At 62.9% G+C, this 56,499-nt stretch carries 53 protein-coding genes, 7 tRNA genes, 1 pseudogene and 1 riboswitch (1 of these 62 running past the window's edge); of the genes and pseudogenes, 43 read left to right on the forward strand and 18 right to left on the reverse strand.

Annotation, left to right across the window (positions count from 1 at the left end; all coding sequences use genetic code 11):
• On the forward strand, nt 1–866 hold the 3' portion of the coding sequence (zapE, locus tag ACZY0Q_RS00745; RefSeq protein ID WP_463913497.1) for a cell division protein ZapE. Its footprint begins 175 nt before the window's first position; only the last 866 of its 1,041 coding nucleotides appear in the window; its start codon lies off the left edge, out of view; the stop codon is at nt 864–866.
• A 172-nt stretch (nt 867–1,038) separates the two neighbouring features.
• Here zapE and ACZY0Q_RS00750 read toward each other — a convergent pair whose 3' ends face one another.
• From ACZY0Q_RS00750 to ACZY0Q_RS00775, 6 genes are all read right to left on the reverse strand, one after another.
• Nucleotides 1,039–1,296, reverse strand: coding sequence for an antitoxin (locus ACZY0Q_RS00750; protein ID WP_463913499.1), 258 nt, complete (start codon nt 1,294–1,296; stop codon nt 1,039–1,041).
• Between the two features lie 174 nt (nt 1,297–1,470).
• A tRNA-Val gene (locus tag ACZY0Q_RS00755) sits at nt 1,471–1,542 on the reverse strand.
• Between the two features lie 44 nt (nt 1,543–1,586).
• Nucleotides 1,587–1,659, reverse strand: a tRNA-Gly gene (locus ACZY0Q_RS00760).
• 58 nt (nt 1,660–1,717) lie between these two features.
• Nucleotides 1,718–1,792 (reverse strand) — tRNA-Val (locus ACZY0Q_RS00765).
• Between the two features lie 39 nt (nt 1,793–1,831).
• Nucleotides 1,832–1,902, reverse strand: a tRNA-Cys gene (locus ACZY0Q_RS00770).
• 47 nt (nt 1,903–1,949) lie between these two features.
• Nucleotides 1,950–2,022, reverse strand: a tRNA-Gly gene (locus ACZY0Q_RS00775).
• A gap of 228 nt (nt 2,023–2,250) precedes the next feature.
• On the opposite strand from ACZY0Q_RS00775, the gene ACZY0Q_RS00780 reads away from it, so the two are divergent.
• The 14 genes from ACZY0Q_RS00780 to hisF all read left to right on the forward strand — a co-directional run bounded on the left by ACZY0Q_RS00780 (nt 2,251) and on the right by hisF (nt 13,395).
• Nucleotides 2,251–2,322: transfer RNA gene (locus ACZY0Q_RS00780), tRNA-Val, on the forward strand.
• 94 nt (nt 2,323–2,416) lie between these two features.
• The gene (locus ACZY0Q_RS00785) at nt 2,417–3,277 is read left to right on the forward strand and encodes a cytochrome (protein ID WP_463913501.1); all 861 of its coding nucleotides are present in this window, start codon (nt 2,417–2,419) and stop codon (nt 3,275–3,277) included.
• Nucleotides 3,278–3,340: 63 nt separating this feature from the next.
• Nucleotides 3,341–3,949 (forward strand): peptide deformylase, encoded by a 609-nt coding sequence (gene def, locus ACZY0Q_RS00790; protein WP_463913504.1) that lies wholly within the window; start codon nt 3,341–3,343, stop codon nt 3,947–3,949.
• Nucleotides 3,946–4,866 carry a methionyl-tRNA formyltransferase gene (gene fmt, locus ACZY0Q_RS00795; protein ID WP_463913507.1) on the forward strand — a complete coding sequence of 307 codons (921 nt, stop codon included), beginning with the start codon at nt 3,946–3,948 and terminating at the stop codon, nt 4,864–4,866. Before def ends, fmt begins: the two co-directional genes overlap by 4 nt.
• Nucleotides 4,863–6,452 (forward strand): RsmB/NOP family class I SAM-dependent RNA methyltransferase, encoded by a 1,590-nt coding sequence (locus tag ACZY0Q_RS00800; protein ID WP_463913509.1) that lies wholly within the window; start codon nt 4,863–4,865, stop codon nt 6,450–6,452. The genes fmt and ACZY0Q_RS00800 overlap by 4 nt, the downstream gene beginning before the upstream one ends.
• A gap of 18 nt (nt 6,453–6,470) precedes the next feature.
• The gene (gene rpe / locus ACZY0Q_RS00805; protein WP_463916200.1) at nt 6,471–7,151 is read left to right on the forward strand and encodes a ribulose-phosphate 3-epimerase; all 681 of its coding nucleotides are present in this window, start codon (nt 6,471–6,473) and stop codon (nt 7,149–7,151) included.
• A gap of 40 nt (nt 7,152–7,191) precedes the next feature.
• A riboswitch (FMN riboswitch) is annotated at nt 7,192–7,345 on the forward strand.
• A 174-nt stretch (nt 7,346–7,519) separates the two neighbouring features.
• Nucleotides 7,520–8,638, forward strand: a complete 1,119-nt coding sequence (ribD, locus tag ACZY0Q_RS00810; protein ID WP_463913512.1) for a bifunctional diaminohydroxyphosphoribosylaminopyrimidine deaminase/5-amino-6-(5-phosphoribosylamino)uracil reductase RibD — start codon at nt 7,520–7,522, stop codon at nt 8,636–8,638.
• On the forward strand, nt 8,638–9,273 hold the full coding sequence (locus tag ACZY0Q_RS00815; RefSeq protein ID WP_463913515.1) for a riboflavin synthase: 636 nt from the start codon (nt 8,638–8,640) through the stop codon (nt 9,271–9,273). The genes ribD and ACZY0Q_RS00815 overlap by 1 nt, the downstream gene beginning before the upstream one ends.
• On the forward strand, nt 9,270–9,986 hold the full coding sequence (ribB, locus tag ACZY0Q_RS00820) for a 3,4-dihydroxy-2-butanone-4-phosphate synthase (protein ID WP_463913517.1): 717 nt from the start codon (nt 9,270–9,272) through the stop codon (nt 9,984–9,986). Before ACZY0Q_RS00815 ends, ribB begins: the two co-directional genes overlap by 4 nt.
• A 10-nt stretch (nt 9,987–9,996) precedes the next feature.
• Entirely contained in the window at nt 9,997–10,725 is a 729-nt protein-coding gene (gene ribA, locus ACZY0Q_RS00825; protein WP_463913520.1) for a GTP cyclohydrolase II, read from the forward strand.
• 17 nt (nt 10,726–10,742) lie between these two features.
• Entirely contained in the window at nt 10,743–11,228 is a 486-nt protein-coding gene (gene ribH, locus ACZY0Q_RS00830; protein ID WP_463913522.1) for a 6,7-dimethyl-8-ribityllumazine synthase, read from the forward strand.
• A 114-nt stretch (nt 11,229–11,342) separates the two neighbouring features.
• On the forward strand, nt 11,343–11,606 hold the full coding sequence (locus ACZY0Q_RS00835) for a phosphoribosyl-ATP diphosphatase (RefSeq protein ID WP_056345618.1): 264 nt from the start codon (nt 11,343–11,345) through the stop codon (nt 11,604–11,606).
• A 93-nt stretch (nt 11,607–11,699) separates the two neighbouring features.
• Nucleotides 11,700–12,560 carry an ATP phosphoribosyltransferase gene (hisG, locus tag ACZY0Q_RS00840; RefSeq protein ID WP_463913525.1) on the forward strand — a complete coding sequence of 287 codons (861 nt, stop codon included), beginning with the start codon at nt 11,700–11,702 and terminating at the stop codon, nt 12,558–12,560.
• A gap of 58 nt (nt 12,561–12,618) precedes the next feature.
• Nucleotides 12,619–13,395, forward strand: coding sequence for an imidazole glycerol phosphate synthase subunit HisF (gene hisF, locus ACZY0Q_RS00845; protein WP_141140182.1), 777 nt, complete (start codon nt 12,619–12,621; stop codon nt 13,393–13,395).
• Nucleotides 13,396–13,524: 129 nt separating this feature from the next.
• Here the strand turns inward: hisF and ACZY0Q_RS00850 are convergent, their stop codons facing one another.
• Nucleotides 13,525–14,169, reverse strand: a complete 645-nt coding sequence (locus ACZY0Q_RS00850; protein ID WP_463916202.1) for a TIGR03085 family metal-binding protein — start codon at nt 14,167–14,169, stop codon at nt 13,525–13,527.
• A gap of 136 nt (nt 14,170–14,305) precedes the next feature.
• On the opposite strand from ACZY0Q_RS00850, the gene hisI reads away from it, so the two are divergent.
• The 11 genes from hisI to pyk all read left to right on the forward strand — a co-directional run bounded on the left by hisI (nt 14,306) and on the right by pyk (nt 29,484).
• Nucleotides 14,306–14,719 carry a phosphoribosyl-AMP cyclohydrolase gene (gene hisI / locus ACZY0Q_RS00855; RefSeq protein ID WP_463913529.1) on the forward strand — a complete coding sequence of 138 codons (414 nt, stop codon included), beginning with the start codon at nt 14,306–14,308 and terminating at the stop codon, nt 14,717–14,719.
• A gap of 2 nt (nt 14,720–14,721) precedes the next feature.
• Nucleotides 14,722–16,326 carry an anthranilate synthase component I gene (locus ACZY0Q_RS00860; RefSeq protein ID WP_463913532.1) on the forward strand — a complete coding sequence of 535 codons (1,605 nt, stop codon included), beginning with the start codon at nt 14,722–14,724 and terminating at the stop codon, nt 16,324–16,326.
• Complete coding sequence (locus ACZY0Q_RS00865; RefSeq protein ID WP_463913534.1) at nt 16,323–16,925, forward strand: Trp biosynthesis-associated membrane protein; 603 nt, start codon at nt 16,323–16,325, stop codon at nt 16,923–16,925. The genes ACZY0Q_RS00860 and ACZY0Q_RS00865 overlap by 4 nt, the downstream gene beginning before the upstream one ends.
• Nucleotides 16,926–17,044: 119 nt before the next feature.
• Nucleotides 17,045–17,332, forward strand: coding sequence for an HGxxPAAW family protein (locus tag ACZY0Q_RS00870; protein WP_463913536.1), 288 nt, complete (start codon nt 17,045–17,047; stop codon nt 17,330–17,332).
• The gene (gene trpC, locus ACZY0Q_RS00875) at nt 17,332–18,153 is read left to right on the forward strand and encodes an indole-3-glycerol phosphate synthase TrpC (protein ID WP_463913539.1); all 822 of its coding nucleotides are present in this window, start codon (nt 17,332–17,334) and stop codon (nt 18,151–18,153) included. Before ACZY0Q_RS00870 ends, trpC begins: the two co-directional genes overlap by 1 nt.
• Before the next feature lie 75 nt (nt 18,154–18,228).
• Nucleotides 18,229–19,635: a tryptophan synthase subunit beta gene (gene trpB, locus ACZY0Q_RS00880; protein WP_463913541.1), complete on the forward strand. Its 1,407-nt coding sequence runs from the start codon at nt 18,229–18,231 to the stop codon at nt 19,633–19,635.
• On the forward strand, nt 19,635–20,441 hold the full coding sequence (trpA, locus tag ACZY0Q_RS00885) for a tryptophan synthase subunit alpha (protein WP_463913544.1): 807 nt from the start codon (nt 19,635–19,637) through the stop codon (nt 20,439–20,441). Before trpB ends, trpA begins: the two co-directional genes overlap by 1 nt.
• A 5-nt stretch (nt 20,442–20,446) precedes the next feature.
• A complete protein-coding gene (gene lgt / locus ACZY0Q_RS00890) occupies nt 20,447–21,601 on the forward strand; it encodes a prolipoprotein diacylglyceryl transferase (RefSeq protein ID WP_463913546.1) in 1,155 nt (384 codons plus the stop codon).
• Between the two features lie 263 nt (nt 21,602–21,864).
• A complete protein-coding gene (gene gltB / locus ACZY0Q_RS00895) occupies nt 21,865–26,478 on the forward strand; it encodes a glutamate synthase large subunit (protein ID WP_463913549.1) in 4,614 nt (1,537 codons plus the stop codon).
• Nucleotides 26,471–27,928: a glutamate synthase subunit beta gene (locus ACZY0Q_RS00900; protein ID WP_463913552.1), complete on the forward strand. Its 1,458-nt coding sequence runs from the start codon at nt 26,471–26,473 to the stop codon at nt 27,926–27,928. The genes gltB and ACZY0Q_RS00900 overlap by 8 nt, the downstream gene beginning before the upstream one ends.
• Nucleotides 27,929–27,999: 71 nt before the next feature.
• Nucleotides 28,000–29,484 carry a pyruvate kinase gene (gene pyk, locus ACZY0Q_RS00905; protein WP_463913554.1) on the forward strand — a complete coding sequence of 495 codons (1,485 nt, stop codon included), beginning with the start codon at nt 28,000–28,002 and terminating at the stop codon, nt 29,482–29,484.
• A 118-nt stretch (nt 29,485–29,602) separates the two neighbouring features.
• Here the strand turns inward: pyk and ACZY0Q_RS00910 are convergent, their stop codons facing one another.
• Nucleotides 29,603–30,208 carry an ANTAR domain-containing response regulator gene (locus ACZY0Q_RS00910; RefSeq protein WP_463913557.1) on the reverse strand — a complete coding sequence of 202 codons (606 nt, stop codon included), beginning with the start codon at nt 30,206–30,208 and terminating at the stop codon, nt 29,603–29,605.
• A 204-nt stretch (nt 30,209–30,412) separates the two neighbouring features.
• Here ACZY0Q_RS00910 and ACZY0Q_RS00915 point away from each other — a divergent pair.
• The 3 genes from ACZY0Q_RS00915 (at nt 30,413) to ACZY0Q_RS00925 (ending at nt 32,622) form a co-directional block, all read left to right on the forward strand.
• Nucleotides 30,413–30,494: transfer RNA gene (locus ACZY0Q_RS00915), tRNA-Leu, on the forward strand.
• Nucleotides 30,495–31,133: 639 nt separating this feature from the next.
• The gene (locus tag ACZY0Q_RS00920) at nt 31,134–31,586 is read left to right on the forward strand and encodes a tyrosine-type recombinase/integrase (RefSeq protein ID WP_463913560.1); all 453 of its coding nucleotides are present in this window, start codon (nt 31,134–31,136) and stop codon (nt 31,584–31,586) included.
• Nucleotides 31,587–31,650: 64 nt separating this feature from the next.
• Nucleotides 31,651–32,622: a tyrosine-type recombinase/integrase gene (locus ACZY0Q_RS00925; protein ID WP_463916204.1), complete on the forward strand. Its 972-nt coding sequence runs from the start codon at nt 31,651–31,653 to the stop codon at nt 32,620–32,622.
• A gap of 158 nt (nt 32,623–32,780) precedes the next feature.
• Here ACZY0Q_RS00925 and ACZY0Q_RS00930 read toward each other — a convergent pair whose 3' ends face one another.
• From ACZY0Q_RS00930 to ACZY0Q_RS00965, 8 genes are all read right to left on the reverse strand, one after another.
• Nucleotides 32,781–33,770 carry an AraC family transcriptional regulator gene (locus ACZY0Q_RS00930; RefSeq protein ID WP_463913563.1) on the reverse strand — a complete coding sequence of 330 codons (990 nt, stop codon included), beginning with the start codon at nt 33,768–33,770 and terminating at the stop codon, nt 32,781–32,783.
• Nucleotides 33,771–33,935: 165 nt separating this feature from the next.
• A complete protein-coding gene (locus tag ACZY0Q_RS00935; RefSeq protein WP_463913566.1) occupies nt 33,936–34,100 on the reverse strand; it encodes a hypothetical protein in 165 nt (54 codons plus the stop codon).
• 309 nt (nt 34,101–34,409) lie between these two features.
• Nucleotides 34,410–35,552: an LLM class flavin-dependent oxidoreductase gene (locus tag ACZY0Q_RS00940; RefSeq protein WP_463913569.1), complete on the reverse strand. Its 1,143-nt coding sequence runs from the start codon at nt 35,550–35,552 to the stop codon at nt 34,410–34,412.
• Between the two features lie 490 nt (nt 35,553–36,042).
• The gene (locus ACZY0Q_RS00945; RefSeq protein WP_463913572.1) at nt 36,043–36,438 is read right to left on the reverse strand and encodes a winged helix-turn-helix transcriptional regulator; all 396 of its coding nucleotides are present in this window, start codon (nt 36,436–36,438) and stop codon (nt 36,043–36,045) included.
• A 72-nt stretch (nt 36,439–36,510) separates the two neighbouring features.
• Nucleotides 36,511–37,098: a 3-isopropylmalate dehydratase small subunit gene (gene leuD / locus ACZY0Q_RS00950; protein WP_463913575.1), complete on the reverse strand. Its 588-nt coding sequence runs from the start codon at nt 37,096–37,098 to the stop codon at nt 36,511–36,513.
• A 1-nt stretch (nt 37,099) separates the two neighbouring features.
• On the reverse strand, nt 37,100–38,518 hold the full coding sequence (leuC, locus tag ACZY0Q_RS00955; protein WP_463913578.1) for a 3-isopropylmalate dehydratase large subunit: 1,419 nt from the start codon (nt 38,516–38,518) through the stop codon (nt 37,100–37,102).
• A gap of 47 nt (nt 38,519–38,565) precedes the next feature.
• A complete protein-coding gene (locus ACZY0Q_RS00960; RefSeq protein WP_463913582.1) occupies nt 38,566–39,555 on the reverse strand; it encodes an AraC family transcriptional regulator in 990 nt (329 codons plus the stop codon).
• A gap of 58 nt (nt 39,556–39,613) precedes the next feature.
• Complete coding sequence (locus ACZY0Q_RS00965) at nt 39,614–41,101, reverse strand: aldehyde dehydrogenase (RefSeq protein ID WP_463913585.1); 1,488 nt, start codon at nt 41,099–41,101, stop codon at nt 39,614–39,616.
• Nucleotides 41,102–41,368: 267 nt separating this feature from the next.
• Here ACZY0Q_RS00965 and ACZY0Q_RS00970 point away from each other — a divergent pair, with 267 nt between their 5' ends.
• From ACZY0Q_RS00970 to ACZY0Q_RS00995, 6 genes are all read left to right on the forward strand, one after another.
• Nucleotides 41,369–42,610, forward strand: coding sequence for a CaiB/BaiF CoA transferase family protein (locus ACZY0Q_RS00970; RefSeq protein WP_463913588.1), 1,242 nt, complete (start codon nt 41,369–41,371; stop codon nt 42,608–42,610).
• Between the two features lie 2 nt (nt 42,611–42,612).
• Complete coding sequence (locus ACZY0Q_RS00975; RefSeq protein WP_463913591.1) at nt 42,613–43,611, forward strand: hydroxymethylglutaryl-CoA lyase; 999 nt, start codon at nt 42,613–42,615, stop codon at nt 43,609–43,611.
• 12 nt (nt 43,612–43,623) lie between these two features.
• Entirely contained in the window at nt 43,624–44,118 is a 495-nt protein-coding gene (locus tag ACZY0Q_RS00980; RefSeq protein WP_463913593.1) for a flavin reductase family protein, read from the forward strand.
• Between the two features lie 11 nt (nt 44,119–44,129).
• Nucleotides 44,130–44,642 carry a flavodoxin family protein gene (locus ACZY0Q_RS00985; RefSeq protein ID WP_463913596.1) on the forward strand — a complete coding sequence of 171 codons (513 nt, stop codon included), beginning with the start codon at nt 44,130–44,132 and terminating at the stop codon, nt 44,640–44,642.
• Nucleotides 44,643–44,940: 298 nt separating this feature from the next.
• Nucleotides 44,941–45,162 (forward strand): DUF1097 domain-containing protein, encoded by a 222-nt coding sequence (locus ACZY0Q_RS00990; protein ID WP_463913598.1) that lies wholly within the window; start codon nt 44,941–44,943, stop codon nt 45,160–45,162.
• On the forward strand, nt 45,108–45,269 hold the full coding sequence (locus ACZY0Q_RS00995) for a hypothetical protein (RefSeq protein ID WP_463916308.1): 162 nt from the start codon (nt 45,108–45,110) through the stop codon (nt 45,267–45,269). The genes ACZY0Q_RS00990 and ACZY0Q_RS00995 overlap by 55 nt, the downstream gene beginning before the upstream one ends.
• A gap of 238 nt (nt 45,270–45,507) precedes the next feature.
• On the opposite strand, the gene ACZY0Q_RS01000 is transcribed toward ACZY0Q_RS00995, so the two are convergent.
• Entirely contained in the window at nt 45,508–45,711 is a 204-nt protein-coding gene (locus tag ACZY0Q_RS01000) for a hypothetical protein (protein ID WP_463913600.1), read from the reverse strand.
• 131 nt (nt 45,712–45,842) lie between these two features.
• Between ACZY0Q_RS01000 and ACZY0Q_RS01005 the strand changes: the two genes are divergently transcribed.
• The 8 genes and pseudogenes from ACZY0Q_RS01005 (at nt 45,843) to ACZY0Q_RS01040 (ending at nt 55,271) form a co-directional block, all read left to right on the forward strand.
• On the forward strand, nt 45,843–46,145 hold the full coding sequence (locus ACZY0Q_RS01005) for a hypothetical protein (RefSeq protein ID WP_463913603.1): 303 nt from the start codon (nt 45,843–45,845) through the stop codon (nt 46,143–46,145).
• A gap of 1,074 nt (nt 46,146–47,219) precedes the next feature.
• Nucleotides 47,220–47,354, forward strand: coding sequence for a hypothetical protein (locus ACZY0Q_RS01010; protein WP_463913606.1), 135 nt, complete (start codon nt 47,220–47,222; stop codon nt 47,352–47,354).
• A gap of 713 nt (nt 47,355–48,067) precedes the next feature.
• Nucleotides 48,068–50,488, forward strand: a complete 2,421-nt coding sequence (locus ACZY0Q_RS01015; protein ID WP_463913609.1) for a TOTE conflict system archaeo-eukaryotic primase domain-containing protein — start codon at nt 48,068–48,070, stop codon at nt 50,486–50,488.
• Between the two features lie 144 nt (nt 50,489–50,632).
• Nucleotides 50,633–50,839, forward strand: a complete 207-nt coding sequence (locus tag ACZY0Q_RS01020; protein WP_463913612.1) for a hypothetical protein — start codon at nt 50,633–50,635, stop codon at nt 50,837–50,839.
• 175 nt (nt 50,840–51,014) lie between these two features.
• Nucleotides 51,015–51,368 (forward strand): type II toxin-antitoxin system RelE/ParE family toxin, encoded by a 354-nt coding sequence (locus ACZY0Q_RS01025; protein WP_463913615.1) that lies wholly within the window; start codon nt 51,015–51,017, stop codon nt 51,366–51,368.
• Nucleotides 51,368–51,673, forward strand: coding sequence for a helix-turn-helix domain-containing protein (locus ACZY0Q_RS01030; protein WP_463913618.1), 306 nt, complete (start codon nt 51,368–51,370; stop codon nt 51,671–51,673). Before ACZY0Q_RS01025 ends, ACZY0Q_RS01030 begins: the two co-directional genes overlap by 1 nt.
• Before the next feature lie 668 nt (nt 51,674–52,341).
• Nucleotides 52,342–53,612, forward strand: a pseudogene (locus ACZY0Q_RS01035) (IS1380 family transposase); the annotation flags it as partial.
• Nucleotides 53,613–54,722: 1,110 nt separating this feature from the next.
• Nucleotides 54,723–55,271 (forward strand): hypothetical protein, encoded by a 549-nt coding sequence (locus tag ACZY0Q_RS01040; RefSeq protein ID WP_463913620.1) that lies wholly within the window; start codon nt 54,723–54,725, stop codon nt 55,269–55,271.
• A gap of 570 nt (nt 55,272–55,841) precedes the next feature.
• Here the strand turns inward: ACZY0Q_RS01040 and ACZY0Q_RS01045 are convergent.
• Complete coding sequence (locus tag ACZY0Q_RS01045) at nt 55,842–56,435, reverse strand: AfsR/SARP family transcriptional regulator (protein ID WP_463913623.1); 594 nt, start codon at nt 56,433–56,435, stop codon at nt 55,842–55,844.
• Nucleotides 56,436–56,499 lie beyond the last annotated feature (64 nt).

The raw sequence follows: 56,499 nt of genomic DNA on the forward strand, positions 1-56,499 counted from the left end.
GAGTTGGAGCCGGCGACGGCGACGGCCTGTTCAAGAAGCTCTTCGCCAAGAAAAAAGTGGCTACCAGGGCGGGGATTTATCTCGACGGCGGATTCGGCGTCGGAAAAACCCACCTCCTGGCCTCGCTGTGGCATGCCGCGCCGGGCCCCAAAGCCTTCGGTACGTTTGTGGAATACACCAACCTGGTGGGGGCACTGTCCTTCCGCAAGACAGTTGAGGCCCTGAGCCACTACAAGCTGGTCTGCATTGACGAATTCGAGCTGGATGATCCGGGCGACACCGTGCTGATGTCCCGTCTGATGCGTGAACTGGCCGACGCCGGCGTCAAGCTTGCTGCGACGTCGAACACCCTGCCGGGTTCGTTGGGTGACGGTCGCTTTGCCGCCGTCGACTTCGCCCGTGAAATCCAGGTCCTGGCGGACCAGTTCGATGTCATCAGGATCGACGGCGAGGATTTCCGCCACCGTGGCCTGCCCGCCGCCCCGGCACCGCTGAAGAACAGCCAGCTCGCTGCACAGATGAAGGCCGAGTTCGACGGCAAGACCGTGGCGGAGGACGAATTCAGTTCACTGATCGGCCACCTTGCCGGTGTCCATCCGAGCCGTTACCGGCAGCTCATCGACGGCATCGACGGCGTTGTGTGGCGCAACGTGGAGACCATCACCGAACAGGCCGTGGCACTTCGGTTCGTGGTGTTGGCGGACCGTCTGTACGACAAGGATGTGCCCATCCTGGCCAGTGGCGTTCCCTTCGACAAGCTCTTCACGGACGAGATGATGCACGGCGGCTACACCAAGAAGTATTTCCGTGCGGTGTCCCGCCTGACCGCATTGGCCCGCGAGGGCCAGAACCACGAGCCGTCCTAGGCACCTGACGCAACGCGGGGTCATATATTGCTCATCCGGAGGTGTCGGAGGGGCAACATATGACCCCGCGTTTGTTCCTAGTGACCCTTAAACGCCAAAGGTGCAGGTGCCGCCTCCCGGCGGGACCTGCACCCCCTTGACGTGCTAGGGCAATGCCCTGGCCAAATCCTTGTTACGGAGCCTTGTCAACCGGCGGAACCGGGTTGACTGGCGGAACCTGCTCGGTGGCAGGTGTCGCGCCGGGTGTTCCGTCGTTCTTGTCAACGAGCTTGGAAGCGCCCTCCTGGACTTTGTCCACGTGACCGGCGTACTTGCCGCCAGTCTTTGAGTCGACGAAATCGCCGGCTTTCGTGATGCCGTCCTTGATGGCCTGCTCGTTGCCGTGGATGAGACCCTGAGCCTTGCCCTTAAGATCGTCAATCAGTCCCACGAGCACCTCCCTTCAATCGCGGAGCCAGTTCGCTCCTCCGCAACCGATCCTAGCCTTGTCTGCAAGGCATGCCAAGGTAATCGGACGTTCTGCACGTTCGCCAGCAGCGGATTGAGGGCTAAACCCGACGACGATGCGCAAATAAAAAAGCAGCTCACGGGGAGCTGCTGTGTGTGGGCGATACTGGGATCGAACCAGTGACCTCTTCCGTGTCAGGGAAGCGCGCTACCGCTGCGCCAATCGCCCGGAACCGGAAGTCCGGCCATTTCGGATTTATTACTGGGGTAGAGAGCGGACGACGAGATTCGAACTCGCGACATCCACCTTGGCAAGGTGGTGCTCTACCAGCTGAGCTACGTCCGCGTATGAAGTACATCCTGGCCGGTGGCCTGGCGTACTGCATGAAGCAAGTTTCCTTGCTTGGTGGGCGATACTGGGATCGAACCAGTGACCTCTTCCGTGTCAGGGAAGCGCGCTACCGCTGCGCCAATCGCCCATTTCGTCCGGCGTGAACCGGAATCCATGGTTTTCACCGAGGTGGGTACGGGATTCGAACCCGTGTGAACGGCTTTGCAGGCCGCTGCCTCGCCTCTCGGCCAACCCACCGTGTAAGCTCCGATTTCGAAAAATCCTTGCCGTGACAGTGTCCTGCGAGCGGACGACGAGATTCGAACTCGCGACATCCACCTTGGCAAGGTGGTGCTCTACCAGCTGAGCTACGTCCGCATTTGGGCCGCTGAATCCCTGCCGTTTCGGGCATTTCCTCGCGTTCCAACGAGTAAGAACTCTATAGGAGGTTCAGGGATTCTCCAAATCGAACGTGCTTCAACGCCGGCAATGCCCCTGCATCCCTGCAATCTAGGGGATTTTTCTAATTACAAGTGTGTAATTCGAGCTAGGTTCCGGCTCGATTTCCATAAACCCCGCCGGGTCGGCTAGCATTCAAAGGCATCGGGGCGATTGGCGCAGTGGTAGCGCGCTTCGTTCACACCGAAGAGGTCACTGGTTCGAACCCAGTATCGCCCACCGAGGAATCTGGTCCGTTTCCGCTCAGCCGAGCGGAAACGGACCTTTTTTGTGTGCCCGCCATTCTGTCAGCCCCTTGTGAAAGAGTCTTTGTATGACTGATCCACTCCTTGCCCACGCCACGGAATACGGCCGCATGTATGCGCGGTCCACCTCCGAGCAGTTCTCCGTTCCGTCCATCACCACCGTCATCGGCCAGCAGCCGCACGGACTGGACGGCTGGTTCGGTTACATGGGCGCCAGCAGCCTGGCGAAGGATCCGCTGCTGGCCGACTCGCTGGGCAGCCCGGCGAAAATCCGGCAGGCCGTCAACCGGGCCTCAAAGGCAGCAGAAATCTACCGGGACGACGCCGCCAAACGTGGTGACCGCGTCCATAATTACTGCGAGCAGGTTGCACTCCGGGCCCTGGGCCGGCCGCACACCATGAAGGAAACCCGCGAGGCCCTGGCAGCCAACGGCGAGGAAGGCTTTGCCGTGCGGTTCGACGAGTGGTGGGAGCTCTACGCCGTGCAGCCCATCGCACCTGAAATCACCGTCTGGAACAAGTCAGTGGGCTACGCCGGGACTCTGGACCTCGTGGCCAAAATCAACGGCCGCATCTGCGTCATTGATTACAAGACCAAAGGCACCACGCGGGACGGCACCGTCAAGCCGCTGGACGACAAGGTGGTGATGCAACTGGTCGCCGGCATGAAGGCCGAAGAAAGCCTCGTGGACCCGGTGGCCGGGGAATGGGAGCCCTGGAAGTACGGCGAGAACCCGCTCCTGTTGGCGGTGGCCATCGGCGAGACGGAAGTCCGTCCGGTCCGCGCCAACCCCGACGTCCTCAAACACCACTGGTGGAAGTTCTGCGCCCTGCGCCGGGTCTGGGAACTGTCCGCCGATACGCTCGCCGCCGGTTCCGCGCTTCTTCCGGTGGCTCCGCCTGTCTCCTCGCAGGCCCGCAGCGCCTAGCGTGCCCCTGCACCTAAACTGGATAGGTTCCCCAATAACCCCCACCGTGAGGAAAGACAGCACATGGCCATTCTGAATATCCGCATCATCGGCGATCCCGTGCTCCGCACAGTGGCCGATCCCGTGACGGAATTCGGTCCTGAGCTCACCAAGCTGGTTGCGGACATGATGGAAACCATGGAGGACGTGGACGGCGCCGGCCTCGCAGCCCCCCAGATTGGTGTCAGCCAGCGGGTCTTCACCTACCGGATTGACGGCGTGGAGGGCCACATCATCAATCCGGTCCTGGAAAGCAGCGAGGACTACCAGGCGGACCAGGTTGAGGGTTGCCTGTCCATTCCTGGCCTCGCGTTCCCGGTCCGCCGTTTCCGCGCAACCCGCGCCACCGGCGTGGACCTTGACGGGAATCCTGTCGCTGTGGAGGGCGAAGGCATGCTGGCCCGTTGCTTCCAGCACGAGACGGACCACCTGGACGGCATCCTCTTCACTGACAGGCTGGAGGGCGAGGACCGGAAGACGGCGCTGCGCTCCATCCGCAATGCCAACTATGAGGCTATTACGGAACGCACGACGACGAAGCGCGCCAAGACGGTCGGGTCCAGTTTCGGGGGCGCGAGCTTTGGGGGCACAGGCACCGGGGGCGGCAGCTTCGGCGGCGGCGCCACCACATGAGGGTACTTTTTGCGGGCACCCCCGCCGTGGCTGTCCCGTCCCTTGATGCCCTCGTTGAGGCCGGTTTTGAGATCGTTGCTGTCCTGACCCGTCCCGACGCGCCGATTGGGCGCAAACGGGTGCTGACGCCGTCGCCCGTTGCCGCACGCGCCGCGGAGATGGGGATCGACGTCATCCACGCCACCCGCGTTAACGAGGCCGTGACGGCGAAAATCGCCGCGGCCACGCCGGACGTGGCCGCCATCGTGGCCTACGGCGGGCTGATTCCGCGCGCCGCCCTGGATGTTCCCCCGCACGGTTGGATCAATCTGCACTTTTCCCTGCTTCCCGCATGGCGTGGCGCTGCCCCCGTGCAGCGGGCAGTGATGGCTGGTGACGACATCACCGGTGCTGTCACTTTCCTGTTGGAAGAAGGTTTGGACACGGGCCCGGTCTTCGGAACGCTGACCGAGGGCGTTGGCCCGGAAGACACCGCCGGAGCGCTGCTGGAGCGGCTGTCCCACAGCGGGGCTGTGCTCCTTGCGCAGACGCTGTCCGCCGTTGAGGCCGGGAGGGCAGCTGCGCAGCCGCAGGTCGGCGACGTTTCACTGGCCCCCAAACTGACCATCGATGACGGCCGGCTCGACTGGAAGCAGCCCGCTCTGGCGATCGGCAGGCGCGCCCGTGGCGTAACCCCCGAGCCCGGTGCCTGGACCACCTTGGACGGACAGCGTGTCAAACTCGAACCCGTCCGCCTCCGGCCAGGTGACACCAACTTGAAGCCCGGCGCGGTGTTCCTCGACGGGAAGTGCGTCCTGGTGGGCACCGGATCCCATGCTGTGGAGCTGACGAGGATCCAGCCTTCGGGCAAAAAGATGATGGCCGCCGCCGACTGGGCGCGTGGCATGGCAACACTGGAAAGCGTGGTCTTCGAATGAGCGAATCCGGCGGTAGTGCAGGCGGCAGGGGCGGCAGCGGAAGCGGCGCCGCAGGCGGCGGGCGGGGCAACAGCGGGCGGGGCAAAGGCGGCCCACGGGATTCCAGCCAGCGCAACGCCCAGGGCCGCGAACGTAACCGCCCCTCCCAGCGGAGCTTCACGGAAAACGCCCCGGCGCAGCGGACCCGCCGGGCGGATCCAGCGCGGCTGGTGGCTTTTGAAGTCCTGCGCGCGGTAGCCGCCGAGGACGCCTATGCCAACCTGGTGCTCCCGTCCCGCATCCGCCATCATGGCCTGGACAAGCGCGACGCCGGCTTCGCCACCGAGCTCAGCTACGGGGCCCTGCGTGGCCAGGGCACCTACGATGCCATCCTGGCCCGCTGCGTTGACCGGCCGTTGGACCAGCTTGACCCGGCCATTCTCGATGCCCTGCGGATCGGCACCCATCAGCTGCTGGCTATGCGCGTCCCGGCCCACGCCGCCTTGGATCAGACCGTGGGCCTGGCCCGCGCCGTCATCGGCGCCGGACCCTCCGCCCTGATCAATGCTGTGCTGCGGAAGGTGACTGCACACACGCTGGAGGAGTGGCTGGAGGTCCTCGTCGCCGGCGAAACCGACGAAACCACCATCGCATCCCTCCGCTACGCACACCCCGAATGGATCGTCCGGGCGATGCGTCAGTCCTTGGTGGCCCACGGGCGGTCAGCCGCTGAAATCAATGACCTGCTGGAAGCCGATAACGAAGCTCCGGTGGTTAACCTCGTGGCGCTGCCGGGCCTGGGCAGCCTGGATGAAGCCCTGGAAGGCGGGGCCACACTGGGTGAACTCGTTGAAGGTTCGGCGCTCTCCAGCGGCGGAGACCTGGGCCGCCTCGCCTCCATCCGGGAAGGCAGCACGCGCGTCCAGGATGTGGGCTCCCAGCTGGTGGCCCGCGCCATGGCGGCCGTGGACCTCGATCCCACCGAGGGCGCTGGAGCAGTACACCGGAACGAAACCTGGCTGGACCTGTGCGCCGGCCCCGGCGGCAAGGCCGCCCTGCTGGGCGCGCTGGCCAACGCCCAGGGTGCCACACTGCTCGCCAATGAACCTGCCCCGCACCGTGCCAAGCTCGTCAGCCAGGCGCTGTCCGCCGTTCCCAGGGACGTCTGGCGCGTCCGGACCGGCGACGGCCGCGACCTCGGCACAGAGCAGCCCGAGTCCTTTGACCGGGTCCTCGTGGATGTCCCCTGCAGCGGGCTTGGTGCGCTGCGCCGCAGGCCGGAGTCCCGCTGGCGTCGCACCCCCAAGGACCTCGCGGATCTGGGGCCACTGCAGCGTGCCCTGCTGAAATCGGCGCTGGACGCCGTCCGCCCCGGCGGCGTGGTTGCCTACGTCACCTGTTCACCCCACCCGGCCGAAACCACGGCAGTGGTCAGCGATGCCCTCCGGAAGCGTGATGACCTGGAACTACTCGACGCCGGTGCGGTGCTGGACAGTGTGAGCCTGACCGGAAACCTGGGCGCCGGCCACGATTCCACGGCGCAACTCTGGCCGCACATCCACAGCACCGATGCCATGTTCCTGGCCCTCATCCGGAAGAAGGCCTGACCCGTGAAAGGTTCCCCCATGCCGCAATGCTGCATCAACCCCAGCATCCTGTCCGCCGATTTCGTCAACCTCGAAGCCGAACTGCAGCGCATCAGCAACGCTGACGCCGTGCACGTGGATGTTATGGACAACCACTTTGTCCCCAACCTCACCTTGGGCCTGCCCGTGGTCCAGCGCATCCAGGCGGTCAGCCCCGTCCCGCTGGACGCCCACCTGATGATCTCCGACGCCGACCGCTGGGCGCCGGGGTTCGCCGACGCCGGGCTGGCCTCCGTTACCTTCCACGCTGAAGCCTCGATTGCCCCGGTCAAACTGGCCCGCGAACTGAGGGCCCGCGGCTCCAAGGCCGGCATGGCGCTGCGCCCTGCCACGGCCGTGGAACCCTACCTGGACATGCTCGAAGAACTGGACATGCTCCTGATCATGACCGTGGAGCCGGGGTTCGGCGGCCAGGCGTTCCTGGACTTCACCCTGCCCAAGATCCGCAGGGCACGGGCAGCCATTGACGGCTCCGGAATCAATGTCGCCATCCAGGTGGACGGCGGTATTACCGAGGAAACCATTCTGCGGGCGGCCGAAGCAGGCGCGAACGTCTTTGTTGCGGGTTCGGCTGTTTACGGCGCCGAAGACCCGGCTGCAGCCATCGGACGGCTCCGCGAAGCCGGCAGCATGAAGTTACGTGCTGCGTCCGCGGAATAGTCTGGGCCACCTTGTGGTTATGGCACAATAGCAACACACAATACGTGCTCCGGGGTCGGTGTAAGTCCGAACCGGCGGTGACAGTCCGCGACCCGCGAGCCGGCGCTTTCCCCTTCGGGGAAGGAACCGGCGGACGGTTGAACTGGTGAAATTCCGGTACCGACAGTTAAAGTCTGGATGAGAGAAGCACGTACAGCTGTATCTGCGGCGCCCTGTGGCGCTGCGGTCTTCTGCTGTCGTATACCCCCGGAGCCATCGCGGTTCTAGAGGGAAGGAACGACAACACACATGAACCCCTTGCGATGGCTCTTTGAAGCCAGGATTTCCCATGGTCCGGGAACCGAAACAGCCCAACCAGTGGCTGCCCCATGACCCGGATCGAAAACGTCACGGCCTTCAGCGCCGCCGAAACCGCCGCCATGGACGCGGCGCTCGAAGCAGCCCTGCAGGGCCCGCGCGGAGCGAATCCGCTGGTGGGCGCCGTCGTCATCGATGCTGCCGGCCACCAGCTGGTGACCGGCTACCACCGCGGCGCCGGCACACCCCACGCGGAAGCGGATGCCATTACCCAGGCTGAGGCCGCCGGGCTGGACCTGGGCGGCTGCACGATGGTGATCACGCTGGAACCCTGTGACCACAGCGGCCGCACGGGGCCATGCACCCAGGCGATCATTCGCGCCGGAATCACGGACGTGGTCTACGCGGTCGACGATCCGCATGACCCTGCGGCGGGCGGCGCAGCCACCCTCCGGAACGCCGGAGTACAGGTTCGCAGCGGGCTCGCTGCCGGCGAGTCGTTCGAGTTGAACCGTCAGTGGTTCCTGGCAGTGGCCGCACAACGCCCGTTTGTGACGCTGCACATCGCCCAGACACTGGACAGTCGGATCGCCGCCGAGGACGGCACGAGCCAGTGGATCTCCTCGCCCGAGTCGCTCGCTGACAACCACGGGCTCAGGCGGCGGATTGACGCCATCCTCGTGGGGACCCAGACCGTTCTGGTGGACAACCCCCGGCTGTCAGCCCGGGACGAGTCCGGAGCGGCATCGGGCAAGCAGCCGCTGCGTGCCGTGATGGGCCTGCGTGGCATTCCGGCCGACGCCGCCGTCCGCGGTAATGACGGTAACGTGCTCCACCTCGCCACGCGGGATCCGCGGGAGGCGCTCTCGCTCCTTTACGCGGAGGGAGTCCGCCACGTCATGGTGGAAGGCGGCTCACGCATCCTCAGTGCATTCCTGGCCGCCGGGCTTGTGGACGAACTCATTGTCTATGTTGCCCCCACCCTGCTGGGCTCCGGAACGCCCGCCCTCAACGGACTGGGAATCACCACCCTCGCGGATGCCCGGCACTGGGACTGGGACCCCTCCGACGGTGGCGCCGTGCTGACACTGGGCCGGGACCTGAGGCTGCACCTCCGTCCGGAACCAACCGAAGCTCTTGAACCACAACTATCCCGCACTGCCGCGGAACCAGCCATGGGAGGCTACTGATGTTTACCGGAATTATTGCCGAGCAGGGACAGGTCCTGTCCGTGGAGCGGGACGGCGATGCCAGCGCAACCCTCCGGCTTCGTGCGCCCGGCACCACCGAAGGGCTCGGACTGGGCGGCTCCATCGCCGTCAACGGAGTCTGCCTGACGGCCACCGCCATCGACGGCAAGGAATTCAGTGTTGACGTGATGGGTGAAACCCTCGTCCGCAGCACCATCGGCGAACTTTCCGCCGGTGACTCGGTGAACCTTGAGCGTTGTGTCCCCGCCGGCGGCCGGCTGGACGGCCACGTTGTCCAGGGCCACGTCGACGGCGTCGGGCAGCTGCTGGAGCGCGAGGAGCTCGGCAACTGGGAGCGCCTCCGCTTCGGTGTGCCGGCCAACCTCGCCCGCTATATCGCGGAGAAGGGCTCCATCGCGATCGACGGCGTCTCGCTCACCGTCACGGCGGTCAGCCCCGCCGCGGAGCCGCAGCCATGGTTCGAAGTGGGGCTGATCCCCACCACACTGGCCGAGACCGGCCTGGGGGCCAAGAAAACCGGCAGCAGGGTCAACCTTGAAGTGGACGTGCTGGCCAAATACACCGAACGGTTGCTGGCATTCAGCACCGGCGCGACCACCGGGGGCGAACGATGAACGCCACCGTGCGGCTCGAACCGGCCGCGGACGCCGGTCCGGTGCCTAGCGCAACCCTCGGGCTTGACCCCGTGGAAGATGCCGTCCGCGCCATGGCGGCCGGCCGGCCCGTGCTGGTGGTGGACAACGAGGACCGCGAAAACGAAGGCGACATCATCTTCGCCGCACAGCATGCCACCCCCGCCCTCATGGGATGGACCATCCGCTACAGCTCCGGCGTCATCTGCGTCCCCCTGGCGGGGGAGCGTGCCGATGCCCTGGCACTGCCGCCCATGGTGGCAGTGAACCAGGACGCGAAGGGTACGGCGTACACCGTTTCCTGCGATGCGGCGGTGGGTGTCAGCACCGGAATCTCCGCCACGGACCGGGCCCTCACGGCCCGCGTCCTTGCAGACCCCGGTGCGGAACCGGCGGACGTGACCCGGCCCGGGCATATTTTCCCGCTCCGTGCAGTTAACGGAGGAGTGCGTGAACGCCCCGGCCATACCGAAGCGGCCGTGGACCTGTGCCGGCTCGCCGGCTTGGAGCCCGTGGGCGTGATCGCCGAGGTTGTGTACGACGACGGTGAAATGATGCGGCTCGACGGGCTGCGGGGATTCGCTGCTGAACACGGGTGCCCCCTGATCTCGATTGAGGATCTGGTGGCCTACCTTGAAGCAGTAGCCGGGACGCCCGCCGACAGTGACACCGGGCCGGACGCCCGGGCGGAGTAGAGGAGTAATGATGACGGCTTCCGGAGTTTCGGACCACAGCCACCAGAATGGCCACCATCAGGGTGCGGCCGGCAACGGCCGGGCCCACCACCCCGTGAGCGGCGGTCCGATTGTGCAGCTGCCCACGGCATTTGGCGATTTCGTTACCCAAGCCTGGACAGACCTGGTCACGGGCGTCGAGCACCTGGCTGTGAGCTCGCCCACCCCGCCCAAGGAGGGTGTTGCTCCGCTGGTCAGGCTGCATTCCGAGTGCCTGACCGGCGATGTCTTCGGCTCCTACCGCTGTGACTGCGGCGAACAGCTGGCCTATGCCCTGGAGCTGATCAACGAGTTCGGCGGCACGCTGCTGTACCTGCGCGGGCAGGAAGGCCGGGGGATCGGGCTGGCCAACAAAATCAAGGCATACGCGCTCCAGGAAGCCGGCTTTGACACCGTGGAGGCCAACGAACAGCTGGGACTGCCGGTGGACGCCCGCTGCTATAAGGCGGCCGCCCAGATTCTGGCCGAGATGGGCCTCCATGAGATCCGGCTGCTGAGCAACAACCCGGACAAAAAGAATAGGCTCGCCAAAGCCGGCGTGAAGGTGGTGGAAATGGTGCCCACCGAGGTGCCGTCCCGCGACCAGAACATCCGCTACCTGCAGACGAAAAAGGACCGCATGGAGCACCGGCTGACGCTGGACACACACATTGTCACGGTGCCAAGCGGCGCCGACGATTTCGACCACGACCAAAACTGAACGGACCAGATTCACGCATGAGCGGACACGGCGCACCAGACATTGACCTGACCACCCTCAACCCGGCGGAAACGTCGCAGCTGCGGTTGGCCATTGTGGCTGCCAGCTGGCACACCCAGATCATGGACGGACTCCTGGACGGTGCCCTGCGCGCCGCCAAAGACGCGGGCATCAGCGAACCCACCGTACTGCGCGTTCCCGGCGCCTTCGAGCTTCCCGTCGCTGCCGCGCGGCTGGCACCGCACTTTGACGCCGTGGTGGCGCTCGGCGTCGTAATCCGTGGCGGCACGCCGCACTTTGAATACGTCTGCCAGGCGGCGACGTCGGGACTGACGGACGTCAGCGTCTCCACCGGCGTGCCGGTGGGCTTCGGCGTGCTGACCTGCGATACGGAGCAGCAGGGACTGGATCGTGCGGGCCTGCCGGGCTCCAGCGAGGACAAGGGCCACGAAGCAGTGACGGCAGCCTTGGCCACCGCGGTGCTCCTCAAGCCGTACAAATAGCAGCCGACACGGGCAGCAAGCTGACGGGCGCGGTGTGTGTGTTCGCTCACATCGCGCCCGTCATGCAGCGGCCCGAAAGGCGCCCCCGGGCCGGCAGCAAGTAGGCTGTAGGGCGTGAAGAATTTCGAGACGCTGTTCGCTGAACTGAGTGAGAAGGCAGCCACCCGCCCGGCAGGCTCCCGCACCGTCGCTGAATTGGAGTCCGGAGTCCACGGCATTGGCAAGAAAGTCGTGGAGGAAGCAGCCGAAGTCTGGATGGCCGCTGAGTACGAATCCGATGAGGCCACGGCCGAGGAAATTTCCCAGCTGCTCTACCACCTGCAGGTTCTGATGCTCGCTAAAGGCCTGACCCTGGAAGACGTCTACAAGCATCTGTAGCCACTGCGGCACCCGGCGGTCAACACTTGCCTGCCCGTGCCCTGCGTGGCCCGTTTGCCTGATCCATAGACCTCCCAACCAAGAAAGACCCCCATGCTGCGAGTAGCCGTACCTAACAAGGGCTCCCTGTCCGAAGCCGCCTCCGCCATGCTGTCCGAAGCGGGGTACCGCCAACGCCGCGACACCCGCGAGCTGGTCATGATGGACCCGGACAACGACATTGAGTTCTTCTTCCTCCGCCCGCGCGATATCGCCGTGTACGTCGGACGTGGAACCCTCGACGTCGGCATCACCGGCCGCGATCTGCTGCTGGACGCCGAGGTGGAGGCCGAGGAACTTCTGCCCCTGGGCTTCGCTGCGTCCACGTTCCGCTTCGCCGGACCAGTGGGTGACTTCGCCGCAGCAGAAGAGCTGGAAGGCAAGCGCCTCGCCACCAGCTACGACGGCCTGCTGCGCGGCTACCTCGCCGAGCGGGGCATCAACGCCAAGGTGGTCCGGCTTGACGGCGCCGTGGAGTCTTCCGTACGGCTCGGCGTGGCTGATGCCATCGCCGACGTCGTGGAAACCGGGAACACCCTCAAGGCCGCCGGAATGGAAATCTTCGGCGAGCCGATCCTCAAGTCTGAAGCTGTCCTGATCCGCCGCACCGGCGATGGCGGAGCCGCGAACGGCACCGCCAAGGAGATTGAAGTCCTGATCCGCCGGCTGCAGGGCGTCCTCGTGGCGCGCCAGTACGTGCTGATGGACTACGACATCCGCAAGGAACTCGTGGAACAGGCCGCCGCTCTGACTCCCGGCCTGGAATCACCTACCGTCTCGCCGCTGCGCGACTCCGACTGGGTGGCCGTCCGGTCCATGGTTCGGAAGAAGGAAACCAACCGGATCATGGATGAGCTGTACGACCTCGGCGCCCGCGCCATCCTGGTCAGCAGCATCCACGCCTGCCGTATCTGAGCGTCCCGCCCGGTTAATGCCGCGCCGCAGAATCCACCCGAGAATTCCAGGAGTCCCCATGGCTGTAGCTGTACGAGTCATCCCCTGCCTCGATGTCGACGCCGGGCGCGTTGTGAAGGGCATCAACTTCGAGGGGCTTCGCGACGCGGGGGACCCGGTGGAGCTGGCCCACCGCTACGACAACGCGGGAGCTGACGAACTGACGTTCCTGGACGTCACGGCGTCTTCGGGCAACCGTGAAACCACCTTCGACGTGGTCCGCCGCACGGCCGAGGAAGTTTTCATCCCGCTGACAGTGGGCGGCGGTGTCCGCGGAGTGGCCGAGGTGGACAAGCTCCTGCGGTTCGGCGCGGACAAGGCTTCCATCAACACCGCCGCCGTCGCCCGGCCGGACGTCATCAACGAGATCAGCCGGCACTTCGGTTCGCAGGTGCTGGTTCTGTCCGTGGACGCCCGCCGGACCCGCCCCGGGTCCCAGCCCACGCCGTCGGGCTTTGAAGTGACCACCCACGGTGGCCGGACGGGTACCGGGATCGACGCCATCGAGTGGGCCAGGGAAGCTGCCGACCGTGGCATCGGTGAAATCCTGCTCAACTCCATCGACGCCGACGGCACCAAGGACGGCTTCGACCTGGAACTGATCCGGCTGGTCCGGGCAGCGGTGAAAGTGCCGATCATCGCCTCAGGCGGTGCCGGCGAACCCGCGCACTTTCCGCCTGCCGTTGCAGCTGGAGCGGACGCCGTGCTGGCGGCGTCGATCTTTCACTGGGGGCCGGACAACATGATGTCCCAGGTCAAGCAGGCCATCCGCGACGCAGGCTTCGAAGTCCGCTAGTCCCCACCCGCCCCCTATCCTCGCAAGCTCGGACAGGGAACCCTGCGGGCGGGGCCCAACAACGCGGGGTCACTTCTTGCCCAATAACCACCGGCTATGGGGCAAGAAGTGACCCCGCGTTGCGTTAGTTTAGAGGCCGACTTCGGCTGACTGGAGCAGGGCGACGGCGTCGGGCTGGCCTTCGAAGGTGACCAGGGCGTGGCGGGTCCGGCCGTGGGCGTGCATCAGCAGCTCACCCGGCTCACCAACGATCGCCACCGAGACGGGTGCCCGCTTTGCGACGTGCCGCGGTCCGGACGGGCGCACCAGTACAATTCCCAGGTCGACGCCGCGGTAGAGAATGGCTGCCCGTTTGATCAGCTCGTCCCAGAGGGCGTCCGAGTAGGCCTCGTCGAGGGCGCGCGGCGCCCAGCGGTCCACGGCGCGGCGTATGTCCTCGGTGTGGACGAAATATTCGATCAGGTTGGAGCTCTCGTCCAATGCCTTGATGTTCATGGGGGAGAGCGCCGGCGGACCGCCGCGGAAGGTGTTCACCAGTCCGGTGTAGTCGTCAGCGGTTTTCAGCTTCGCCGCGAGCTTGGCGGTGGCCTTGTCCGAGGCCTTGGACAGGCCCTTGATGATGAGGCCCAGCCCCACGGCGGCCTTGCGCTCGCGCAGGTAAAGGTGCGCGGCAAGGTCCCTGGTGCGCCAGCCTCGGCAGAGGGTAGGGGCATCAGGACCGGCCGCCAGCAGGGTTTCGGCCAGGACTTCTCGGGACGGTTCGACGAAATGCATTACTTGTGAAACTAGCACGAGAGCAGCGAAGTTGGGCAGCAGAACCGCCAGCCGGGGGGTGCCCTTGTTCACACACTGGTTGTATGCCTGCTTGTGCATATTCGGGGGCCGTTGATCAGGCACTAGACTTGGTCTGATGTCTGAGCAGCCCGCCTCCGCCCCCGTAATTTTCCCGGCCCCCGCCACAAACCCGCTTCCAGCCGCCGTCGCGGACGCACTGAAGCGTGACGGCGCCGGGCTCGTAGCTGCCGTTGTGCAGCAGTTCGATACGAACGAAGTGCTGATGCTGGGCTGGATGGACGACGAAGCGCTGCACCGCACCATGACCAGCGGCCGCGTCACATTCTATTCGCGCTCCCGCCAGGAGTATTGGCGCAAGGGGGACACCTCCGGCCATGTCCAGTGGGTCAAATCCGTTGCCATGGACTGCGACGGCGATGCCCTCCTGGTCCGCGTGGACCAGGTCGGCGCGGCATGCCACACCGGCACACGGACCTGCTTCGACGGCAGGGACCTGGAAATCAGCGTAGGAACAGGCGGCGAAGCATAGCCATGCAGGACCTTGGAATCATCAGCCCGGGCCTCGACGAGTTCCGCGAACTCGCCGGCAACAGCCGGGTCATCCCCGTCACGCTCAAAGTGCTGGCGGACGCGGAGACCCCTATCGGCCTCTACCGGAAGCTTGCCCAGGGACAGCCCGGCACGTTCCTGATGGAGTCCGCGGCAGTTGGCGGCACGTGGTCGCGCTACTCCTTCATCGGCGCGAAGTCCCGTGCAACCCTGACCACCAAGGACGGCCAGGCGCACTGGCTGGGCCAGCCACCGGCCGGCGTGCCCCTGGACGGCAACCCCGTGGACGCCATCCGAGACACCATCGAAGCACTGCGGACCAGCAGGTTTGACGGCCCGCCGCCCTTCACTTCCGGACTCGTCGGCTTCCTCGGCTGGGAGACTGTCCGCCACTGGGAACGGCTGACCAGCCCGCCGGAGGATGACCTCCACCTGCCCGAGATGGCGCTGAACCTGGTCACCGACATGGCCGTGCATGACAACCATGACGGCACGGTGCTGCTGATCGCCAACGCCATCAACTTCGACGGCAGCTCCGACCGCGTGGACGAGGCCTGGGAAGATGCCGTGGCCCGGGTCAAGGCCCTCCTCACCCGGATCAGCACGCCCGTGGCCCAACCGGTCTCCGTACTGGAACCCGCCGCCCTGGATTTCGCCTCCAGCGTCGAAGAACGATGGGACGAACCCTCCTACCTGGCCGCGCTGGACCGCGGCAAGGAAGCCATCGTGGACGGCGAAGTGTTCCAGGTGGTGATTTCGCGCCGGTTCGAAATGGAGTGCGGGGCCTCGCCGCTTGACGTCTACCGCGTCCTTCGCAACACCAACCCCAGCCCTTACATGTACATCTTCAGCCTGGTGGACGCCGACGGCCGCGAGTACTCGATCGTGGGGTCCTCGCCCGAGGCCCTGGTGACGGTGACCGGTGAGGAAGTCATCACCCACCCGATCGCCGGTTCACGGCCCCGCGGCAAGACCGTGGAGGGAGACAAAGCCCTCGCTGAGGAACTGCTCGCCGACCAGAAGGAACGCGCCGAACACCTGATGCTGGTGGACCTGTCCCGCAACGATCTGTCCAAGGTCTGCGTGGCGGGAACCGTGGACGTTACCCAGTTCATGGAGGTGGAGCGGTTCAGCCACATCATGCACCTCGTCTCTACCGTGGTTGGCAAGCTGTCCCCGGACGCCAACGCCTACGACGTCCTCAAAGCAACCTTCCCCGCGGGAACCCTGTCGGGTGCCCCGAAGCCCCGGGCGTTGCGCCTGCTGGACGAGCTTGAACCGCACCGCCGCGGCATCTACGGCGGTGTGGTGGGCTACCTCGACTTCGCCGGCGACATGGACATGGCCATTGCCATCCGCTCGGCCCTCCTCCGCGAAGGACGCGCCTATGTCCAAGCCGGCGGAGGCATCGTGGCGGACTCGGTGAACCCCACTGAAGCGCTGGAGACCGTGAACAAGGCGGCCGCTCCACTCCGGGCCGTGCACACTGCCGGATCACTGCACAACATTGCGGCGGAATCGTTCCCCGGCACTTCTCCGATCAGCGACGCCGGCGCCCCCGCCGTTGAAAGCCAGGGCGCCGAATGACGCCGGCCTGGGCCAGGAAATCCACGCTGGTACTGCTGATCGCCGTTCTTGCCTTGGCCGTCTTCGGCGCCACCACCCAGACCTGGATCACCGTCAGCCTGGACGCCAACCAGGTGGGCCAGGCCGCGGGGGACCAGAACACCCTTCCGGTCCAGGGCAGCAAAGCCGCCACGGCAGTGACGGCCCTGGCCGTCGTCGCCCTGGCAGGTGGACTGGCAGCATCCATCGCCGGAAAGTTCGCGCGGTGGGTCATCACCGCACTCATCATGTTGGCCTCGGTAGGCATCATTGCCGCGGCCGCCACAGTGCTGGCTGACCCGCTGGGCGCCGCGCAGGGCTCTATCGCCGCCGCCACCGGAGTCGCCGGTGGGAACGCCGGAGTTGCCGTTACTCCCTTCCCTGTCCTCGCCGTCGTCGCCGGTGCCCTGCTGGCGCTGGCCGCCCTGCTGATCATCCCCGCGGGCCGGTATTGGAAGTCGCGCACCAAATATGACGCGGCCACCTACGGGGCACCCGCCGGCAGCGCGACGGCCGCCACCGGTCCCGTGGACGAGATCGACAGCTGGGACCGGCTCTCGCGCGGCGAGGACCCCACGTGAACTCCCGCTCGCAGCCGAACCCCGAGAAGCCCGCTAAAACCTGAGCCCGGTCTGCCGATGGGCAGGTCGCGGCCAAAAAATGGCAGAATGTAAGCAGTATTCATCCCGAGGAGATTCACATGAGCAAAGCACCCGCTTCCGTATCGAAATCAGGCACCCGGACCGTTGCCCCCGGCGTCGTTGACCACAGCCAGGAACTTGGCCACGGCAACAGCCCCGCGGCCTGGACCTGCGTGATCGTTATGCTGGTCGGCGCCCTCATCGCGTCCATCGCCTTTGTCATCAACAACACCCCCATCTTCATCGCCGGCGCGGCCGTCATGGTCCTCGGCCTGATCCTTGGCTTCATCATGCGCAAGGCAGGCTACGGCGTCGAAGGCAGCAAGCTGAAGAACTCCGGCCACTGATGGCGACTGTTCTCGATGACATCAATGCCGGTGTCAGGGAGGATATGGAGGCCAGGAAGCGTCTCGTTTCGCTGGCGGAACTGAAGGACCTGGCCGCGGCCGCGGCACCCGCCCGGGACGCCTGGGCGGCCCTCGGAGGCACCGCCGTGCAGCGGGACCAGCTGAAGGTTATCGCGGAAATCAAGCGGCGCAGCCCGTCCAAGGGTGACCTCGCCACCATCGTGGATCCGGCGTCGCTGGCAGAGCAGTATGCCGACGGCGGCGCGGCCGTGATCAGCGTCCTCACCGAAAAGCGGCGGTTCAACGGCTCCCTTGCGGACCTCGACGCCGTGCGTGCCCGCGTGGACATTCCGTTGCTCCGCAAGGACTTCACGCTCGACGAGTACCAGATATGGGAGGCCCGCGCCCACGGCGCGGACCTGATCCTGCTCATCGTGGCGTCGCTCTCCGACAGCGAGCTCCGGGACTTCAGCGCGCTCAGCCGCGACCTGGGCATGAACGTGGTCGTGGAGACACACACGGAAGAGGAAATCGAACGCGCAGTGGCGGCTGAGGCGCGCATCATCGGCGTCAACGTGCGCAACCTGAAGACGCTCGACGTCGACCGTTCAGTTTTCACCTCCCTCGCCGGACTGATTCCGGCCGAAGCGCTGGTCATCGCCGAATCCGGGGTGCGCGGCGTGGACGACGTGACGCACTACGCCGCCAACGGCGCCAACGCCATCCTGGTGGGCGAGGCCCTGGTCAGCCACTCAACGCCGCGTGACCGGATCGCCGAATTCTCGGCGGCCGGCGCTGCTGCCATCGCGGCCCGGGCCTAGTCCGGGCACCCGTCGGCCCTGGCGCCGGCGGCACAACACTTCCGAACGATCAACTGGAACAGGACGGTGAGACTGATGGTTGACGCACCCTCAGAAAACGCTGACAACAACGCTGCGGACGCTTTCCTGCAGGGCGGCTCGCTGAAGCACGCCCCGGGGCCATACTTCGGCGGCTACGGCGGGCGCTGGATGCCGGAATCGCTGATCGCGGCCCTGGACGAGCTCGAAGACACCTTTGAGAAGGCCAAGGCAGATCCCGAATTCCTGGCCCAGCTCGCAGACCTGAACAAGAACTACTCCGGCCGTCCGTCGCTGCTGACCGAAGCCAAGCGGTTCTCCGAGCACGCCGGCGGCGCCCGGATCTTCCTCAAGCGCGAGGACCTCAACCACACCGGATCCCACAAGATCAACAACGTCCTGGGGCAGGCCCTGCTGGCCAAGCGCATGGGTAAGACCCGCGTCATCGCCGAGACCGGCGCCGGGCAGCACGGCGTTGCCAGCGCCACCGCCGCCGCGCTCCTTGGCTTGGAATGCGTTGTCTACATGGGCGCCGAAGACTGCCGCCGGCAGGCACTGAATGTGGCCCGGATGCAGCTGCTCGGCGCCACCGTGGTACCCGTGGTGAACGGCTCCCAGACCCTCAAGGACGCCATCAACGACGCCCTCCGGGACTGGGTCAGCAACGTCGACAACACGCACTATCTGCTGGGCACCGCCGCCGGGGCGCACCCGTTCCCGGCCATGGTCCGTTTCTTCCACGAAGTCATCGGCGAGGAAGCCCGCGCCCAGATCCTGGAGCAGACCGGAAAACTGCCCGACGCCGTCGTCGCCTGCATCGGCGGCGGCTCCAATGCGATCGGCATCTTCCACGGCTTCCTGGATGATCCGTCCGTGAAGATCTACGGCTTCGAAGCCGGCGGCGACGGCGTCGAGACCGGACGCCACGCCGCCACCATCACGCTCGGCAAGCCCGGCGTCCTCCACGGTGCGCGCTCCTACCTCATGCAGGACGACGACGGCCAGACCATCGAGTCCCACTCCATCTCCGCAGGCCTGGACTACCCGGGCGTTGGCCCGGAGCACGCCTACCTGGCCGACATCGGGCGCGTCACCTACGAGCCCATTACCGACAGTGAAGCCATGGATGCGTTCAAGCTGCTGTGCCGGACGGAAGGCATCATCCCCGCCATCGAGTCCTCACATGCCCTCGCGGGTGCCATCAAGGTTGGCAAGCGCCTCACCGAAGGCACTGCCGAGCCGTCCGAAACGGTGATCATCGTGAATCTTTCCGGCCGCGGCGACAAGGACGTTGAGACCGCCGCGGAGTGGTTCGACATGCTCGATGAGGAGGGCAAGGTCAAGGGCACCAACCTGTCCACCCGTAAGCCCAAGGGCCCTGCCGACCGGGCAGAAACTGAAGCCGTTCCCGCCACAGCCGCTCCTGCCGGCAGGGCCGCGGACAACAACGAGGACCAGAACTGATGACTGAACAGACGGCCAGCAAGTCCGCCGCCGCCATCGACCGTGCACGGGACGCCGGGCGCTCTGCGCTCGTCTGCTATCTGCCTGCCGGGTACCCGGACGTCCAGGCCACCATCGACGCCGGCATTGCCATGGCGAAGAACGGTGCCGACCTCATCGAAATCGGTATTCCGTACTCGGATCCGGTCATGGACGGCCCGGTCATCCAGGCCGCCACCACCGAGGCGATCGCCAACGGATTCCGGGTTGAAAGCGTCTTTGACGTGGTCGCCGGCATCACGGCTGCCACAGACGTCGCCGTGCTGGTGATGACCTACTGGAACCCCGTGGTCCGGATGGGCGTGGACGAGTTCTCGCGCCGGCTGGCGGAGGCCGGGGGAGCCGGGCTCATCACGCCCGACCTCATCCCGGACGAAGCCTCGGAATGGTTCGCTGCCTCGGACAAGTACGGACTGGACCGGGTGTTCCTCGTGGCGCCGTCCACCACCCCCGAACGCCTGGCCATGACGGTCAAGGCAAGCAGGGGCTTTGTGTACGCGGTCTCCATCATGGGCGTGACGGGTACTCGCCAGGCAGTCAGCAGCAGCGCCGAAAAGCTCGTCGCCGACACACATGCCGCCGGTGCCGAGCGCGTGTGCGTGGGACTCGGTGTCTCCAACGCCAGCCACGTCCGCGAGATCGCAGCGTACGCAGACGGTGTCATCGTTGGCACCGCGCTTGTTGCCGCCATCCGCGACGGGGGAGTCGACGCCGTTGCGGACCTCACCCGGGACCTGAGCGCCGGACTCTTCAGGGAAGAAGCCTAACCACCATGCAGATCCTCCTTCAGGCCGCCGCCCTGGTGCCGGCCAGCATCCCCAGCCCGGACTGGTCCGGCTTCGATATCCCGCTGCCGTGGGGGACTCTGCGGATCCACGCCTACGCCCTGTGCATTCTCGCCGGGATCATCGCGGGCCTGTGGCTCACGTCCGTCAGGTGGGCCCGCCGCGGTGCGCCTGAAGGCAGCGTCTGGGACATCGTCATCTGGGCTATTCCTTTCGGCATCATCGGCGGCCGCCTGTATCACGTGGTTTCGTCCCCGGACGCCTACTTCGGGCCCGGCTTCGACGGGACCGGGGACCTGGGGCTCATCCCGCAGATCCAGCGAGGCGGCCTCGGAATTTGGGGTGCCGTGGTGCTGGGCGTCCTGGGCGCCTGGATCGGCTGCCGCCGGTCCGGCGTGAAACTCACCGCCTTCCTGGACGCCGCGGCGCCGGGACTGCTGCTGGCCCAGGCCATTGGCCGCTGGGGAAACTACTTCAACCAGGAACTCTTCGGCGGACCCACCACCCTGCCGTGGGGCCTGCAGATTGATGCGGACAATCCCAATTTCCCGGCCGGCATGCTGGTGGATACGCTTTTCCACCCCACGTTCCTGTATGAGTCGCTCTGGAACATCGCCGGGGTGCTCATCCTGCTGGCACTGGACCGCCGATTCCACTTCCGGCGGGCCCGGCTCTTCTGGCTCTACGCCATGTATTACACCCTGGGCCGGGTCTGGATCGAAGCGATGCGGATCGACGATGCCGAACAGATCAACCTCTTCGGCATCACCACCAGGCTCAACGTCTGGACCAGCATCTTTGTCTTTGTGGCAGCGCTCATCGTGTTCGTCCTCCTGGGACTGAAAGGCCGCCCGGAACCGGACACACCTTTCCTGGCGGGCCATGAACCGGCAGCAGACGATGCCATGGACGCCTCTGGAGCAGACAAGTCACCAGTCCGCGATGCGGACTCTTCTGTCTCAGATAGTGAATCGCGTGATATTCTCCCAGATAACCAAAATGGTGCCCGGATCCCTTCCACTCCAACGGAAGAGGAACCGGCATTCCGGGACGGCGACAAGCCAATTCCGGAGTCGCCGGTAACCGGAACTTCCGGCCACAAGGCAACGGAATCCGCGCCGGAGGCTGGCACGAGCAAGTAGTACGCCAGCACGGCAGGGTAGCAGAGTCAACACTCGGAGCGCCCACACACCACAGCGTCGTGGCAACAGGGCCCATCCGGTCGGCAGACAGCAGCTGGCCGGTCAAGCCCGGGTCAGGGACCTGCGTAACTGTTCAGTCAGCAGGCCGGTCTGGCCTACAATTTCCTGTAAATAACACTTTGTTGTGCCCATCACAGAGGCGCTGACGAGTGGGGCCAACGGTGTCCCTTCCATACGCACGATCAGGAGGAAGGACGTCTCCCATGAGCCAAACTCTTCACACTCCCAGCTGGTCCGAACCGGACCAGCCTGAGGCTGCTATGTCCCCGTTCAAGCGCTTTGCCGCGCTGCCCGAGGCCCGGGGTCTATACAACCCGGAGAACGAAAAGGACGCGTGCGGCCTGGCGATCATCGCCACACTCCGCGGCGAGCCCGGTTACGACATTGTCGACGCCGCGCTGACCGCGCTCCGCAACCTGGAGCACCGCGGTGCCGTTGGCGCCGACGAGGGAACCGGTGACGGCGCCGGCCTGCTCATGCAGATCCCGGACGAGTTCTTCCGCGCCGTCACAGAATTCGAACTCCCCGCACCGGGCCAGTTCGTTGCCGGCACCGCGTTCCTTCCTGCCGAGCAACGCGAAGCCGACGCCGCCAAGGCCGGTATTGAAGGCCTCGCCGCCGATGAAGGCCTGACAGTGCTCGGCTGGCGCGAAGTGCCCATCGTCGCGGACCTCGTCGGCGCCATGGCGCGCGCCTGCATGCCCTACTTCTCACAGCCCTTCCTTGCCTCGGCAACCGGCGAGGAACTGGACCGCAACGAGCTGGACTCACGTGCCTGGCGGATCCGCAAGCGTGCCCAGAACAAGTTCGGCGTGTACTTCCCGTCGCTGTCCTCGCGCACCATTGTCTACAAGGGCATGCTCACCACGGCCCAGCTGGAGCCGTTCTACCCTGATCTCTCGGACAAGCGTTTCAAGACCAAGCTGGCGATCGTCCACTCGCGCTTCTCCACCAACACGTTCCCGTCCTGGCCGCTGGCCCAGCCGTTCCGCACCATCGCCCACAACGGTGAAATCAACACCGTAAAGGGCAACCGGAATTGGATGCGCGCCCGCCAGTCCCAGCTCGCCAACCCGCTGTTGGGTGACTCGCCGGAAGAGCTGTACCCCATCTGCACCCCTGGTGCGTCAGACTCTGCGTCCTTCGACGAAGTCGCCGAGCTGCTCTGGCTCTCCGGCCGCCCCATCACGCACTCGATCATGATGATGATCCCCGAGGCCTGGGAAAACCACGCCACCATGGATCCGGCACGGCGTGCGTTCTACGAATACCACTCCCTGCTGATGGAGCCGTGGGACGGCCCCGCGGCTGTCTCCTTCACCGATGGCAACCTGGTCGGCGCCACCCTGGACCGCAACGGCCTGCGGCCCGGACGCTACTGGATCACCGAAGACGGGCTGATCATCTTCGCCTCCGAGGTGGGCGTGATCGACGTCGAACCTTCCAAGGTGGTCAAAAAGGGTCGGGTTTCCCCGGGCAAGATGTTCCTGGTGGACACCGAGGCCGGCCGCATCATCGACGACGAAGAGGTCAAGGCCGAGGTCGCTGCCGCGAACCCGTGGTCCGAGTGGGTCAAGGACAACCTGATTGACCTCAAGGACCTCCCCGAGCGCGAGCACGTGGTCCACACCGCCGCGTCCGTCAACATCCGCCAGCGGACCTTCGGGTACACCACCGAAGAGCTCAAGATCCTGCTCGGACCGATGGCACGCACCGGCGCCGAGCCGCTGGGTGCCATGGGTTCGGACACCCCGATTGCAGTGCTGTCCAAGCGTCCCCGGCTGCTGTTCGACTACTTTGTGCAGTCCTTCGCGCAGGTCACCAACCCGCCGCTCGACGCCATCCGTGAAGAGCTGGTCACGTCACTGACCTGCGCCATCGGCCCGAACGGCAACCTGCTGGATACCAAGCAGGTCCGCCAGCCGCAGGTCATGCTGCCGTTCCCGGTGATCAACAACGACCAGCTCGCCAAGATCGCCAACATCGAAACGCCCGACGGCGACCGCGTGGCCATGAAGGTCCGCGGCCTCTACCGCCCCGAAGGCGGCGAGAACGCCCTGCGTGCCCGGCTCACCGAGATCTGCGAGCAGGTGTCCGGGGCCATCAACCGCGGCGTGCAGTATGTTGTGCTGTCCGACCGTGACTCAAACGCGCAGTGGGCGCCGATTCCTTCGCTGCTGTTGGTCAGCGCAGTGCACCACCACCTGCTGCGCAGCGCCAACCGCACCAAGACCGCCCTGGTGGTCGAGGCCGGCGACGTCCGTGAGACGCACCACGTGGCAGTCCTGATCGGCTACGGTGCTTCTGCCGTGAACCCGTACCTGGCCATGGAGTCAGTGGAGCAGCTCATCACCGCCGGTGACGTTGTTGGGGTCACGCCACAGGATGGCGTCTACAACCTGATTAAGGGCCTCGGCAAGGGCGTCCTGAAGATCATGTCCAAGATGGGCATCTCCACCGTTGCGTCCTACACCGGCGCGCAGACGTTCGAGGCCCTGGGCCTCGGACAGGAACTGGTGGACGAGTTCTTCGCCGGCACGCATTCCCAGCTGGGCGGCGTGGGCCTGGACGTCATCGCCGCCGAAGTTTCGGCGCGGCACCAGATGGCCTACCCCGAAGGCGGCATCGAAATGCCGCACCGCCCACTCCTGGGCGGCGGCGAATACCAGTGGCGCCGCGACGGCGAGCCGCACCTGTTCAACCCGGAGACTGTCTTCCGGCTGCAGCATGCTACGCGTGAGCGCCGCTACGACATTTTCAAGTCCTACACCAAGGGCGTGGATGACCAGTCCGAGAACCTGATGACCCTGCGCGGTCTGCTCAAGTTCAATAACGACCGTCCGGCTGTCCCGTTGGAGGAAGTGGAGCCTGTCTCCAGCGTTGTGAAACGCTTCTCCACCGGTGCCATGAGCTACGGGTCCATCTCCAAGGAAGCCCACGAGACTCTTGCGATTGCCATGAACCAGTTGGGCGGCAAGTCCAACACAGGTGAAGGCGGCGAGGACGTGGACCGCCTCCTGGACCCGAAGCGCCGCTCTGCCGTCAAGCAGATCGCGTCGGGCCGGTTCGGCGTCACGAGCCTCTACCTGACCAACGCCGATGACATCCAGATCAAGATGGCGCAGGGTGCCAAACCCGGCGAAGGTGGCCAGCTGATGGCGCAGAAGGTATACCCCTGGGTTGCCCGGACGCGCCACTCGACGCCCGGCGTCGGCCTGATTTCGCCGCCGCCGCACCACGACATCTACTCCATCGAGGACCTCGCGCAGCTCATCTACGATGCGAAGCGCGCCAACCCCTCGGCCCGTGTGCACGTCAAGCTCGTCTCCGAAGTGGGGATCGGCACTGTGGCGTCGGGTGTGACGAAGGCGAAGGCCGACGTCGTACTCGTTTCCGGACACGACGGCGGAACCGGTGCATCCCCGCTGAACTCGCTCAAGCATGCGGGTGTGCCGTGGGAGCTGGGGCTGGCTGAGACCCAGCAGACCCTGATGCTTAACGGCCTGCGTGACCGTGTGGTGGTCCAGGTGGACGGACAGCTCAAGACCGGCCGCGACGTTGTGATCGCCGCGCTGCTCGGCGGCGAGGAGTTTGGTTTCGCCACCGCCCCGCTGGTGGTGGAAGGCTGCATCATGATGCGCGTCTGCCACCTGGACACCTGCCCGGTGGGCGTCGCAACGCAGAACCCCGAACTGCGGGCCCGCTTCACCGGCAAGCCCGAATTTGTGGTCAACTTCTTCGAATTCCTGGCCGAGGAAGTCCGCGAGATCCTCGCGGAACTCGGCTTCCGGAGCATCGAAGAGGCGATCGGCCACGCCGAGGTGCTGGATGCCCGCGAAGCGATCAACCACTGGAAGGCCGACGGCCTGGACCTGGACCCGATCCTGCACGGGCTCGAGTTCGACGACGACGCGCCGCTGCGCAACATGACCTCGCAGAACCACGAGCTGGACAAGCACTTTGACCAGCGGCTGATCACCATGGCCACGGAGGCCCTGACCGACCGCAGCCCGGTGAAGATCGCGGTGGATGTGATCAATACGGACCGCTCGGTGGGCACCATGCTGGGTCACACGGTGACGAAGACGTTCAGCACGGACGTGCTGGCGCCGGACACCATCGACATCACCCTGACCGGTACTGCTGGACAGTCGCTGGGCGCCTTCCTGCCCGCCGGCATCACGCTGCGCCTGTTCGGTGACTCGAACGACTACGTGGGCAAGGGCCTCTCCGGAGGGCGGATCATCGTCCGGCCGGACCGCACCAACGTGTTCAAGGCCGAAAGCAACGTCATTGCCGGTAACGTGATCGGCTACGGCGCCACGAGCGGGGAGATGTTCCTGCGCGGCCAGGTGGGCGAACGCTTCCTGGTCCGCAACTCCGGGGCCACCGCAGTTGTTGAAGGCATCGGCGACCACGGCTGCGAGTACATGACCGGCGGGCAGACGCTGATCATCGGCCGCACCGGCCGAAACTTCGGCGCCGGCATGTCCGGCGGAACCGCCTACGTGCTGGACCTGCAGACCACTCAGGTCAACAAGGACGCCCTGCAGTCCGGGGAACTCCAGCTCGTTGAACTTGACGCCGAAGACCGGGACATTGTCCACGGCCTGCTGGTGAAGCATGTCGAGGAAACGGAATCGCTCCATGCGGCACGTTTGCTGGAGAACTTCGACGACACCGCTGCCCGCATAACCAAAGTGCTGCCGCGCGATTACGCGGCAGTCCTGCAAACCCGGCTGGACGCCATCGAAGAGGGCCTTGACCCCGACGGCGAAGAAGTATGGGCTCGAATCCTGGAGGTAACCGGTGGCTGATCCACGCGGATTTCTTAAAGTACGCCAGCGTGAAACCCAGCCGCGCCGTCCCGTTCCGGTCCGCATCATGGACTGGAAGGAAGTCTACGAGGCCCAGGAAAAGGGTGTCCTGAAGGCACAGGCCGGCCGCTGCATGGACTGTGGCGTGCCGTTCTGCCACCAGGGCTGCCCGCTGGGCAACCTGATTCCCGAGTGGAACGACCTCACCTGGCGGGACAAGGGCGAGGAAGCGATTGAGCGGCTTCACGCCACCAACAACTTCCCCGAGTGGACCGGCCGGCTGTGCCCGGCACCGTGTGAGGCGTCCTGCGTGCTGGGAATCAACCAGCCTGCGGTCACCATCAAGCAGGTTGAAGTGTCCATCATCGACGAAGCGTTCGAAAACGGCTGGGTCAACCCGCTGCCTCCGACGCGTCTGACCGGAAAGACCGTTGCCGTCGTCGGCTCCGGCCCTGCCGGCCTGGCTGTGGCGCAGCAGCTGACCCGGGTGGGCCACACCGTTGCGGTGTACGAGCGTGACGACAAGATCGGCGGCCTCCTCCGCTACGGCATCCCCGACTTCAAGATGGAGAAGGAGCAGGTGGACCGCCGCGTCGAGCAGATGAAGGCCGAAGGCACCCGCTTCCGCACCGGCGTCGCCGTGGGCACCGACGTGACGTGGGAGCAGCTGCGACGCCGCTACGACGCCGTGGTGGTTGCCACCGGCGCCACCGTCCCGCGGGACCTTCCCATCCCGGGCCGGGACTTTGACGGCGTGCACTTCGCCATGGATTACCTGGTGCCGGCCAACCGCGTTGTCGCGGGGGAGCCGGTGGAGAACCAGATCCACGCGAAGGGCAAGCACGTGGTGATCCTTGGCGGCGGCGATACCGGTGCTGACTGCCTCGGTACCGCGCACCGCCATGGGGCCGCATCGGTGACCACCCTGGCCATCGGCAAGCAGCCGCCGGCCGAACGTGCCGGGCACCAGCCCTGGCCAACGTTCCCCACCCTGTTCGAAATGGCCAGCGCCCACGAAGAAGGCGGCGAACGCACGTACCTCGCCTCCACCGTGGAGTTTGTCGGCGAGAACGGCGTGCTGACCGGGGTCAAGGTTGCCGAAACGGAATTCGTTGACGGCAAGCGGCTCCCCAAAGCCGGCACCGAACGGATCGTCCCGGCGGACCTGGTCTTCCTGTCGCTGGGCTTCACCGGGGCGGAGCCTGCGGGCATCACCGAGCAGGTCAGCGCCGAATTCGACGGGCGCGGCAACGTGACCCGCGACGGGTACTACATGACCAACACGGAGGGCATCTTTGTGGCCGGTGACGCCGGCCGCGGGCAGTCGCTCATTGTGTGGGCCATTGCTGAAGGCAGGGCCTGCGCCGCCGCCGTGGACAAGTTCCTCATGGGCAGTACCATCCTGCCGGCGCCGGTGGCTCCGACGGACCGGGCCATCACGGTTCTCTGACACCTGTCAGTTCGCCGCGGATTCACCTCCACAACAACTTAACCAATGCAGGACACTACTAGGGTAGGTATATGAGACGCGCTAAGATTGTGGCCACTTTTGGCCCGGCAATTGCCAGCTTTGAGAACACGCTCGCGGTGTTGGAAGCCGGTGTGGATGTTGCCCGGATGAACATGAGTCACGGTGACTACGCCGTGCACGACAACACCTACGAGAATGTCCGCAAGGCAGCAGCACAGCTGAGCAAGCCGGTGGCCATCATGGCTGACCTGCAGGGCCCCAAGATCCGTCTTGGCCGCTTTGTGGACGGCCCCCACGCACTGGCCGAAGGTGATGTCTTCACGATCACCACGGAGGACGTTCCGGGCACCAAGGACATCTGCTCCACCACGCTGAAGAGCCTCACCGAGGACGTCAACGTGGGGGATGCGCTGCTGATCGACGACGGCAAGGTGGCCCTGCGGGCGACTGAGGTCGACGACGTCAAGGTTGTCACCGTGGTAACAGTGGGCGGAATGGTGTCCAACAACAAGGGCATCAACCTTCCCGGCGTTGCGGTCAACGTGCCGGCACTGAGCGAAAAGGACGAGGACGATCTCCGCTGGGCCATGCGCCGCGGTGTTGACCTGGTTGCCCTGTCGTTCGTGCGTGACGCCTCCGACATTGTCCGTGTGCACGAGATCATGGACGAAGAAGGCCGCCGTGTGCCGGTCATCGCCAAGATCGAAAAGCCGCAGGCAGTGGAGCAGCTGCACGAAATCATCGACGCCTTCGACGCCATTATGGTGGCCCGTGGCGATCTTGGTGTGGAACTTCCGCTGGAGGAAGTGCCGATCGTGCAGAAGCGCGCCATTGAACTGGCACGCCGCTGGGCGAAGCCGGTCATCGTGGCCACGCAGGTCCTCGAGTCCATGATCGATAACCCGCGCCCCACCCGTGCAGAGGCATCTGACTGCGCCAACGCCGTACTCGACGGTGCAGACGCCGTTATGCTGTCCGGCGAGACCAGCGTGGGCAAGTACCCGATCGAGACCGTCAAGGTCATGGCCCGGATCATCGAATCCACCGAGGTCCACGGCCTGGAACGCGTTCCGCCGCTGGGCACCAAGCCCAAGACCCGTGGCGGCGCCATCACCCGCGCCGCCGTCGAAATCGCCGACCAGCTGGAAGCAAAGTACATCTGTACTTTCACCCAGTCCGGTGATTCCGCACGTCGCCTGTCACGCCTGCGTCCCATCCGGCCGGTGTTCGCTTTCACCCCGGTGGAGCACGTGTGGAACCAGCTGGCGCTGACCTGGGGCATCCAGCCGGTGCTGGTTCCCATGGTGGGCCACACCGACGAGATGACGGCCCAGGTTGACCGCAGTCTGCTCGAAATGAAGCTCGTCGAGGACGGTGACCTGGTGATCATTGCCGCCGGGTCGCCTCCCGGAAAGGCCGGTTCCACCAACTCGCTGAAGGCGCACAGGGTGGGCGACTTTGCAGACGCCGGCAGCCTGGGCGACGCCAGCGAAGGTGCTCCCAGGGAGAAGCTCGGTCCCTGGCCGACGGCATAGCAACTTAAGACGAAGGACCCCTGCCGGCTGGCAGGGGTCCTTATCTTTGGCCCGGTGGTTGGGCTGTTGTTCAGTGGTTGAGCCTGCCGAAATCTCGACAGGCTCAACCTAGAATCTTTTAGTTGACCTGGTTGATGATGGTCTCGGCAACCTCACGCATGCTGAGGCGGCGGTCCATGGAGGTCTTCTGGATCCAGCGGAAAGCCTCAGGCTCCGTCAGGCCCATCTTGGTTGTCAGCAGGCTCTTGGCGCGCTCGACGAGCTTGCGGGTGGCGAACTGCTCCTGCAGGTCCGACACTTCGCTTTCAAGGGCTTTGATTTCCTCGTGGCGGGAGAGCGCAATCTCCAGGGCCGGGATGAGGTCCGCCGGGGTGAACGGCTTGACGACGTAGGCCATGGCGCCGGCGTCGCGGGCGCGCTCCACGAGTTCCTTCTGGCTGAAAGCCGTCAAGAGCACGACGGGGGCGATGCGGGCCTTGACAATCTTCTCGGCCGCGGTGATGCCGTCCATGATGGGCATCTTGACGTCCATCAGGACCAGGTCCGGCTTGAGTTCCTCGGCCAGCTGCACGGCCTTCTCGCCGTTGTCGGCTTCGCCCACCACGTCATAACCTTCGCCGCGCAGGATCTCAATGATGTCGAGGCGGATGAGGGTTTCATCCTCGGCCACAATGACGCGGCGCGCCGGCTGGGACGTGGGGTTTGACTCCGTTTGTTCAGTCACGGGATCTCCTTGGAAATGTACGGCGAGGACGTCACCATCTTAGGTGCGCCCCCGGCCGTACTTTGATCTGCATGGTCTATTGCGGCGTCAGTGGCGCGATTCTGGAATTCAGCCTATCTGCATGTAGAGTAATTCCGCGTACGTGAAGCGATCGCGTTGCTCACAATCAGCTGTGGGCGTACCGGTTTGCACCACGTATTCCGCGCCCGAGTGGCGGAATTGGCAGACGCGCCGCACTCAAAATGCGGTATCGAAAGGTGTGTGGGTTCGAGTCCCACCTCGGGCACAGTGTTTCCCCTCGTCAGAGGGGGTTTTGCTTTTAATGTGTGGACATTGACCCTCCGCGGATCCCTCTGACACTGGCCGCGGTCTGTGCCTGGCGCCGCGGTGGCCTGTGAAGTTGTGTGGTTGGCGTGGGCAGGGTCTTGGCTGGTGGGCCCTCCGCCTGCTGGGATGTGGGGGGTATTTTTCCTCGCTTTCTGGGTTGTTCTGGTGGCCGTGGTTGGCCATCACTCCTTCATGGTTACGGGTTGTGTTGACGGCATGACCTTTGAGTGGTTTCCCGAGTCTTTTTCGCTGTGTCTCGCTTCTTTCTCCTGTCTGGGGGAGTGGGAACGTGGCTTTTGTCCGGCCAAAGGGGTGTGCAGATTGTGCACGCCTGTACACGTGGGGTCGTTCACCTTGCAGCTTGGTCCTTTTCTGGACCGTTTTCGGTTGATACGACTTCATGCGTACGAAGACGATGTGCGACATGACGTGCGGCAAACGTTGTTCTTCCGATCCGCTACCGAGCTGGAGACCACTTCGCCGTGGAACTGGCAGTCCATCGCCTTTTTTGCGCTGATGCACTCGTGCGGGCTTCGTACCTGCGAAACCCCGCAGACTGCAACCCCGGGACGTTGACCTCGATAAAGGGGAAATCGATGTGCTGTGGTCCAAGGGCAACAGGAGCCGGCGCCTGCCAATCACCGGCCAGGTCATCGATGTCCTCGCCGACTGTGACCGGATATCCCGCAAGAGGTTCGGGCAACGCCGTCCTGGGTTCTTCGTCTCCTCGACCGCAGCCCCGGTATCACCGGCATCGATCGGGGTCACGTTTAACCGGATCTGGGACCAAGCCGGGTTGCCACGGGCAGTTGGTGGCAGACAGCCTCACCCCTACTCCTTCCGCCACCATTTCGCCTACGCCAACATCGAACGATGGATGGCCGAAGGCACCGACGTCAATGCGATGCTGCCCTACCTCGCCCGGTTTATGGGGCATGCATCGCTGGACAGCACCTTCTACTACATCCACACATCGCCGGACTTCATGGAAGGCTACGCAGCACTCACCCTCGACGGCCAAGGTGTGTTTCCCGAGGTGGGATTCGAATGAAACGCAGAACCCACGAACCGGCACCTGATTCTGGGGTTACGCACGGAACTACCTGCACGACTTCCTGCCCAATGTCAGGGAAATGGCGCCGCGCAGCATTGAGGCATACCGGATCAGTCTGGAAAGCTACGTCCATTACCTGGTCACTCAGAAGCAGATCCGCCGCCAGAACATCGGCTTTGACCACTTCGACCGGCAATTCCTCAAGGACTGGCTGGTCTGGATGCGGCAAGCCAAGAACTACAGGCCCGCCACCATCGGCCTGCGCCTGAGCTCTGTCAAGGCCTTCCTGAATTTCGCGTCCGCGGAAGACCTCACCCTGGTCGCGGTTTACCAAGCTGCCAAGAACATCAAGGCACCGCCCACGCCGCGCAAACCCATCGAATACCTCCAGGAAAACGAGACGGCAGCGATTCTCGCCGCCTACGACGGCAAGGACGTGAAATCACGCCGGAACCGCATGCTGCTCATCCTGCTCTACGACAGCGGCGCACGGGTCAGTGAGATCACGGCGCTAACCATTGACGACCTGGCACTGGCAAGACCAGCCCACCTGACCCTCACCGGGAAACGGGACAAGAGCCGCGTCGTCCCCCTCGGAGAAAAAGCCGTGGAACACCTGAAGGTCCATCTCTACGAGTTCCACCCGCAACGCGCAGACCGGCCGGCGACGCGGCCCCTGTTCCATAGCTTTCACCGCGGCCAACCAACTGCCCTTTCCAGCGACACCGTCTCCGCGCTGCTCAAGAAAGCCGGGGACATCGCCCGCGAACGGTGCCCTTCGATCCCGGGCAACCTCCACTGCCACATGCTGCGGAAGACCAAGGCCATGGTCCTCTACAAGCAAGGCATGCCGTTGCCGATCATCATGCAGTTGCTCGGACACGAAAGCATGAGCACCACCTCGGCGTTCTACGCCTTCGCCACCCTCGACATGATGCGGGCAGCAATGAATGCCGCCACACCGGCCATCAGCGACATGAGCATTGAGGCGCTCAGTGAAAATGAACTTCAACTGCTCTACACACTGAAATAGCACGAAACGTTAACCCTTTCTTCGCTACTGGCCACTGTTAGTGGTTTCTTTCGCTGAATAAGCGTGATGCTGCCGATGGGGATGGGTGGGTCGGCCAAGGTGGCGGCGGGGAATCTGGCAGTTCGTCCAACATCCCCTTGACGTCCTCGGTCTCAAAATTAGACGTGCCGCTGCAGGGTTTCGCTGGGGAGTTCCCCGTACATTTGCCGGTACCTACCAGCGAACCGGCTCTGGTGGTAGAACCCCCACCTGTTGGCGAGGTCGGTGATTTTCAGGTCGGGGTTCCTGTTCGTCACGAGTTCTGCCCGCACACGCTCCATCCGCACGCGGCGCAGATACTCCATGGGCGCTGTCCCAAGCGTCTGGTGGAATGATGCATGGAGCGTGCGGATGCTCATGAGGCCGACCCTCGCCAGTTCAGAAGGGGTGATCGGTTCGTCGGCGTTTGCCTCGATGAAGTCGATCACGGGCTTGAGCCGGCCCAGGTTCACAGCGGGAGGTGGCGTGAGAAGGGTCTCGCTGTAGTTGTTTGGCACGGCCATGAGAACGTTGCTCATCAGGAAAGACTCCAGTTGCTCCAGAACGAGCGGGTTCTCCGCAATGCCACCCGGACGGTTCAATTCCGTAGCCATGAACTGGGCTGAAGCGAGCAGGCTACCGCCTCTGCCTGTGGAAATGTCGAAGCCAAAGTCAAAGGAGATTGGGTTATCCACTGGGTGACCAATCAGGTCGGAGGCGAAGTTTTCCAACATCGGCCTCGAAAATCGCAGGATGATCTGCTCGGCCTCCTGAGACCAGACGATATCGGTCCCCAGGTGGGGGAGTAGCAGCAACCCTGTACGGCCGGGGGAGGTTTCGGCGCGTTTTCCATCTGCCCTGAATCCTTCGGTGGCTCCTGCGAGTGTGAGGTTCAGGTGATAGAAGTCCTGGGGCGCGGGCATCGTGAGCCGGGTTTCTGACTGATAAGTCAGATAACCAATCGTCATGTCATGTCCGCCCCATGCATTCAGCGTCACGTCCAGTCGCTTGTCGTCCCGTGTTTTCATCACATTCGGCAAGTAGATGCCGGTGACGGCTTCGCGGGCGGCATCCAGGTCCTTGGTGTGCAGGACAGGATGTGCATCGAGTAACTTGAGGATTTGTTTCATCAAGGGCTCCGTTGACCTTTGACTGGATGGGGTTGCTGAATGCGCCGTGGACGGTTCGTGTTCCCGCGCCTGTACTGGCGTGCTGTTGAGATTCATGGCGGAGCCCGGCCTGCTTCAGGAGGGGCATGTTGCCGTTGGAGTAACTGAGCTCCTCGTTGTCGTTGATCACCCCATTGCGAAGCCGTTCGTTACCGTATTTTGTGATGTTGCCAGCGCCGTGGTCCTGACCCGTGTGCGCACGGACAATAGCCGCCAGTCGGCGATGAAATGCATCGCAAGCTTCTCGATCTGCGTCTGAAAGGACTGACTCTGCACCATCACGTCGACCATCCGATTCTACTCGTCGGTGCCATGCCCCGATTCCTGAGGGTAGCTCGTCATGGACTCCCAGGTGTCTGGCGATGCATAGTTCACGTTCACTTCCTGGAGAAGTCCATCGCGGCGGACCGCTTGGTCGCTACGGGGGCATAATTTTCACGAGCTCGGGGCAACGGGAAGTCCCCGTCCAAGATACGGACGGGGACTTCCTCTGGGCCGGCCATGGTCGGCCCGCCGAACTAACAGAGCCGTCGGCTAGAACTGCTCCTTAGTGCGGCTCCACGCTGTGGGGATGAAGTCCAGCCGGTTCATCGTGTGGGCTCAGTGGCGCAGTCCTGCTTCTTTGAGCAAGGGCATTACCTTTTCATTGAAGTGCTCCAGTTCCTTTTCGTAGTCAAGGAATCCCAGGATGGTGCCGTCCATGCCGGCCTCGGAGAGCTCACGGAACTGCTCGACCACTTGCTCCGGCGTACCGATAATGTTGATCCCTCCCCAGCCGGCAATGAACCGTTCCTGGTACTTTTCGATTTGCGCGGCGAATGACTCGCTTTCCATGCCTAGGGCGCTCATCACGTTCCGTGCGCCGGCCCAGTCGCCTTCTTCGATGATCTGTCGGTGCGCGGCCTGGGCCTCTTCTTCGGTGTCCCTGCACACCACGAGCGCGTAAGTCATGACTTGGATCTTCCGGCCATATCCGTCACGCGCCCTGGTCTTGATTTTTGTTGAGTGTTCGCGCATGCTTTCCAGGCTATCCAGTGCCGTGAGATTTACATCCACGTACTTGGCGGAGAATTCCAGTCCGGCTGGTGAGCTTCCCGCGTTGATTAATGCGGGCCGGGGGCCAGTCAACGGTTTGGGGTAGGCTTCGACTCCCTTGGCATCGAAGAATTCGCCTTTGAAGTCGAACTCGCCCGGCTTGGTCCACAGTTCTTCGACGAAGTCCAGCCACTCGGCGCCGAATTTGTAGCGGTCATCGTGGGCCTTCTGCTTATTGCCGAACATTTCCATTTCCGGCGGGAACCAACCCATAACAACGTTGATACCGTACCGTCCACCTGAGATGTGGTCGATGGTCGTCGCCGCTTTCGCCGCGACGATTGGGTGGACCGTGGGTACGTGAGTGGTGGTGAAAACCTGAATCCTCTTCGTCGCCTGGGCAAGTCCTGCAGCCCACGTAAAGGTTTCGAAGCAAACACCGTTGAAGTTGGTGTCGCCGCCGAAGCCTCGCCAGCGGGCCACCGGGACGATTGCTTCAAAGCCGATGCGATCGGCAAGTTGTGCAATCTTGACCTGCTGATCCCAGGTGACTCTGAAGGTCGTGGGAGCGTTACTCATCACCATGCCGCCGCTGCAGTTGAATGCGAACAGGCCCAGCTTCATCTTCTGGTCATTCATTATGGGGGTTGATTCGATATCGACGTTTCCGACGCCGAAAGTGTCGAATTCGTGGGCAGGCATTGTCATTGTTTTGTTTCCTTCTATCCGAGCATATTTGGATCCGGGGTCGCGCCGGTAAGTTCGACATACCCGACTCTGCGGAGCCATTGAGTAGTTCCATCCCGTTCTCGCGTCCGGCTCCAGGGAATCGGTCATGTGAACGGTTCTTGCAGTGCAACGATGGGGTTGAGGGTGTCTCACTGTGCCGGCATCGGCATCTGCCTCTACTCTGAGATCTTGATGGACGACCCTTGTCCAGAGAGCCGCCGGGTAGGGACGGCATCTGATTGAGTAGTTGGTTCGATTGCCTGAGCCTTCTCCCTGAGGAGCAGATCGAGTGTTGCGCGCTTTCGCAATCTCTTCTTACGGACCTTCACCGTTCGGAGGGGCTCATACCTATACGATATTGATTGAGAGCCAGGTCACACCATCCATTCAGTGCCGTCCAACAGCCGCTTTGTGCAGTCTTTGTTGTAGGGGGACGGGCGCGGTTTCGGCTGGTATGAGGCCGCCGGCGTCAGCAGTCTTGCCGGGCCAGTCCGCGGTGAATGCGCACCACAACGGCGGAGGCTGATGAATCCGGATGATCCTCCTGCCCGGCGCTCAGGTAGCTTTCCAGCGCTTGGAAAAGGGTGCGCGCTCGATCGGCCTCAAGGTGGTATGTCCTGGCAATCAGCTCCTCCGGAGGGGTCGTCACGACCCCGGCGCCTTTGAGCTTGTTCAGACATTGTGCGGCAAGGCCGTAGCTGAGGCCGGTGCTGGTGGCGACGTCGTGGCGGCTCGATGGCCCATTCGTCCGCAGATAGCGGATGATTTGCATGTGCGCAGGTGTGCCATACACCGCAGCGGCGACCGTTAGTTCTTCTGACCAGTAGGGGTCTAGGCCCCCGAGCTTTTTTGCTGCGAAGCCCACTGTCGCGATCCTTTTCGTCCGTGTTTTGATGAAATGCCCAGGGTGCAGGTGTCGGATCCGTGCCATTCGGCGCTACCTCACGGTTGGCAGGAAGGCCGGTCTTCGTGCTTCAAAGGCCGAGATGTCTGCGCTGGCGCGTTCTGTCAGGTCGATGTCGTCGAGCCCTTCGAGGAGGCGCCACTTTACGTAGTTGTCGATGTCGAACGTGTACGTCCGCTCGGCGCAGATGATGCTTTGATCGGCCAGGTTGACTGTCAATCGGAGACCGGGGGTGCTGTCAATTGCTTCCCAGATGTCCTCTACGTCTGCCTGATCGAGCTTTGCGGCCACGAGCCCGGCTTTTCCGCAGTTTCCCCGGAAGATATCCGCGAACTTTGGTGAGATGACGACTTTGAATCCGTGGTCCATGAGGGCCCACACGGCGTGTTCCCTTGATGATCCTGTTCCGAAGTCGGCTCCGGCGACCAGGATTGAAGCACCGGCGAAGCGGGGATTATCGAGCGGGAATTGTTTGTCAGCTCGAAGATCGGCGAAGAGGGCGTCTGCGAAGCCGATCCGGCTGATCCTTTTCAGAAATTTAGAGGGGATGATCTGATCGGTATCAACGTTTGTCTGCTGCAAGGGCATGGCTGCCCCGGTGTGTTTGTCGAATTTTTGCACGCTATTTTCCTGTTCCGGTTCTCTGGAGGTCCGACGGTGTTGAGATGGTGCCCCGAATGGCGGTCGCGGCGGCTACGGGCGGTGAAACTAGGTGAGTCATGCTGCCCCGCCCCTGTCGGCCTTCGAAGTTTCGGTTGGAGGTCGAGACGCAGCGTTTGCCGGCGGGGACCTGATCCGGGTTCATTCCCAGGCACATAGAGCAACCGGCGAAACGCCACTCAGCCCCCGCGTCCAGAAAAATTTGGTCGAGGCCTTCTTTTTCCGCCTGGGCTTTGACCCTCATGGAACCAGGCACCACAAGCATTTGGAGGCCTTCTTTGATGCGGTGGCCTGCCAGAACTGTTGCTGCTGCGCGCAGGTCTTCGATGCGGCCGTTGGTGCAGGAGCCGAGGAAGACCATGTCGACAGCAATATCCCTCATGGCTGTTCCGGGTGCCAGCCCCATGTAGGCGAGGGATTTCTTCGCCGCGGACTTCTCGCGATCTTCGGAGTAGTCATCAGGGTGAGGCACGTTGCCGGAAATGGGGACAGCCTGGGCGGGGTTAGTTCCCCACGTGACGAACGGTGTGATCGACCCAGCGTTGAGAGTGATTTCGGCGTCGAAGACTGCGTCCTCGTCGCTTGCCAACGAAAGCCAGTATTCCGAGGCGGCGTCCCATGCATCCTCGGTCGGGGCGTATGGCTTGCCCCTGAGGTATTCGAGGGTCTTAGCGTCCGGGGCGATGAGGCCGGCTCGGGCCCCAGCCTCGACGGACATGTTGCAGACGGTCATACGCGCTTCCATGGACATGTCCTTGATGGCGGCGCCGCGGTATTCGAGTACGTAACCTTGCCCTCCACCGGTCCCGATCTGTGCGATCAGGGCGAGGATGACGTCCTTGGATGTAACGCCGGGAGCAAGGTGGCCCTCGATGTTGACGGCCATGGTTTTGAAAGGCGCCAGCGGCAGCGTTTGCGTCGCGAGCACGTGTTCGGCCTCGCTGGTTCCGATACCGAAGGCGAGGGCACCAAATGCCCCGTGCGTAGAGGTGTGAGAGTCGCCGCACACAATGGTCATACCTGGCTGGGTGAGGCCCAACTGCGGCCCAACGACATGAACGATGCCTTGATCGGGGCTGCCCATGTTGAACAGGTTGATGCCGTACTTGGAGCAATTTGCTCTAAGGGTCTGAACTTGGAGCCGGGAGGTCAGGTCCCCTATCGGCTTATCAATTCCCATAGTCGGCACATTATGGTCCTCCATCGCAATGGTCAGGTCCGGCCTGCGCACTTTCCGTCCGGCCAAATCCAGGCCTTGGAAGGCCTGCGGGCTTGTGACCTCGTTAACGAGATGAAGATCGATGTACAGGAGGTCCGGTGTGCCGTCCTCGTGGCGCACGATGTGGGAGTTCCACACTTTTTCGGCAAGGGTGTAGCCCATAGAGACTCTCAATTCAGTCGGTGCAGCGTGGTCCGCGGCAGTGATAGTTAGGCGTGGCGTTGGAGGGTTTCGCTGGGGAGTTCGCCGTACATTTGCCGGTATCGGGCGGCGAACCGGCTGGGGTGGTAGAACCCCCACCTGTTGGCCAGGTCGGTGATCTTCAGGTCGGGGTCTCGGTTGGAGACCAGTTCTGCCCGCACCCGTTCCATCCGGACCCGCCGCAGGTACTCCATGGGGGCGGTGCCAAGGGTCTGTTGAAATGACGCGTGCAGGGTACGGATACTCATCAGCCCGACCCTGGCCAGTTCGGAAGGTGTGATCGGTTCGTCGGCGTTGGCATCGATGAACTCGATCACGGGCTTGAGTCGGCCCAGGTTCACGGTGGGCGGCGGCTTCAGCAGCCCCTCGCTGTAGTTATTGGGCACAGCCATGAGGACGTTGCTCATCAGGAACGATTCGAGCTGTTCCAGAACGAGCGGGTTCTCTGTGATGCCCCCGGGACGGTTCAGTTCCGTTGCCATGAACTGGGCCGATGCGAGCAGGCTTCCTCCTCGGCCGGTGGAGATGTCGAAGCCGAATTCAAAGTCAATGGGTTTATCCACGGGCTGACCAATCATGTCGGCGGCGAAATTTTCCAACATCGGCCGGGAGAAGCGCAGGATAATCTGTTCAGCTTCCTGGGACCAGACGATGTCAGTGCCCAGATGGGGGAGCAGGAGCAGCCCCGTCCGGCCAGGGGAGGTTTCGGCTCGTTTCCCATCAGCCCTGAATCCTTCGGTGGACCCCGCCAGGGTGAGGTTCAGATGGTAGAAGTCCTCCGGGGCGGGCATCGTAAGCCGGGTCTCTGACTGGTAAGTGAGATAGCCGACGGTCATGTCATGCCCGCCCCAGGCATTGAGCGTCACATCCAGTCGATGGTCGTCCCGGGTTTTCATCACGTTCGGCAGGTAGATACCGGTGACTGCTTCACGCGCAGCATCCATATCCTTGGTGTGCAGGACAGGGAACGCATCGAGTAGCTTGAGGATCTGGTTCATCAAGGACTCCATTGACCTTTGACTGGAATTTGTTGTGAGTATGGGTTGGCCGAGGGAGTCAGCCTAATTTGAACGGGTCACGGGTGCCGCCTGTCAGTTCGACCCAGATGGACTTATTTTCGGTGTAGTCGTTGATGGCATCGATGCCGTTTTCGCGGCCGATGCCGGATGCCCCGAAGCCACCGAACGGAACCTGCGGAGCCACAACGCGGTAGGCGTTGATCCAAATGGTGCCGGCCTTGATGGCCCCGGCGACCCTGTGTGCCCTATGAACGTCTTTGGTCCAGACCGCGCCTGCGAGGCCGTACTCCGAGTCGTTGGCGAGTTCGATCGCTTCAGCCTCGTCCTTGAAGGTGTAGACGGAGAGCACCGGTCCGAAAATTTCCTCCCGGACCACGGTTGAATCCCTGTTGACCCCTGTAATGACGGTCGGGCGGATAAAGAAGCCGCCAAGGTCCTCAGGTGTGAAGCCTCCGCAGGCGATGACCCCGCCTTCGTCCCGGGCCTTCTGGATGTAGTCCAGAACCTTCCCATACTGCGGGCCGTTCGCAACCGGACCCATCTGCGTGCCAGCGGCTTTGGGGTCACCCAGCTTGATTTCGTTAGCCTGCGCCACCACCAGATCGACGAGTTTGTCGTGGATGGACTCGTGAACGATCAGTCGGGATCCGGCCATGCAGCTCTGGCCCGTGGCCGCGAACACCCCGGCAACAAGGCCGTTGGCTGCAGATTCCAAATCAGCATCCTCGAACACTACTTGGGGGCTCTTACCACCCAGCTCAAGTGTCACCTTATTAAGGTTCTTTCCGGCTGCCTGTGCCACGAGGGCGCCGGTTGCTGTTGAACCGGTGAATGCAATCTTGTCCACACCGGGATGTGCTGCCAGGGCCTGGCCCAGTTCGCGGCTTTCGCCGGTGACGACGTTGAAGACTCCTGGGGGAAATCCGGCCCGGTCTACGAGTTCGGCCAGAAAGGCTGTGGAAGCGGGGGAGTGTTCGCTGGGTTTGACCACGAAAGTGCAGCCCGCCGCAAGCGCGGGGGCCAGTTTGAATGTCAGCAGCAGCAAGGGAGAATTCCAGGGTGTGATGGCACCGATCACGCCCAAAGGCTCTCGCCGTGTGTACACCAGGAAGTTGGGCTTGTCTGTGGGGATCTGGCGTCCCTCGATCTTGTCGGCGAGGCCGGCGTAGTAGTAGTACCACTGGGGCAGATCCCGGGTTTGTCCGATCATCTCGTGGTAGAGCTTGCCCGAATCATTGACCTCGAGAGTGGCGAGCCGCTCTGCGTTCTCCTCGATGACGTCTCCGAGCCTACGGAGCAATGCGCTTCGGGCTGTGCCAGTCATTTCGCCCCAAGGTCCGGTGAGGGCCGCGCGTGCACTGGCGACTGCTGCGTCGACGTCTGCCACTGTGCCTTCCGCCAGTTCTGCCCACTCCTCCCCGGTGTAAGGGCTGGCAGTGGTGAATGATTTTCCCGACGATCCGGGGATGAATTTTCCACCGATGTAGAGGGAGAACTTCTCCCTTATCAACGTCGTTGTCGACATTTCTTTGCCTTCCTTTCAGCTGAACACCACCGTTCTGTGATGAAGCTCTGAGATGACCGTACGCACTGAGAGTTGGGTCACACTAGCCGTTCTGCGCAAGCGGGCAGCCGGTTTTCGCAGAGTATTTTCGGTCGTCGAAACTCTGCGGAAATTGGCTACTGCGGCGCATTTGTCGGCTGTCCGATGACCCCGTTCTCCTCATAGCGTTGTGATCCATCACGCAATCAGTGATGGACATCACCCCTCGGGGTACAGGAGGAAGAACAGATGGAAACACTGCCGATCCGGCGCGAAGAAGCGCCGAGACCGCAGGGCGGACCGCTCGAAGGAATGCGGATTTTGGAACTCGGATCCCTGGTCGCCGGCCCATTCGCGGGAAGGCTTTTGGCTGACATGGGTGCTGAAGTCATCAAAATTGAGACGTCAGACCGGCCCGATCCGCTGCGGACCTGGGGCCAGGGAGAAATCGACGGCCACCGGTTGTTCTGGACGGTTCACGCACGGAACAAAAAGTGCGTCACGCTGAACCTGCGCACACCGCGTGGAATCGGCCTCTTCAAAGACCTGGTTGCGCAAAGCGATGCTGTCATCGAGAACTTCCGCCCCGGCACACTGGAGAAATGGGGGATTGGCCCGGACGTCCTGCTTCAAGAGAACCCGCGGCTGGTGATTGCCAGAGTGTCCGGGTACGGCCAGGATGGTCCCGACGCGCTCAAACCCGGTTACGCCTCCGTCGCCGAGGGCATCAGCGGCTTCAGGTCCATCAACGGGTATCCAGGGCAGCTGCCGCCGCGGATCGCCCTGTCCCTGGGCGACTCCTTCGCGGGCATGTTCGCAGCCCAAGGGATTCTCGCAGGATTGATCCGTTCCCGCGCCACCGGCGAAGGAGACGTCATCGATGTCGCCCTGACCGAGTCATGCCTTGCCCTCATGGAATCGACCATCCCCGACTTCGACGGCGCGGGAGTCGTGCGTAAACCCTCCGGTACCCGTCTCGACGGGATCGCACCATCCAACGTTTACACGAGCGGTGATGGTCTTCCCGTCATCATCGCCGCAAACCAGGACACCGTTTTCGCCCGCCTCTGCGGCGTCATGGGACGCCCGGAACTGGCCCTGGAGGAGAAATACGCTGACCATGTGTCCCGCGGGCGCCATCAGGACGAGCTCGACGACAGCGTCGCACAGTGGGCTTCCAGCCAGTCCGCGTCTGACCTCGTGCGCCTGCTCGACGAAGCCGGCGTGGTCTGCGGTCCGGTCAACACCGTGGCCGAAGTCATGAAGGACCCGCAGCTCATCCATAGGGACATGTTCGTCGATCACGACGACCTCCGCATCGGCCGCAAAATCAAGGGTCCGGGTGTCGTCCCTAAATTCTCCAGTGCAAAAGGCTCCGTCCGGTGGGCGGGCCGGCCGGAGCCAGGCTTCGACAACGACGACGTCTACCGCGGCCTCCTTGGCCTCGAGGATGAAGAACTCAAAGAACTCACAGACAGCGAGGTGATCTGACAATGAACGAACAAAGAAGCGCGCCCCTGACCCTGGAATCCATTGCTTCCGCCGCGGGCTACAGCCTGCCCTGTGCCGTCGATATCCGTGAAGTCGGCCCCCGGGACGGGCTCCAACTCGAGCGCGAACTGACGCTGGACCGGAAGCTCCGGATGATCGATGGTCTAGTGGCAGCGGGCGTACGGCGAGTCGAGGTAACCAGCTTCGTCTCACCGACTGCGGTCCCGGCCCTGGCTGACGCCGCCGAACTCGTCAAAGAACTGCACCGCTGGCCCGACGTCGACTTCTGCGTCCTCGTCGCAGGAATCGGCGGCGCAAAGCGGGCTCTCGCTGCCGGAATCACGCACCTTCAGTACGTGGTCTCAGCATCCGAAAGCCACGCCAAGGCCAACGCCGGCAAGACCATCGCGCAGTCCGTCGAAGCGGGTGAGCAGATCATCAAAATGGTCCACGAAGCCGGTGGTATCTGTGAAGTCATCGTCGCCATCTCCTTCGACTGCCCGTTTGAAGGCCAGACTCCGGTAGGAAGGGTAGCGGACATCGTCCGGGCCGTTGTTCATGCCGGCGCCGACCGGATCTGCCTTGGTGACACCATCGGCACTGCCACACCCGACCGGGTCATCGCGCTCGTTCAGGCCGTCCGGACCCAGGCGCCCGGCCATTCGATCGGCCTACACCTGCACAACACCCGGGACACTGCACTGGCGAACGTCCTGGCCGGCCTCATTATCGGTGTCACAGATTTCGACGCAGCCATCGGAGGGCTGGGCGGGTGCCCCTTCGCCCCCGGCGCCAGCGGCAACCTGGCCACAGAAGACCTCACCAATTTCCTGGAAGACATGGGAATCGATACCGGCCTGAATATCGCCGGGCTGAAGCGAATCAGCGCCGAAGTTGCCACCTTCGTCGGGCACGAACTGTCCGCGGCGTTGACCAGATGCGAACCACGAATCGGCTTTACCTACGCAGCAGATCACCACCTCGTTCAAACCCACCAGTGAAGGAAGAACATCATGGACAATCACCTGGAAGTCACACCGGACCGGATGCGCGAAATCCTCGGGCATTTCTGCACCGGACTGACCATCATCACCTCAAACACAGAGCAGGGGCCGGTCGGATTCACGTGCCAGTCATTCTCCTCATTGTCGCTGGAACCGCCGCTGATCGCGTTCAACCCCGCGCGATCGTCCTCCACCTGGCCCGTCATCAGGGCCACCGGACGGTTTTGTATCAACATTCTCCCCGAAGAGCACCGTGAACTATCCGGCAAATTCGCCCGATCCGGGACGGACAAGTTCGCAGGAGTCAGCCACACCATGTCCCCGCTGGGCAGCCCCATCCTGGACAGCGCCCTGGCATGGATCGACTGCGAACTCCACGAAGAGTACGACGGCGGTGACCACACCATCGTCATCGGCAGCGTCAAAGCCATGAACGCCCGCGGCGAGGCAGAGCCTCTGCTGTTCTTCAAGGGAAGCTACGTCGGGATAGGCGTCCTGGTTTGAGAATCATCGGTGTGGACGCGAGCCCACACGGCCCCGGCAAGACACACCGGATGATCGCCGAAATACTGGCCGGCGCGGCTGAAGGCGGGGCACAAACCGAACTGGTCCGTCATAACGACGAGTTGATCCTCGGACTCATGGCTGCCGCAGACGGTGTGGTCTTCGGCAGCCCAACCTATCGGGCGAGTCCCACGGCGGCAATGCGGTTGCTTCTGGAACGCATCGAGCGCAGTACCGCCACGGACAAAGGCCCGCTTCACGGCACGCCTGCCATGGTCGCAATGACCGGCGCATCCACCGCGCACTTCCTCGGCACGCGGGAACTCAGCAACACACTCAGCGGATTCTTCGGGACGCAGATTCTGTCCCCCGACGTGTATCTCGATTCCACTGCGTTCAACCCTGACGGCACCATCGAGACAGACACGGCGCGGCGCCTCAGACTTCACGGAACGGCCCTCACGGAACTCACCGCTGCCCTGCAGACATGCCCCAGCTTCCAAGAAATCCGGCCCTGGATCTAGGACCACCGGATCAGCGGCCGCCGATCCGGCGGCGGCTACCCAGCACGCCAACGGACCGACAACGGTCCTAGGCCGCCGGCGCAAAGACGCTCCGCCCATTAGAAATACCCCATATTACGCTTCCCACAGCAAGGATCACACAATGAAACCACTCGTCACCATTGGAATCACGGTCGGCATACTAGCCGGACTCTGGACGCAGCTCAGCACACCATTTGGTCTTATCACGTGGGTTGGCTTCGTGGGCTGGGCCTGCTAATTCGCGGCCGGCGGAAAGCGGGAAGGACTGATCAAAGCCGTGCCTGCCAGTCTGTCCGGAGCGCTGTGGGGCAGCGCAATTGTGTGGACGGCAGGCGCGATCGCCCTGCCTGCCATCCTGCCCATCGCTGTCGGCCTGGCCGCATTCGCAATGTGCGTCCAGGCCAGGTGGCGCGTGCTCGCCTTCATCCCCGGCACATTCGCCGGGTGCGCAGCATTCTTCGGAACTCCTTCGACCTGGCCACCACGTGCATGGCCCTAATCGCGGGTGCCGGCCTGGGATGGCTCTCCGAATACACGGCCAACAGCATTTCCGCCAAGGGCGCGAAAAGCGAGGAACCCGCCGAAGCGCAGCCCGTCCTGAGATGACGAGGAATATACCGGTGAGCCGAGCGGCAATTTATCGTTCCGTCGACGGCACAGATTCAGCGTTGCTGTGGGCCGTCCCGGAGAGAACCTTGCGAAAGAGCAGTGAGCGCAATGACGGAGGACATTTTGTGGTTTCCAGAGGTGGGGCTGAAAGAACTTGGCACGTGGGGCGCAAGAGTGGCGCTGGGGGAGAGGGTACAAAATCTCGCGTCGTCCGGCGTGCGGGTGCAAGACTGGTTCACCACAACTGCTGATGCTTACCGTCGGTTCGTGGCCTCACGAACCGGAAGTAGACGATCGTGGACCATTGGGTGGATGTCCACGTCGAGAACGTAACCGATCTGGCCATCAGCCGGAGCCCAAAGCCCGCGGCAAATACGTCGGCATCCGCGGACAAGGATCCGGCGACCACGAGGACTTCACTGAATGGCTCGTTAGCCAAGCCATCGACGCTTTCTCCTTCAGTCCAGACCCGTCGTCGACATCTGTCACCGCCTCGGCGTTCCGGAGGCCTTCCCGCGGGACGACATACCGGGTTCAATTTGTCAGAAACAACAGGCGAAAGGGGGCGACGTGAAGATCTCTGATCTCCTGACGACGCCGGTACCTAATTGGCAGTTCTGGACTCCCGCCGGGCTGGCAGAGGGCTACGCCTTGGGGCAGCTCGTGACCGACTGGAGCGACGTCCCAATCGGGCTGCCCGTTGTGCTGTTTGGACGAGGTCTCCTCACGATCGGGGGATCGATCGATTCCAAAATGGAAGATGGCTCCGCGATCTGGATCAGAGATGAATCGTGGTCCAGGCGCCTCATCCATCGCACTGACGGCTACGCTGTCCGCGTAGTCAACCACTGGCCGTCCGTGCCGACCCGTTGATACCTTCGGGAGCGGCGCGCCGTCTAACCGCCGATGACGTGGGCGGGTTCGCACACCCGGCGAGACGCCTGACACCGGCCCGAAGGCTCCTAGCGATTACCAGCGGTCCGTTCGATGCAATATTGGGCGGGACGAACGCCGTCGAACCGGCCATGAATCTCAATAGAACCTCTCAACAGGGAAGCCCGTCAGCACCGCTCGCAAACCTCTGCGCTTGCCGTGACAGCGGGCTTTCGCCTACCGGACAGGGGCTACCAGCGCCCTGCATCTGACGCGCCAATCAGTGTCACGGCACACTGAACACCTTGTGCGACAAAGTTTGCCCTTTCTGGATACGTTGCTGCGCCGAGCGGCTGTGTGCGAAAAACCCATCGGAATATCGTTGCATTATCAGCATCGAAGTGAGTGGAATCAAACTCACAGGCATCTCGGTTCATCTCAAATCGGCACCCGCGGAACGGAGTTCCGTGGCCCGGCAGAGGATTCAAAATGTTCACCATTCAGTTCCAGGCAAGTTTCGCTATCGGAAACCGCAGAGTTCTTTCAGAGAATTCCGATGGTCAGCCAGGCGGGGTGCTGTCGTGAAAAGGAGAAATCCGGGGGCGGCGCATACAGACACATTAACGGACGGCATTACGTCGCGATCCTTGGCCGGATGTTCATCCGCCAGCCAACGAATGACGGTTGATTTGACCTCGGACTGGGATGATTTCTTGCTTCTGGCCAGTCGGGAGCGCCAACGAACAACTTTCGAGCCTCTTCCGAATTTTGGCGAGTCGGCTCCGCACATTATTTGAAGCCAACCCGCCGCCGTAGCCCTGGAACCGCAACGTAGCGACCGACCTCGGACCACGTATACCGCCCTCGCTCTATATCGGTCGGGACGCCAGGCGTACGCACTACCACCATCAAGCAGTTCGCTTCAGAGAGGAAGCCATCATGAGTATCGCCCATCGCCCTTTTTCAGCCGGGTTTGGAACGGAACGCCACACCACCCGCACACCTAAGGCCGTCCACTGGGGCTGGGGCCACTCTGAAAAGACGGCATCAGGGACCCCCGAAAGGCAGGGGAGTATGACTTCATATCCCTGGGAAGGCCTATACCTGGAAGCTGACGAACCCACCGTATCGGCCAGCGCAGCAGCGCCTCAGCCAAATACCCAACAAGGACTCGGACTATTCCTGGCCAGCCTGATGTACGGCGAATAGGATGATTGCCGGCGACCTTGCAGCCTTCGCGGCGTGAGATCCAATGGTGCCACGCGGCGGGGAGAGCTTCGCGGTTCGGCATGTCAGTTTCTGCCGGTCACGCCATGAGATAACCGACAGGAGGTGACTGCAGCGATGATGATCCTTGAAGCACACAAAGACGTTGAGCCTGCTATCAGTGTGTCGCCGCGACCCGGCATTCTCGGATTAGTGGACCGATGGAGTCGGGCGATGTCGAGGGGTGTCCTTGTTCCGTCCGGTGTTGCTGCCGCAAGGCAAAAAGGAAGTGTGGACAATGTCCACACTTTTGGCTTCGGACTGGGTCGTACATAGGTCGGATCGGGCCGGATTCCGCATGTTTCCGCGGGAGCCCAATGTTTACAAGAGCTGGAATGCAGTTCGAGTCCCACCTCGGGCACAGTGTTTCCTCTGTTCAGGGGCTTGTGAGCCTCTGAGTGTGCACAAACTGTTCACATGAGGTCCCCTTCGGGGGCCCTTTTTTGTTGGGGCCGTTGCTATGGCCGAGCGGCTCCGTTCTAGATGTGGATGATGGTTCCGCGTTCTTGCCTCTTCATGGCGGGGTGGGGTCGCGGCTACATGACTTGTCTCAAGTCGGGGACGTCGCAGTTGGCGACTCATTCGGCATTACCAACTTTGTTGGATGACTTTCTTCTGGTTTCGGCGTGGTGGCCTTTGCCGACCACAATGGAACCGTGATTGAAGACACTCCTGAAGTTGGTGGTCAAACTGCATTGCCGGGCCTTTCCGATACGGCAGATAGGGCGCTGAGACGTGAGCTCGAGGAGCTGCGTCTTGAAAATGCCAGGCTGCGGAAACTCTTGGAACTCACGGAAGTGGAATCAAAGGCAGCACACCTGGCCCAGGCTGTAATTCCTGCGGTGTTGCACCATGGTCCGGTAACCATGGAATCGTCTCCGGAAACGAAAATCCGTCTGTTCCAGGACCTGTTCAGGGCACGCAGGGATGTCTACGCAGTCCGGTGGGAAAACTCGCGGGACGGTCGCTCCGGCTGGGTTCCTGCGGTCGCCGGTGGTTGGCGCAAGGGCGCGAACATCGCGGGCGCCAATTTCCTGCCGGTCACTCCGGTCGTTGTTGCGGATCATTTGCGCGGAGTGCAGCACATTGGCCTCTATCCCTTGACTGAACAGGACACCTGTTGGTGGGTGGCGGCGGACTTTGACGGAGGCGCCGCAATGCTGGATGCGTTGGCATACGTTAAGGCTGCTCGCTTTCGGGGAATTCCTGCAGCGTTGGAAGTATCCCAGTCAGGACGTGGCGCCCACGTCTGGATCTTCTTCAGCACAGCCATACCGGCGTCCGCAGCACGCCAGCTTGGCACCGGTCTCATCCACGAGGCGATGGCATTGCGTGGCAGCATGAGTCTGGCCAGCTATGACAGGCTTTTTCCTGCTCAGGACGTTCATTCGGGCAAAGGCATGGGTAACCTGATTGCTGCGCCGCTGAACGGAAAGCGCCGCCAGCACGGCACTACGTTGTTCCTCGACACCACGACCCTCGAACCATATGAGGACCAATGGGCGTACCTGTCTAGCCTGGATCGGCTTTCGGAGCGGGAAGTCCGTACCCATGTCCGAAGGCTGCCTGCCGTCAAGTTGGGACAAGAGGTTCGCCGGCTCGAACTGCCGCTATCATCCAGGATCGTTCCACGCCCGGCTCTGATCGTCCGAGTCGCATTCGCATCACGCGTTACTATCAAGGCAGCAGACCTTGGACCAGCCATGATCTCAGCCGTCAAGCATGCCGCTTCCATGCCGAACCCTGAGTTCTATGAACGCCAACGCCAGAGGCGATCCACCTGGAATATTCCCCGATACCTGCGCAACTACGACGAAACGCTTGATGGCGACCTCATCCTGCCGCGTGGCTTGTTGCCCTTCTTGAAGCAACTGGTCGAATCGAGTGGCAGCTCGCTGCGCATCGATGATCAACGGTCGGAAGGCACAGCCCACAGCTTCGAGTGCTCGGCCCGCCTGCGCGCGGAACAACAAGATGCCGTGGACGCCGCCACTGCCGCCGAGCACGGAGTCCTGGTGGCCCCGCCCGGTACCGGCAAGACCGTTATGGCGTGTGCTGCGATGGCACTTCGTGGCGTCTCAACGCTCATTTTGGTTGATCGCAAAGCCTTGGCGGAGCAATGGCGCAGCCGCATCCGAGAATTCTTGGACGAGAAGTGTGGCCAAATCGGAGGTGGGCGTGCCAAGACGACGGGTCGGGTCGATGTCGCGCTTTTGCCGACGCTGGCACGGCGGGAAAATGTTGCCGAGCTGACGGCCGGCTACGGTTTCGTCATCGTGGACGAATGTCACCACGTCCCGGCGGCAGCGTTCACCAACGTCATGAACCAGATCCCGGCCCGGTACTGGCTGGGGCTGACGGCCACACCGTACCGGCGGGACAAGTTGGACTCGCTGATCTACCACCAGCTCGGCCAAATCTCACACACGATTTCCCCAGCTGTTCCGCACCAGCTACCAACGCACGCATACGAGATTGCCGAACCGACGCTGACTTTGGTACTGCACCGGACCTCATACGCGTACGACGGCGCCGCAGACCCCAGCGAACCGGGCGGGATCTCTGCCATCTACAAGGACCTGATCGCCAACGAGGAACGCCTACAGCAAATTTACGACGACGTCATTGAAGCTTACGAACGGAACTCCCGAATCCTTGTACTGACTACGTGGAAAGCCCATCTTGAGTCCCTGCGGTCCCGGCTCGAGGCGGCTGGTCTGAAGCCAGTGGCTTTCACCGGGGCGATGAAGGCCAAGGAACGACAGGCCGCCGTCGACCTTCTGGCCACCACCGATGATGCGGAGCCTTTGTTGGTCTTGGGCACCGGCTCATACATTGGAGAAGGCTTCGATTGCCCCAAACTGGATACCCTGTTCCTTGCAGCGCCTGTGTCGTTCAAAGGCAGATTGGTCCAGTACGTCGGCCGGGTAATCCGTCCATACCCGGGGAAAACTGTGGCGACAGTTCACGACTACTACGACGAATCAACACCCGTGCTGGCCGCATCCCTGAACAAGCGAGCTCCTGGCTACGTCTCGCTCGGGTTCCCTGATCCGCGCCAGCTCAAAAGCAGATGACATCGCCCCCAGGACCATAGGCGGCGCGGTGTCTGCGTTGCCACAACACTTCGGAACCGTATTCTCGAGAGGTCACCATCGGGCAGCCGGATACTTCTCACGCCAGTAAACTACCTGATAACGCTTAGTTTCATCGAGCAGGGCATGGACAAAAACCTGCGTGTTTCAGAAGACGGTGACCGCGGTCCGGGTGAGCCGACTGCCAAGGCGCGCACCTCCAAGTCGGCGCTTCTTGGTCAAGTTGCCGGTTCGGACGTCCAGCGTCGCCGGCACAGGCAAGAAATCGGCGCGGGCCTGGACTTCGTTATGAGCCACGACGCCGGGCTGTTGAAGCGCCTGGAGGATGCCTGAGTTCGCGCCTCGAGTACGACGACATCATCGCCTACCGGGTCTTCTTCTTCTGAGACGCACTGCCTGGGTACAACCGTCATGAGTGTGACGGCTCCTCCCTCCTGCAGGTTCAACAAGTGACGGACCGCAATATAGCACTTGAGTTGTAGAACACCTGAGTTGTATGATGGACTCGATGTGGAATGTTGACGTGGGACTAGTTGAGCCGTGGCTGTTAGGTCTTGACCAAGACTCGTATGAGCAGATCGTTGCTGCATTAGAGCTTCTTGCCGAGCGCGGACCTCAACTTGGTCGTCCATTGGTCGACACGGTGGTTCGTTCACGGCATAAGAACATGAAGGAGCTGCGGCCGGGATCGAGCGGGCGGTCGGAACTGCGAATCCTGTTTGCCTTTGATCCGGAGCGGCGGGCGATCTTGCTTGTCGCGGGGGACAAGGCGGGCAACTGGAGCAAGTGGTACAAGACGAACATTCCGGTTGCTGATGACCTGTTCGATGATCATCTGAGGATTCTGAAAGGAGGGGCATAGTGGCGAAGTCCATGGAGGAACTACTGGCCAAGCGTCCGGTTGACCGGGCAGCTGTGAATACCCACAAGAAGCGCATGGTCGATGAGGTCCGGGCTTACCGGCTTCGGGAGCTCCGCGAGGCCTCCGAGCTGACGCAGGTCGAGCTGGCTGGGCGCCTGCATGTCAGCCAGAACAGGGTGTCCCGCATCGAGCACGGTGACATTGATCGTGCCCAGGTCGATACTTTGCGGAAATACGTCGAGGCGCTTGGCGGCCGGCTTCGTGTCGAGGTTGAGCTCGGCGACGAACGAATCCAGATCGCCTGACGAAGCCACTCGGAGCGATCCGCGACGGCAGCCGTCTTGCCCTTATTGCGAGGTCTCAAAAGTGGGAAAAAAGGGGTGTGCACATTGTGCACACCTTGGGCGTCGGATAGGGCCGTACCGCAGCCGGACTGGGCCGGATTCCGCATGTTTCCGGGGGAGCCCAGTGTTAGCCAGGGCTGGAATGCAGTTCGAGTCCCACCTCGGGCACAGTGTTTCCGCAGCTCAGCGGCTTTTTTATCATTTACTGTTGACAAAGCTTGACTTTGTGGCCAATCGGTGATCGGAGGCGCTTTTCATTTCTAATTACGGGAACGGTTGGAGACGCTGGAGCGCGCAGGCCGTGGCCGTGATTCTGAAAACCCGTGCCATTCTGATGCCGCCGCGGCCACCAGCGGCGCAGGCTGAGCCACCCTGCCTGATACAGCCTTCGGGCGCACCAAAGTGCTGTTCCTTGATGCGGCGCGCGAGATCACTACTAGACCCAGAGGATCCTTCCGAACGCTCAGCGTGAAAAGAACTCGTCGTTGCGGACTTGGAATGGAGCTCCCGGGGAGCGACTCGTGTCGGGTAGTTGTCGACCGAGCGGCGAGTCCGAAGGAGCGGTTCGGAACGGACGGCGTCCAACGGAGAGAATGATGTCTATGACGGATGCGGACAACATGCAGGCGAAGGCCGGCACGATTCTGGGATCGTTGGCGGTCATGCTCGCCGGCGGCGGGGAACATGTCTCCGATCTGGACATCCTGCGGACCGGCGCCGGGGTCTTCGGGAACGTCGCTTCGAACGCGACGATCTCAAGGTTCTTTGAACGGACCGTGACCAACCCGGATCTCTTCAGCTACGGGTTCGCCACGCTGATGCGGGAGCTGCGTTCACGGGCATGGGAAGCGGCCTGGGAACGGAACCCGGCGTTGAAGGCCACAGCTCTGGATTTGCTAATTGTTGACTTGGATGCCACCCTCGTGACCTCCCACAGCGACAAGGAACAAGCCGTCGGCACGTACAAAGGCGGATAGGGCTTCGCTCCCTTCATCGCCAGTGTTGACTACGGGACAGGCAACGGTACCGGGGAAATCCTAGCGGTCGTGATGCGTCCGGGTAACGCCGGGGCCAACAGCGCCGATGACCACATCAAGGTCTTCACCCAGGCCATCGCCCAACTCCCCGACGACTTCTACGACCAGCAGGGAAAGCTCATGGGTGAGACGATCCTCGTGCGCACTGACAGTGCCGGGGCTTCCCGGAAGTTCCTGCACTACCTCTCATCGTTAGGTGTGCAGTTCAGTGTTTCCTACCCGGTCCCGGTGGTGAAGGCCCGCATGGTCGCGTGGATCAACGATAAGCAGTACTGGCAGCCCGCACTGGACCGGGAGGGCACCGAACGCATGGACGCGTGGGTCGTTAACGCCACCGACGTCCTCGGGCTAACGGACTACCCTGCAGGGACAAACCTCTACCTGCGTGCTGAGCCCCTGCATCCCGGAGCGCAGCCGACGCTGCTGGATCCGGACGGGCACCGCGTCACGGCTTTTCTGACGAACTCAACGTGCTGGCACGGGCCCACCCTTGATGCCCGGCACCGGGCCCGGGGCGGTGTGAGAACCGGATCAAAACCCTGAAGAACACCGGGCTCGGGAAGCTTCCGTTCTTCGATTTTCACGCCAATCAGGCCTGGGCCAATCTTGCCGCACTGGCCATGAACCTGGTTTCCTGGCTGCAACTGGCCGCACTGCCAACCGGACACAAAGCCCGGGGATGGGACATGAAGCGCTGGCGCTACCGGCTCTTCGCAACCGCCGGGAAACTCATCACCAGGGCTCGGCGGACCCGGCTGCTGATCCCTGAAAAGGCGCCGGAATCCGGCACGATCACCACGCTCCTGGCAGCCATTGACGCGCTGAAAACCAGCCTCCGACAACGGGTCCGGCTCCTGGTCTGAGAACCACCAGGGCCAGCCCAACAACGACCAGAACCACTCATCGGAGACGTGGAACCCGACGCCCACCCAGCGACAACGGGCCCCACCCGCGCGCCCAAAACCACAAAATCAATCCGGACGCAGATCAAACCGGGACCCAGAGGCCAGCCCGACCATCATGAAAAATCGAGGCTAGAACTATCAGTTTAGGAACACTCGCAGGAAGGCGGCCCCGCCTCGGTTGTAATGAAGAATTCCCAGTCTGCCGTGGCGACATGGGGTGCAGGGCCGGCCGAGCACGGGAAAGCTTGCTGTCTCGTATTGACCCGAGGGTAGCGGCTGATTGCCGATCTGCCGTTTTCCATGAAAACCAGATGAGATGATGCCAATCATGCACCTCCGATGCGGAGCTCCGCCGGTCGATTGTGATCGGTTCCCCAACGATATGGCAACGGCCCGGCGGGGTCTAGACATTCGTCTTTGCGTCACCGCCCGGACAGCTCAATGGATCGGCCCATCAATCAGCCGGACCTGAAGTGATGTCTGGGGAAACAAGACTGCCGGCTTGAAAGGGCCTTGCACCGGGGCCTCCGGGATGAACGTGGTGAAATGTCGGCCAGCATGCTCACATTTGCGTGCCTGACTTGCCACGAAGCGGACCTGAGAGCCCGCGTGGAAACACGCCCGGTTGGCAAACTTTTCTACTCCATTATGGAAGGCCATTTCGTCGAGCCAATGAAGGAGGTGCTGGCCACCCATCACTTTCGTTGCCCGCGGTCGAACGACTCTGAGCAAACCAGCCATGGCCGGATCAGGCCTCGTCACGGCAACGACCGCCTGTTCTTGAAAGCAGTCGTTTCCGGACGAACGTGGGGCCTCGAGCGGCGGAACCCCCGACCAGGCTGCTCCTAAACATCTGTCACCCAGAGGCGGGCCTTCGTTGGTGGCTGGCCCATTGCAGCTCAGCCTGCGCGTCACGACGAAGTAGTCGCATCCAGCGGTGGGATTCAAATTGGCCGATGCGTGGAATTTCCTGATCATTGGCCCAGCTCGGTAACGCAGGCGTAACGCCCCGCTGCGACGATGACATTTATTTCCCGCAAATATGGCCAATTCGGGAGGTCGCGGGCTATGGATGCTCTTTGGGGATTGTTGGGAGTGCTTCTAGGCGGTGCCCTCACCATAGGAGGAAACCTTTTACTTAGCGACCGAGAGGCCGCTGAAGCTGCGCGAAACGAAAAGAAGCTGGCTTATCTCGCTTTACTAACTTCCGCGCGTAAACTGCGATATTTGTCTCGGCAAGGCCGGAATCTCGATATTGATAAACTGGACGCGGATCGCACACAGCTTTCTACAGCCAACTATGAAATTGAGCTGCTGGCAACGCGGCAGGTGGCTTCATCCGCAGATCAATTACGCAGAAGCACCTTGGATTATTTGAATCTTGCCCGAAAAAGCTATGAAACGGACGCAGGGCCGACTTTGGTTGACCGAGTTGATGACTTAGCAATTGCGCGTCGGAGCGCAAGAATGTCGAACGACATTTTCATCAAGGCTGCACGCTCAGACCTCCAACGGAAACTGAGGTCGTCGCGCCTTAGGGATGTGTTTCATAGCCTGCAGGTACCAAACCCCGATCGTTTGCCAGAAGTGAAAACGAGGTCCGTTGATGCCGATTGAGAAATTGTGCGGACAACTGCTGGTCGTCGGTCGAAAATGATTTCGGCGACGCCCCCGACTGCGTAGGTTGCTCCGTGGTGACTGTTGCGGATCATGACGTCTAGTTGAGGCCCGGATCGGCGGGTCGTCAGGGGTTAGGTTGCCGCTGCACAGTGGCGGAGGCGGCATAACCTCGCGGTCAGCCACGGTATGGGAGGGCTTTCTTGGTTTTGCTGTCACTGGTTGTGCGTCGAGTGAACGGTTGGTGCTCCGTGGTTCCGGTGGCCTCATAGGCGCCCGTCGCCGTCAACGTCCCATTCCACGACCACAAATCCCCGGCACCGGGAGGGCGTTCGGCGGTCAGTCGTAAGATCACATGTGCATCCGCTGATACTCCAGTGCGGGACCGGGTGTTGGCGGTGAGCATCGGGACAGGCTGGACACCGCCGCGTTCGGCTGCAGTATCCGGTAGGTGACCGTCGACGACTCTGTTAGACGTGATTTTCGTCACGTTCGACCCATGCTGCCGCCCCACGGCCAGGCCCTGAATAGTGGCCCACGCCGTAACCGAAGGATGAATTGGACTCGCCGTCAGGGGGCGGGAAGGAGATGTTCCAGTGTCTCTGATATTTGATGCACGCGAGCGTTGGCTATGAGCTTCTGGATGTGCTCAGACGGGCGTAAGCCTAGGTCGTGCTGAAGCTTTGCTTGATATCTCTCAAAAGTGCGAAGGGCGGCGGCGAGGTTGCCCAGATTGAGGTCGGCCCGAATGAGAAGCCTCACGGCGCTCTCGTAAAGCGGCTCAATTTCTACAGCAGCCTCCGCCGCTTCAGCCGCAGTCGAGTAGTCGCCGCAGGCGAGGGACGTTTCCGCAAGGACAGTGAACGCCCGCAGCCGATCCTGCAGCAGCCGGTTTTGTTCAAATATCACCCAGTCCTCGTACCAGCCAGGCAGCAATTCGGCGTCGCGTAAGTTGAGGAGTGGTGCGCTGACTTTGTGTGGCGCCCCGGCAGCCAGTTCTCGAAGCTCAGCCCTGACCCGGTAAAGATCAACGTCCACGTCGTCGCTGAGGGAGAGCATTGGACCGTCGTTGACGAGAAGGCCCGGGAGCTGCCGGGACACCATGTGTACACTGACCCGCAGGCTTTCCAGCGCCCGCGCGTCGGGATATTCCGGCCACAACATCCCAACGAGGTAACTGCGGAGCCTGGGTCCGCGAAGCGCCAAAGCCGCAATCAGGCGTTGTTGA

The sequence above is a fragment of the Pseudarthrobacter lactosi genome, from assembly GCF_055412785.1.

What these genes read in the sequence shown, in the direction of transcription:
- pyk (WP_463913554.1), top strand. Translation starts at nt 28,000, where the DNA reads ATGAGACGCGCTAAGATTGTGGCCACTTTTGGCCCGGCAATTGCCAGC.
- hisG (WP_463913525.1), top strand. Translation starts at nt 11,700, where the DNA reads ATGCTGCGAGTAGCCGTACCTAACAAGGGCTCCCTGTCCGAAGCCGCC.
- trpA (WP_463913544.1), top strand. Translation starts at nt 19,635, where the DNA reads ATGACTGAACAGACGGCCAGCAAGTCCGCCGCCGCCATCGACCGTGCA.
- ACZY0Q_RS01045 (WP_463913623.1), bottom strand. Translation starts at nt 56,435, where the DNA reads ATGTTGTGGCCGGAATATCCCGACGCGCGGGCGCTGGAAAGCCTGCGG.
- ACZY0Q_RS00935 (WP_463913566.1), bottom strand. Translation starts at nt 34,100, where the DNA reads ATGGTCGACGTGATGGTGCAGAGTCAGTCCTTTCAGACGCAGATCGAG.
- ribD (WP_463913512.1), top strand. Translation starts at nt 7,520, where the DNA reads ATGACCCGGATCGAAAACGTCACGGCCTTCAGCGCCGCCGAAACCGCC.
- ribH (WP_463913522.1), top strand. Translation starts at nt 10,743, where the DNA reads ATGAGCGGACACGGCGCACCAGACATTGACCTGACCACCCTCAACCCG.
- gltB (WP_463913549.1), top strand. Translation starts at nt 21,865, where the DNA reads ATGAGCCAAACTCTTCACACTCCCAGCTGGTCCGAACCGGACCAGCCT.
- ACZY0Q_RS00870 (WP_463913536.1), top strand. Translation starts at nt 17,045, where the DNA reads ATGAGCAAAGCACCCGCTTCCGTATCGAAATCAGGCACCCGGACCGTT.
- fmt (WP_463913507.1), top strand. Translation starts at nt 3,946, where the DNA reads ATGAGGGTACTTTTTGCGGGCACCCCCGCCGTGGCTGTCCCGTCCCTT.
- ACZY0Q_RS01025 (WP_463913615.1), top strand. Translation starts at nt 51,015, where the DNA reads ATGTGGAATGTTGACGTGGGACTAGTTGAGCCGTGGCTGTTAGGTCTT.
- rpe (WP_463916200.1), top strand. Translation starts at nt 6,471, where the DNA reads ATGCCGCAATGCTGCATCAACCCCAGCATCCTGTCCGCCGATTTCGTC.
- ACZY0Q_RS00970 (WP_463913588.1), top strand. Translation starts at nt 41,369, where the DNA reads ATGGAAACACTGCCGATCCGGCGCGAAGAAGCGCCGAGACCGCAGGGC.
- ACZY0Q_RS00975 (WP_463913591.1), top strand. Translation starts at nt 42,613, where the DNA reads ATGAACGAACAAAGAAGCGCGCCCCTGACCCTGGAATCCATTGCTTCC.
- hisF (WP_141140182.1), top strand. Translation starts at nt 12,619, where the DNA reads ATGGCTGTAGCTGTACGAGTCATCCCCTGCCTCGATGTCGACGCCGGG.
- ACZY0Q_RS00940 (WP_463913569.1), bottom strand. Translation starts at nt 35,552, where the DNA reads ATGACAATGCCTGCCCACGAATTCGACACTTTCGGCGTCGGAAACGTC.
- ACZY0Q_RS01040 (WP_463913620.1), top strand. Translation starts at nt 54,723, where the DNA reads ATGGATGCTCTTTGGGGATTGTTGGGAGTGCTTCTAGGCGGTGCCCTC.
- ACZY0Q_RS00930 (WP_463913563.1), bottom strand. Translation starts at nt 33,770, where the DNA reads ATGAAACAAATCCTCAAGTTACTCGATGCACATCCTGTCCTGCACACC.
- def (WP_463913504.1), top strand. Translation starts at nt 3,341, where the DNA reads ATGGCCATTCTGAATATCCGCATCATCGGCGATCCCGTGCTCCGCACA.
- ACZY0Q_RS00815 (WP_463913515.1), top strand. Translation starts at nt 8,638, where the DNA reads ATGTTTACCGGAATTATTGCCGAGCAGGGACAGGTCCTGTCCGTGGAG.
- ACZY0Q_RS00960 (WP_463913582.1), bottom strand. Translation starts at nt 39,555, where the DNA reads ATGAACCAGATCCTCAAGCTACTCGATGCGTTCCCTGTCCTGCACACC.
- ACZY0Q_RS00860 (WP_463913532.1), top strand. Translation starts at nt 14,722, where the DNA reads ATGCAGGACCTTGGAATCATCAGCCCGGGCCTCGACGAGTTCCGCGAA.
- ACZY0Q_RS00965 (WP_463913585.1), bottom strand. Translation starts at nt 41,101, where the DNA reads ATGTCGACAACGACGTTGATAAGGGAGAAGTTCTCCCTCTACATCGGT.
- ACZY0Q_RS01010 (WP_463913606.1), top strand. Translation starts at nt 47,220, where the DNA reads ATGACTTCATATCCCTGGGAAGGCCTATACCTGGAAGCTGACGAACCC.
- ACZY0Q_RS00980 (WP_463913593.1), top strand. Translation starts at nt 43,624, where the DNA reads ATGGACAATCACCTGGAAGTCACACCGGACCGGATGCGCGAAATCCTC.
- ribB (WP_463913517.1), top strand. Translation starts at nt 9,270, where the DNA reads ATGAACGCCACCGTGCGGCTCGAACCGGCCGCGGACGCCGGTCCGGTG.
- ACZY0Q_RS00800 (WP_463913509.1), top strand. Translation starts at nt 4,863, where the DNA reads ATGAGCGAATCCGGCGGTAGTGCAGGCGGCAGGGGCGGCAGCGGAAGC.
- ACZY0Q_RS00785 (WP_463913501.1), top strand. Translation starts at nt 2,417, where the DNA reads ATGACTGATCCACTCCTTGCCCACGCCACGGAATACGGCCGCATGTAT.
- ACZY0Q_RS00850 (WP_463916202.1), bottom strand. Translation starts at nt 14,169, where the DNA reads ATGCATTTCGTCGAACCGTCCCGAGAAGTCCTGGCCGAAACCCTGCTG.
- lgt (WP_463913546.1), top strand. Translation starts at nt 20,447, where the DNA reads ATGCAGATCCTCCTTCAGGCCGCCGCCCTGGTGCCGGCCAGCATCCCC.
- ACZY0Q_RS00865 (WP_463913534.1), top strand. Translation starts at nt 16,323, where the DNA reads ATGACGCCGGCCTGGGCCAGGAAATCCACGCTGGTACTGCTGATCGCC.
- hisI (WP_463913529.1), top strand. Translation starts at nt 14,306, where the DNA reads ATGTCTGAGCAGCCCGCCTCCGCCCCCGTAATTTTCCCGGCCCCCGCC.
- leuC (WP_463913578.1), bottom strand. Translation starts at nt 38,518, where the DNA reads ATGGGCTACACCCTTGCCGAAAAAGTGTGGAACTCCCACATCGTGCGC.
- ribA (WP_463913520.1), top strand. Translation starts at nt 9,997, where the DNA reads ATGACGGCTTCCGGAGTTTCGGACCACAGCCACCAGAATGGCCACCAT.
- ACZY0Q_RS01020 (WP_463913612.1), top strand. Translation starts at nt 50,633, where the DNA reads ATGGACAAAAACCTGCGTGTTTCAGAAGACGGTGACCGCGGTCCGGGT.
- trpC (WP_463913539.1), top strand. Translation starts at nt 17,332, where the DNA reads ATGGCGACTGTTCTCGATGACATCAATGCCGGTGTCAGGGAGGATATG.
- trpB (WP_463913541.1), top strand. Translation starts at nt 18,229, where the DNA reads ATGGTTGACGCACCCTCAGAAAACGCTGACAACAACGCTGCGGACGCT.